Origin of the sequence: Flavonifractor sp. An112, assembly GCF_904377885.1 — a bacterium.
GTDB lineage: Bacteria > Bacillota > Clostridia > Oscillospirales > Oscillospiraceae > Flavonifractor > Flavonifractor avicola.
This window is the reverse complement of the sequence record NZ_CAJFGT010000001.1, coordinates 1-57,671: the sequence shown is the minus strand read 5'-3', so window position 1 is coordinate 57,671 and position 57,671 is coordinate 1. Positions and strand designations below refer to the sequence as shown.

Here is a 57,671-nt window from a genome sequence, read left to right as displayed (position 1 = left end):
GGTGGGCTCGTCAAAGCACAGGATGTCGGGCTGGAGGGCCAGAGCGCGGGCGATGGCCACCCGCTGCTGCTGGCCGCCGGAGAGCTGATGGGGATAGTGGCCCGCCCGGTCGGCCAAGCCCATCCGCTCCAGCAGGGCCTGGCCCTGGGTGCGGATCTCTTCCAGGATGGTCTTCTTGTTCTGCTTGAAGTCGGGCCGCTCCTTGGCCAGCAGTTCCCCGGCCAGAGTCACGTTCTCCAGGGCGGTGTACTGGGGGAACAGGTTGAAGGACTGAAACACCAGTCCGAAGTGGAGCCGCTTTTTGCGCACCTCTGCCTCCCGCTGGGTGGCGGGATCGTCGGCGTCAAAGAGGGTCTCCCCGTTGACCAGGATCTTGCCCTGGTTCGGCGTCTCCAGAAAGTTCAGGCAGCGCAGCAGGGTGGTCTTTCCGGAACCGGAGGAGCCGATGATGGCCAGAGCCTGTCCCTGCTCCAGGGAAAAGCTGATGTCCTCCAGCACCCGGGTGGCCCCGAAATGCTTCTCAATGTGCTGTACGTCCAAAACAGGCATGGTCCGGGCCTCCTTACTTGAAATAGTTCAGCTTCTTCTCAAACCAGCTGAACAGCAGGGTGAGAATACCGTTGGCCACCAGATAGAACACGGCGGTGTAGAACAGGGGCCAGATCATACCTTTCTTGATGTAGGACTCACCCATCCAGATGATTTCATACACCGAGATGACCCGCACCAGAGCGGTATCCTTCACCAGGGTGATGAACTCGTTGCCCATGGGAGGCACGATGCGCTTGATGACCTGAAGGAGGGTCACCTTGAAGAAGATCTGGCTGCGGGTCATGCCCAGCACCAGGCCGGCCTCCTGCTGGCCCGCCGGTACACCCTGGATACCGCCCCGGTAGATCTCGGAGAAGTAGCAGGCGTAGTTGATGACGAAGGTCACCACCGCCGCGGTGAACCGGGGCAGCAGGGGCAGGTCGAACATCAGGCCCGGGCCGTAGAACACAACCATGATCTGAAGCATCAGGGGAGTGCCCCGGACGATCCACACCACAGTTTTGACTACCCAGCGCAGGGGGGCGCACCGGCTCATGGAACCGAAGGAGATCACCAGACCCAGGGGCAGGGCAAACAGGAGGGTCAGGAGGAAGAGCTCCAGGGTGACCACAAACCCCTCCAGCAGGGTGAGCGTAACAGACATCAGCATAGCATTTCCCTCTTTTGACCGGGGAAGGGCAGAGAGCGCCCGGCTCTCTGCCCAATTCCCTTAGGCTATGTTATTTTTCGATGACGGACTCCTGGACGCCGTAGGTGGTGGCCGTCTCCATGACGGTACCGGCGTCATAGGCCTCTTTCCAGAAGGTGTTGAAGGCCTCGGTCAGATCGGAGCCCTTCCGGAAGGCCACGCCGTACTCCTCGTCGTTGAGCTGCACGGTGTAGGTCAGATCGGGGTAGCTGGTGCCCTCACCGATCATGGCGCCCGCCATCAGCAGGTCGATGACGCACGCGTCGGAGGCGCCGGAGGCCACCTCCATCAGGGCATCGGCCTGGGTGGTCTTGGCCACATAGGTCAGGCCCAGTTCATCCAGCTGAGCCGCGCCCTGAGAACCGTTCTCCACGGCGAAGTTCAGGCCGCTGAGGCTCTCCACCGTCTGGTAATCCTCCGCCTTGTCAGCGGGAACCACCACCACCTGACCGTTGCGGCAGTAAGGCTCGGACACGGAGGCACCGGCCTTCACCTCGTCATTGATGGTCATGCCGTTCCAGATGACATCAATGCCCTTGGTATCCAGCTCCATCAGCTTGTTGTCCCAGTTGATCTCGATGAACTCCACTTCCACGCCCAGGCTCTCAGCAAAGGCCTTGGCCATGTCGGCGTCGAAGCCGATCCACTCGCCGTTTTCGTCCTTATAGTCCATGGGCTTAAAGTCAGTCATGCCAACAACGAGGGTGCCCTTCTCCTTCACATAGGCCATATCGCTCTCGGCGGCGGGGGTCTCAGAATTGCCGGCAGGGCTCTCACTGTTATTGGAAGGGGTATTGGCGGTACCGCCGGTGCCGCCACCGCAGGCGGCCAGGGTAAAGGTCAGTCCCAGCGCAAGGGCCAGAGCAGTCAGTCTCCGTTTCATGTACATTCCTCCAAACCATGTATGTCGTGGTTGCTTTCGTATGTTACCACACTAAAGCGTCGTTGTAAAGAGGAATTTTCATTTTTCTTTTTCCGATTCCACCGCGCGGCGGAACTCCGCTCCGGTGTTTACATTCCACAGGGCCCGCTCCAGGTCAAACTCCGGCAGTTCTTCCTCCTCCAGCCAGCGGCAGTCCACCCGGTCCAGCAGGGCCTTGACCGCCCGGCGGCCCTCATCCAGGCAGGCGGTCAGGGGCTCCAGACAGCTGCGGCGGTACAGGGCAAACAGGGGTTCGGCCTCCCCGCCCCGCCGCCGGATCACACAGGCGTCCCCATTCCCCACGCCGGCCAACACACGTTCTGCCAGCCCGGAGCAGGCAAAGGGCAGATCCACCGCGGCCAGGAACACCGCCTCCGCTTCGGTGCGGAGAAAGGCGGCCTCCAGTCCTGCCAGGGGACCCTGGCCCGGCCTCAGATCGGGCAGTTCCCGGCAGCCGGGATAGCGCCCCGGCCGGTCCACCGACACATAGATCCCATCGAACAGCGGGGAGAGTTCCTTCGTCATCCGGTCCAGAAAACTTTGCCCCGCCAGGGACAGGCCCGCCTTGTCACGGCCCATCCGCCGGCTCTGCCCGCCAGACAGGATCACTCCAATGGTGCGCTCCATCCTCCCGCCTCCCTGTGTTTTTCAATGATTTTGCCATTGTACCAGAAAAAATTACCCCCGTCAAAAGCCGTATAGAAGCCCTTTTTCCTCCATATCCTCTCCCACAGAGCATTTCAGCATTGGAGGCGTCACACACCATGAAAAAACTGGCCGCGGCCCTGCTGGCCGCCACCCTACTGGCTCTGCCCGTCCAGGCCGCCGAGGCCGATCCATCCGCCGCTGGTGCGCCCACCGTGGACGCGGCAGGGGCTGTATTGATGGAAAAGGAGACAGGCACCGTTCTGTACGAGCAAAATGCCCACGACAAACTGGAACCCGCCAGCGTCACCAAAGTCATGACCCTGCTGCTGGTGATGGAGGCCATCGACAGCGGCAGCCTGTCCAAAGACGATCTGGTCACCGTTTCCGCCTACGCCGCCTCCATGGGCGGCTCCCAGGTTTATTTAAAGGAAGGCGAGCAGATGACAGTGAATGATCTGCTCAAGGCCGTGGCGGTGGCCTCTGGCAACGACGCCTCGGTGGCCCTGGCCGAACATCTCTGCGGCAGCGAGGAGGCCTTTGTGGCCAAAATGAACGAGCGGGCCGCCCAGCTGGGCATGACAGACACCTGCTTTGTCAACTGCACCGGTCTGCCTGCGGCGGGCCATCTCACCTCCGCCTATGACATCGCCCTGATGAGCCGGGAGCTCATCCTTAACCACCCCTCCATCCGGGACTACACCACCATCTGGATGGACTCCCTCCGGGACGGCCAGTTCCAGCTGGCCAACACCAACAAACTGATCCGATTCTATGAGGGAGCCACCGGCCTGAAAACCGGCTCCACCGACGCCGCCGGCTACTGCCTGTCCGCCACGGCGGAGCGGGACGGCATGGAGCTCATTGCCGTTATCCTGAAATCCTCCACCAAGGACACCCGGACGGCAGCCGCCCAGACCCTGCTTAACTATGGCTTTGCCAACTACACCCTGATGGATGTGTATCCTTCCCAGGCCCTACCACCGGTGGATGTACTGCTGGGTGAGCAGGAGACCGTCCAGCCCGTGCTCTCCCAGCCCACCCGAATTCTGGTCAATCGTTCCATGGTCAACCAGGTAGAGACTCAGCTGGAGCTATGTCAGGATGTGGAAGCCCCGGTGGAGTCGGGACAGACTTTAGGCAGAATGACGGTGACCGCCGGTGATCAGGTCCTGGCCCAGATCACCATTGTGGCCGATCAGGCTGTGGCCCGTCTCTCCGCCCCCGGTATCTTCCTGCGCCTGATGCGCACCCTGCTCATGGCCGGCTGACGCCGGAAACCGAGGCCCGCCGCAGTAAAACTGCGGCGGGCCCTGCGCGTTCTTTACAAAAGATATTGCATATATTACTGGAAATTTTACACCCCAATTGGTAATCCGCGTCTTGACTATCTTGCCATATGGTTGTATACTTTATACAAATAAAATCCGCGTATTTTGGATTTTATTTATTACCAATGACAAGAACCCCCAGTTTACGTCATTCCAGCTATTCTGGGGGGCTGCCAACAAGGAGAGGATACCTATGGCTTCCACCAAACCGAGTACGATCCTCCATGATTTTTCACAGGGCCACGCTGTACGGGCCCAGGAGTTTATGGGCGCTCACCCTGCTGTGCAGGACGGGCAGGATGGCTGGGTCTTCCGGGTTTGGGCTCCCCACGCCCAATTGGTCGCTGTAATGGGCGATTTCAACGGCTGGAACGACTCCGACCACCCCATGCAGCTGCTCTCCGACGGCGTTTGGGAGGTCTTTATCCCCGGTCTGAAGCAGTTTGACAGCTACAAGTACGCGGTCCATACCGCCTCCGGCCGGGTCCTGGCCAAGGCCGACCCCTACGCCTTCCACGCCGAGACCCGTCCCGGCAACGCCTCCAAGCTCTATGACCTGTCCGGTTACGGCTGGGGAGACGGCAGCTGGATGGATTACCGGAAGAACAATCCGATTTACCAGAAGCCACTGAATATTTATGAAGTTCATTTGGGTTCCTGGCGGCGTACCGGCGAGGACGAGATGCTCTCCTACCGGGACATCGGCAAGTATCTGGTGCCCTATGTGAAGGAGATGGGATTCACCCATGTGGAGCTGCTTCCCATCACCGAGCATCCTCTGGACGCCTCCTGGGGCTACCAGTGCACCGGCTACTTTGCCGCCACCAGCCGGTACGGCACCCCCCACGACTTTATGTGGCTGGTGGACCAACTCCATCAGGCCGGCATCGGCGTGATCCTTGACTGGGTACCCGCCCATTTCCCCAAGGACGCCTTCGGTCTGTATGAGTTTGACGGTGAACCCTGCTATGAGTACGCCGATACCCGCAAGGGCGAGCACGCCGACTGGGGCACCCGTGTCTTCGACTACGCCCGCCACGAGGTCCGCTCCTTCCTGTTCTCCTCCGCCCTCTTCTGGCTGGAGCAGTTCCACATCGACGGCCTGCGGGTGGATGCGGTAGCTTCCATGCTCTACTTGGACTACGGCCGCCAGGGCGGCGAGTGGGTACCCAACGTGTTCGGCGGCCACGAGAACCTGGAGGCAGTGGACTTCATTCAGGAACTCAACGGCCATGTGTTCCAGGAACACCCCGACGTGATGATGATCGCCGAGGAATCCACCGCCTGGCCCCGGGTATCCCACCCGGTGGGCGAGGGCGGCCTGGAGGGTGGCCTGGGCTTCAACCTGAAGTGGAACATGGGCTGGATGAACGACATCCTTCACTACATCAAGCTGGACCCCTATTTCCGGCAGTTCAACCACAAGGACATCACCTTCTCCCTGATGTACGCCTTCTCGGAGAACTTCGTACTCCCTCTGTCCCACGACGAGGTGGTACACATGAAGGGTTCCCTCATCAACAAGATGCCGGGCACCAACGAGGAGAAGTTTGCCGGCGTCCGGGCCTTCTACACCTATATGCTCACCCATCCCGGCAAAAAGCTGCTGATGATGGGCAGCGAGTTCGGCCAGTGGAACGAGTGGCATTATGAGCACTCCCTGGACTGGCACCTGCTGGAGCCGGACCAGGAGTGGGCAAAGCCTCACCGCCAGTTGCAGTACTACTTCAAGCAGGCCAACGCCTTCTACCTGGCCCACCCCGAGCTGTGGGAGCTGGACTTCTCCTGGGAGGGCTTTGAGTGGATCGAGGCCAACGACAACCAGGCCAACACCGTGGCCTTCCTGCGAAAGGACGCCAAGGGAGACGCCCTGGTCATCGTGTGCAACTTCTCTCCGGTGGACCGCACCGGCTACACCGTAGGCGTGCCTGTCCCCGGCGTGTACTCCGTTGTGTTCAACTCCGACGATCTCGACTTCGGCGGTAAGGGGGGCGGCGACCACGAACCGGTCCGCAGCCGCTATGTAGAGAGCCAGGGTCGGGAGCAGTCCATTACCATTTCCCTGCCACCCATGAGTGCGGTGATCTATAAGTGTACCCGTAAGTTCCCCGTCCGCAAGAAGAAGGCGGATAAGGAGGAAGCCCCCAAGCCCGCCGTGCGCAAGAAGGCCGCCGCTCCCGCCGTGAAGGCCCCCGCCGCCAAGCCCGCGGTCCGCAAAAAGGCTGCCGCTCCCGCGGTAAAGGAGGCGGCCCCCAAGCCTGCCGTGCGCAAGAAGGCCGCCGCTCCCGCCGTTAAGGCGGAGGCCGCCAAACCCGTGGTCCGCAAAAAGAAGGAAAAGTGACCCCTCTCCGGAGAGCCGGAGTTTATCAGTTAGTTCCAGTTCAAACTCTGAGGTGATAGAATGAAAAAGGAATGTGTTGCCATGTTGCTGGCCGGCGGGCAAGGCAGTCGCCTGCACGCCCTCACCAGCCACGTGGCCAAGCCCGCAGTCCCCTTCGGCGGTAAGTACCGCATCATCGACTTCCCCCTGTCCAACTGCATCAACTCCGGCATTGATACCGTGGGTGTGCTGACCCAGTACCGCCCCATGGAACTCAACGCCTACATCGGCAACGGCGAGCCCTGGGATCTGGACCGCTCCTACGGCGGCGTCCACATCCTGCCCCCCTATATGCGCGAGGGTGAGAAGGGCACCTGGTACAAGGGTACCGCCAACGCCATCTACCAGAACATCAACTTCCTGGATACTTACAATCCGGATTATGTGCTCATTCTGTCTGGCGACCACGTCTACAAGATGGATTATGCCGATATGCTCCGCCGCCACAAGGAGGCCAAGGCCGCCTGCACCATCTCCGTGCTGGAGGTCCCCATGGCGGAGGCTCCCCGCTTCGGCATCATGAACGTCAACGAGAACGACGACATCTATGAGTTCGAGGAGAAGCCCAAGAAGCCCAAGAGCAACCTGGCCTCCATGGGCATCTATATCTTCACCTGGAAGAAGCTGCGGGAGTACCTCATCGCCGACGAGGAGGACGAGAAGAGCGCCAACGACTTCGGCAAGAACATCATCCCTGCCATGCTCAATGCCGGCGAGAAGATGACCGCCTATCGCTTCAAGGGCTACTGGAAGGATGTGGGCACCATCGACTCCCTGTGGGATGCCAACATGGATATGCTCTCTCCCGACAACGGCATCGATCTGTACGACAACGAGTGGCCCATCTTTGCCCGCACCCCCACCAAGCCCCCTCACTTCATGGGCAAAAACGCCAAGGTGGACCATTCCATGGTCACCGGCGGCTGCGAGGTGTACGGCACTGTGGAGAACTCCGTCCTGTTCCACTCCGTCATCGTGGAGGAGGGCGCTGTGGTGCGCTATTCCATCCTGATGCCCGGTACCGTGGTCAAGGCGGGCGCCGTGGTGGAGTATTCCATCATCGCGGAGAACAGCGTCATCGGCGAGCGGGCCCGGGTGGGCTCCTCCCCCGACGGCACTGAGGACTGGGGCGTGGCTGTGGTGGCCCAGAACCTGACTGTGGGCCCCGACGCTGTGGTCTCTCCCAAGGCCATGATTACTCGTAACGTGAAAGGAGGTGGGGTGAAATGATGAACAAACTGCACGGCATCATCTTCTCCTACCTTTCCAACCCCGACCTGCGGGAGCTGACCCAGAACCGCAACACCTGCTCTATCCCCTACGGCGGCCGGTACCGGGTCATTGACTTCATGCTCTCCAACATGGTCAACGCCGGTATCTCCGACGTTGGCATGATCGTGGATGCCAACTATCAGTCCCTGCTGGACCACGTGGGCTCCGGCAAAGACTGGGACCTGTCCCGCAAGCACGGCGGCCTGCGCATCCTGCCCCCCTTCAGCTACTCCGGCAGACGGGAAGGGATGTACCGGGGCCGCATGGACGCCCTGGCGGGCATCCGCTCCTACCTCCAGAACATCCGTCAGGATCACGTGGTGCTGGCCGGCGGCGACCTGGCGGTGAGCCTCCCCCTGAGGGATATCTTTGAGGCCCACATCCGCAACGACGCCGACATCACCGCCGTGTGCACCGGCCATCCCAAGGGCGACCCCAAGGGCTGCGACTACTTCACCATCGGTGCCGGCGGACGGATCACCGACGTGTCGGTCCATCCTCCCATCGCTCAGGGCTGTGAGTCCCTGGAGGTTTACATTCTCTCCAAGGAGCTGCTGCTCTCCCTGGTGGACCATTGCGCCGCCCACAACATCCACTCCTTCAGCATTGGTGTGCTCCAGTCCATGGTGGGCCAGCTGAAGATCGTCCCCTATGTATTCGACGGTTATGCCGCCCGGCTGCAGTCGGTGGCGGGCTACTTCGCCCGCAGCATGGAGCTGCTGGATCCCGCCGTCCGGGAGCAACTCTTCGTGCCCGACCGTCCCGTCCGCACCAAGGACCGCTCCGATCCCTCCACCTACTACGGACCCGACTCCCGCTCCTACAACTCTCTGGTGGCCGACGGCTGCATCATTGAGGGCGAGGTGGAGAACTCCATCCTCTTCCGGGGCGTCCGGGTGGAAAAGGGTGCCAAGGTCTCCGGCTGTGTGCTGATGCAGGGCACCACCATCCAGGCCGGTGCCGTGCTGAAATATGCCATCACCGACAAGAACGTCCGGGTCAACCCGGGCCGGATGCTGATGGGCCACAGCACCTACCCCCTGTCCATCGCCAAAAACGAGATCGTCTGACCTGTATGCGGGGAGGCGGCGGCAAAACGCCGCCGCCTCCCTTTCCTGCGGCGTCTCCCGGGAGGCGTCCCGCATCCCGGCAAATTTATGGTTGGAGGTAATGTATGAATATCCTGTTTGCCACCTCTGAGTGCGCTCCTTTCATCAAAACCGGCGGACTGGCCGACGTGGCCGGCGCTCTCCCCAAGGCCCTGGCCAAGGACGAGAACAACGACGTCCGGGTGATCCTGCCTCTGTATGAGGGGATCGGCGAAGAATGGCGCAGCCAGATGACCTTTTTGAAATGCTTCCATATCACTGTGGCCTGGCGCACCCCCTACTGCGGTATCTTTGAGCTGAAGCGGGACGGCGTCACCTACTGGTTCGTGGACAACGAATATTACTTCAAGCGCGCCTCCATCTACGGCCACTATGACGACGGCGAGCGCTTCGCCTACTTCTCCCGGGCCGTTGTGGAGTCCATGGGCTGGCTCGACTGGCACCCCGACGTGCTCCACTGCAACGACTGGCAGACCGCCCTGGTGCCCATCTACCTGCTGGAGGAGCGTCACCGCATTCCTCAGCTGTATGACACCAAGAGCGTGTTCACTATCCACAACATCGAGTACCAGGGCCGCTATGGCAGCCAGACCCTGAAGGACCTGTTTGGCCTGAATGCCGGCTACTTCAATGAGCATATGCTGGCCTATCACGGCGACGTGAACCTGATGAAGGGCGCCATCTATGCCGCTGACTATGTCACCACCGTGTCCCCCACCTACGCCGATGAGCTGCAGTACAGCTTCTACGCCCACGGCCTGGAGGGTGTCATTGCCGACAACCGCCACAAGCTGCGGGGCATCCTCAACGGCATCGACACCGAGGTATACGATCCCTGGCACGACAAGGGCCTGACCAAACCCTTCTCCGTCAAGCAGATGGGCGGCAAGAAAAACTGCAAGGCCGCTCTCCAACAGATGTCCGGCCTGCGGGAAAATCCCGACACCCCCATTATCGCCTGCGTCTCCCGCCTGGTGAAGCATAAGGGCTTCGACCTGGTCACCGCCGCCATCCACGATATTATGGGCATGGACGTGCAGATGATCGTACTGGGCACCGGCGACTGGAACTTTGAGGAGGCCTTCCGTCAGGCTCAGAACCAGTATCCCGGCCGCTTCGCCGCCCACATCATGTACTCCCCCAATCTGTCCACCGCCATCTACGGCGGCGCCGATCTCTTCCTCATGCCCTCCATCTCCGAACCCTGCGGCCTGAGCCAGATGATCGCCATGCGCTACGGCACCATCCCCGTAGTGCGGGAAACCGGCGGTCTGCGGGACTCCGTGATTCCTTACAATAAATTTACCGGCGAGGGCACCGGCTTCTCCTTTGCCAACATCAACGCTCACGAGATGACCGGTGTGCTGGCCGACGCGGTAAACCTCTATCACAACGACCAGAGTGCCTGGAAGGGCCTCCAGAAGAACGCCATGTCCGCCGATTTCTCCTGGACTCGCTCCGCCGCTGCCTACCAGGAGATCTACGGCTGGGTCACCGGGAAGTAATGGGAAGGTTTTCCTTCTCTTGACAAATGGAATCCTGTTGTGATAAAATTCCGCTCCGCAGGGGGATTTTCCCTGCGGAGCGCCTATTTTGTTGCCATCCTAATTGTATTGGAGATGTCTGCATTGCATAAATACACCAAAAAAGAGCTGATGACCCTCATTACCGGCAAATTGCGCCGCAATTTTGGCCGTGACGTGGAGGAGGCCACCAGCCTTCATATGTTCAAGGCCTGCGCCATGGTGCTGCGGGATATCATTTCCGAGCGGCAGATGAAGTCCGAGGACAAGGTGATCGCGGAGCATCAGCGCCAGGTCCACTATCTGTCCCTGGAGTTCCTCATGGGCCGCTCCCTGATGAAGAACGCCTACAACCTGGGCGTGCTGGAGCCTCTGAAGGAGGCCATCGAGGGGCTGGGCTTCTCGGCTCCCGACCTGTTTGAGACCGAGCCCGACGCCGGTCTGGGCAATGGCGGCCTGGGCCGTCTGGCTGCCTGCTATCTGGACTCCATGACCACCCTGGATATCCCCGCCACTGGCTACTCCATCTGCTACGAGCTGGGTATCTTCAAGCAGAAGATCGTGGACGGCCAGCAGGTGGAGCTGCCCGACAACTGGCTGGGTCTGGGCGACGCCTGGCTCATCTCCAAGATGGATGAGGTGGAGGAGGTCCGCTTCGGCGGCAAGGTGGAGGACGAGTGGGATGAACTGGGTCACCACCGCATCAAGCACACCGGCTACGACGTGGTTCTGGCCGTGCCCAAGGACATGGAGATCTCCGGCTACAGCACCGAGCACGCCAACATCCTCCGCCTGTGGGACGCCAAGAGCCCCACGCCGGTGGATATGCACCTGTTCTCCTCCGGCCAGTACCTGAAGGCGGTGGAGCAGCGGGCCATGGCTGAGTCCATCTCCAAGGTGCTCTACCCTGAGGACAACCACTACGAGGGCAAGTCCCTGCGTCTGAAGCAGCAGTATTTCTTCGTGTCCGCCACCATTCAGTCCATCGTGCGCAAGCACCGGGCCGAATACGGCACCCTGCGCAACTTCCACCAGAAGCACGTCATCCAGATCAACGACACCCACCCCACTCTGGCCATCCCCGAGCTGATGCGCATCCTGCTGGATGAGGAGGGCTACGGCTGGGATGAGGCCTGGTATATCGTCACCCACACCATCGCCTACACCAACCACACCGTGCTGGCCGAGGCTCTGGAGCGCTGGCCCCAGCAGCTCATTGAGAACCTGCTGCCCCGGATCTGGCAGATCCTCATCGAGATCTCCAACCGGTACCAGAAGGTGCTCACCGACTATTTCCACGGCGACCTGTCCAAGGTGGCTCCCATGGCCATCATCTGGGGCGGCGAGGTCCGTATGGCCAACCTGTGCGTGTGCGCCTGCTTCAAGATCAACGGCGTGTCCGCCCTCCACTCTGAGATTCTGAAGAAGGACGTCTTCCACGACGCCTATCAGCGCACCCCCGACAAGTTCACCAACGTGACCAACGGCATTGACCACCGCCGCTGGCTGGGCGAGTGCAACCCCCGGCTGGATGAGCTGATCCGGGACTGCTGCGGCAGCGACAAGTACCTGCTCCAGCCCGACGCCCTGAAGGACCTGGAGAAGTTCCAGGACGACGCCGGGGTTCTGTCCCGCCTGGGCGAGATCAAGGCCGCCAACAAGAAGGCCTTCGCCACCTGGGTGGCCCGGGAGCACGGCATCTTCCTCAACACCGACGCCATGTTTGACGTGCAGGTGAAGCGCCTCCATGAGTATAAGCGTCAGCTGCTCAATGTGCTGCACATCATCTACCTGTACCAGCGGATGAAGAACGATTCCCACTTCGACTTCACCCCCCGCACCTACCTGTTCGGCGCCAAGGCGGCTCCCGGCTACGCCGTGGCCAAGCGGATCATCCGTCTCATCAACTCCGTGGCCGACATGATCTCCAAGGACCCCATCTGCAAGGACCGGCTCCAGGTGGTGTTCCTGGAGAACTACCGGGTGAGCCTGGCGGAGAAGCTGATGCCCGCCTCCGAGCTCTCCGAGCAGATCTCCACCGCCGGCAAGGAGGCCAGCGGCACCGGCAATATGAAGTTCATGATCAACGGCGCTGTGACCATCGGCACCTTGGACGGCGCCAACGTGGAGATGCACCAGGTGCTGGGCGACGAGAACATCTTCCTCTTCGGCCTGAAGGCCCACGAGGTTGCCGAGCTCAAGCACAACGGCTACAAGTCCTATGAGTACTATATCCACAACAACGACCTGCGGTCTGTGGTGGAGCAGCTCAACCTGGGCTTTGGCGACGGCATCAACTATGACGACATCGCCCGCCGGCTGCTGTTCGGCGACGGCGGCCCCGCCGACGAGTACCTGCTGCTGGCCGACTTTGAGAGCTACCGGGACGCCCATGCCCGGGCCGGTCAGGCCTATCAGGACCCCAAGCGTTGGAACAAGATGTCTCTCATGAACATCGCCCGCTCCGGCATCTTTGCCGCCGACCGTTCCATCCGGGACTACGCCAAGGATATCTGGAACGTCCCCGTCCGGGAGATCAAGTAAATCACCTGCGATTCCGCGGGCGGCCAAAAGGCCGCCCGCTTTTTTTACCCGGATGCAATCATTTGGCCCGCCGCCGCGCTTTCTAGGCAGAAGGACAAGAAGGGAGTGAACGCAATGCCCACCCTCAATGGCAATTCTCTCTCCTGTGAGGAGATCCTGGACCGCTACGGCCCGCTGGTCTACCGCATGGCCATCCAGGGCACCGGCAGCGTGGCCGACGGGGAGGACGTGGCCCAGGAGGTCTTTGTGAGCCTCATCCAGTGCGACCCCCGCTTTGCCGATGAGACCCACCTGAAAGCCTGGCTCATCCGGGCCACCGCCAACCGCTGCAAAAGCTGGGGGCGCTCCCCCTGGCACAGGCGCACCGTTCCTCTGGAGGAGGCCCGTCAGGCCGCCCCACCGCCGGAGACCGGCGGCACCTGGGAGGCGGTGGCCGCCTTACCTCCCAAATACCGCTGGCCGGTGTACCTCCACTACATCGAGGGCTATACCGCCGCCGAGATCGCCCAACTGCTGGGCTGTCCCCGGAACACGGTGCTCTCCCGGCTGAGCCGGGCCAGAGCCAAACTGAAAGACGCGCTGAAGGAGGAATGGGCATGAACAGCAAAGATTACCGCAGCACTCTGGGCGGTGTGACCCCCTCCCCCGCCTGGCGGGAGCGCACTCTGGCTGCCATGAAGCAGGCTCAGGGACAAAAGCGGCCCTCCCGTAAGCCTTTGGCCATCGTCGCCACGGCGGCGGTCCTGGCTGTAGCAGTCACCGGGGGCGTATGGCTGTCCGGCCGGACCGAAGTGGACCCCGACGGCCCCGGCGTGGCCCACACCCCGGAGCCGGTGGTGACCCCTACGCCCACCCCCGGTATGCCCAAGGTGTGGGACGAAAGTTTTTCCTTCGTCACTAATCCGGGAAATCTGGCCGCAAACTCCCCCTCCGCGGGACGTCTGGATGAACTGACCGAGCTGCCCGTCTATGAAAATCCCATCCCCACCGAGGAGGAGCAGCGCACCCTGCTGGATCAATGGGCAGGAATCCTGGGGCTTACCATCACTGATGTTGAATGGACAGCCAGCTATGGGGAAGAAACCATGGGCCGGGAACCCACTTTGAGGGCGGAATGTGCCGACGGCACCAAGCTGTGGCTGAGAGGTATGTACGACCTGTACCTTTATGATTCTCCCGACCTGACCGCCATCCATGATCGGGCCCTGCAGGCTCTGGTCCAAGCTGCAGCTTCCAGATCGGAAAATCAGGCTGCCGCCCCGGCAGTGTACACCAGCAAATCGGAGACCTACGGTTTCGATGGCATGGCCCGCACTACCTGGACCACCGTGGTTCGAGATCCGGACGCCCCTCTGGAGGAACAGATCTGGGACACCGCGTTCCAGTGCATGGAGTCCACGGACAGCACCCTGAGGATCTATCTCCCCCCTGCTGAAAGCATATCTACCTATCCCCTCCGTTCGGAGGCGGAGGCCGTAGCTTCCTTCCTCTCTGGGGACTACTGGGGATGCCACTATACCTCCCACCCCGACCAGGCAACCGTCTTGCTAGTTGAACTGGAATATGATCTCACTATGGGTCAGCCCTACTTCCAGCCCGTATACCGCATCCTCTATACCCAGGATTACTGGGATGAGGTCATCGCCGACTGGGTGTTTGACGGGGTGGACCCCTCCCCCTTTACCGGGGTTGGCGTTGCCTACGTCCCCGCCATTGACCCGGAGTATCAGGACGAGGTGCCCTACCGGCGGTATTGCAACGACGGTCTGGCTCACATGACCCCTGAGGATCTGCTCTAAAGAGCTTCTTCCCCTTTTTGACCGAAAATCGTCACAAAGATGTAACCCCCCTGTTACCCATCCCGCCTGCCGCACTGGTATACTGGAGCAAAAGGAGGGATGTACCATGACGGAAGATTACGCCCGTACGCTCAAACGCAGGACGCTGGTCGCCCTGGTTGCAACTTTGATTTCTCTGGTCCTGCTGGGGGCCGCTATGTTCTGGATGTGGTGCAGCCTGTTCGGTCCTCCCCAGTTCATGCGCAAGGACAACCCGTCCCTCACACCCCAGAGCGCCCAGGCCCAGCTGGACGCCGGGGCCACCGTCTACTGGCAGGATACCGCGTACCAGGTACCGGCTCACTCCGGCCTCAGCGAACTGCTCCATACCGACCAGTGGACCTCTACCTCCGCATTTCAAACCGAAGATGCGGAGCTGGTCATGCACTTCGGGGAGCTCTATGAACTTTCCCTCTGGTCGAACGGCAAGGCCGCCTTCTATGACGGCTACTCCGGCCACAGCACCAAAAGCTATGCCTATTACATCATCCCCACCGGCATGGTAAAGGACCTGATCACTTCGCTTACTGCTCTTGTCCCCGCGTAATCTCAAACAAAAAACGCAGGCTGCGCACTATGCGCAGCCTGCGTTTTTTTGTTTATATGATTTACTCGGCCTTCTTGAACATCTCCTTGTCCACGCCGCACAGGGGGCAGGACCAGGAGGAGGGCACCTGCTCCCAGGGGGTACCGGGGGCCACGCCGTGGGCGGGGTCGCCCTCAGCGGGATCATAGATGTAGCCGCACAGGGCGCACACCCACTTGCCACCCTCGGTCTTGGGGGCGTCCACCGGCACGGTGCACAGGGCGGCCACAGACTTGGCATACTCGGCCATGGCATCCAGGTCGGCCTGGGTGGGAGTGAAGAGCACCCGGAAGGGAGCCTCGGGGGCGGCATAGCGCAGGCCCTTCAGGAAGGTGTGGAGCATGGGGGCAGCCTCGCCGCTCCAGCCGTAGGCACCAAAGGCGCCGGCGGCCTTGCCCTTCAGGTTGATGGGATCAATGGAGGTGAGCACATCCCACACAGCCTTGGGGGCGGCACGGTTGATGGTGGGGGAACCCACCAACAGCACGTCGGCCTCATGGGCCAGCTTCACGCACTCGGCATAGGGCACCACGGTGACGTCGGCGGTGGTGACGGCGTAGCCCTCACCCTCCAGAGCCTTGGCGGCAGCTTCCGCCAGAGTGCGGGTGCAGCCGTAGGCGGAGGCATACACTACAAAGGCGGTGCGCTGGGTCTTGGGAGCGGGGGTGCTCCAGGTGCGGTAGAGCTCCTTGGCCTTGCCGATGGTCTCAGTCAGGCAGGGGCCGTGGCTGGGGCAAACCAGCTCCACGTCGGCGGGCATCTTGTCCAGGCCGGCCAGCACGCTGGGCTTGAAGGGCCCGAAGATACCGGCGTAGTAGTAGGCAAACTCGCCCTCATAGGCGGCCTTGTCGTGGATGTTCTTATCCAGCATGGTGGGCTCACAGAAATGAGCGCCCAGGAAGTCGCAGGTAAAGAGGGTCTTGCCCGCCTTGTCCCAGGTAAACATGGAGTCGGCCCAGTGGAGCATGGGAGAGGGGATGAACTCCAGCACCCGGTTGCCCAGGTCCAGGGTATCGCCGGCAGCCACGGTACGGCAGGGCAGATCCAGGTTGGTGATATCCTGCAGGTGCTTCTTGCCCGCCTTGGTGGCGATGATCTCCAGCTTGGGGCAGACAGCCATCAGCTTGGCCACGCTGCCCGAGTGGTCGGGCTCGTTGTGGTTCATAATCAGGTAATCCACATCCTCCACAGGAATGACCTGGCGGATGTTGTCCAGATATTCATCAAAATAGTCGGTATGTACCGTCTCGATCAGGACGTTCTTCTCTCCCGTCAGCAGGTAGGCATTGTAGGAGGTACCATATTTGGATTCCATTACGATGTCAAAGACCCGCAGGGCCGGGTTGAGGACGCCCACAGACCAGAGATTTTCACGCAGCTTGATGGCGCTCATGGTGGTTCCTTCCTTTCTTATTGTCAAAAATTATTTCCTAGCAGGTCACAGTATATTATCCTCTCTTCCGCTTGTCAAGCGCTATGGGATAAACTGTCACGTCTGTTTTCCACAATTCTGCCGCCTTGACTTTCCTTCTGTATAAGGCTACAATGAAGAATTGCGAAACCGCACTTTTTTTGTCTGAGGTGACTGTTCATGTCCATCTATCTCGATAACGCCGCCACCACGCCGGTGTGTCCCCAGGCGGCCAAAGCGGCCTATGAGGCCATGACGGAGGGCTACGGCAACCCCTCCTCCGGCTATGCCATCGGCCAGGCCGCCGCCGCTAAAGTAAAGGAGTACCGTGCCGTGGTGGCGGACAGGCTGGGCTGTCTGCCGGAGGAACTGACCTTCACCTCCTGCGGTACCGAGGGAGACAACTGGGCCATCCGGGCCGCCGTGGAGCATGGGAAGCGGAGCGGGAAACATATCATCACCACCGCCACCGAGCACTCCGCCGTGCTGGAGCCCATCCGTGCTCTGGCCGCCCAGGGCTATGAGGTCACCTACTTAAAGCCGGACAAGTCCGGCCACGTCTCCATCGACGATCTGAAGGCCACCCTGCGGCCCGACACGGTACTGGTGTCCATGATGCTGGTAAACAATGAGCTGGGTACTCTCTTGCCAGTGGCGGAGGCCGCTCAGGCCATCAAGGCCGCCCACTGCCCCGCCCTGCTCCACTGCGACGCGGTGCAGGCCTTTTTAAAGGTCCCCTTCACCCCCAAAGAGCTGGGGGTGGATCTGCTCACCATCAGCGGCCACAAGATCCGGGCGCCCAAGGGTATCGGCGCCCAGTACATCCGCAAGGGTCTGGACCTGAAGCCCCTGCTGCTGGGAGGCGGACAGGAAAACGGCCTGCGTTCCGGCACCGAGCCTACTGCTCAGCTGGCCGCCCTGGCCGCTGCCTGTGAGGCCTGGGACACCGACGCGCCCGCTCGCATCGCAGCTGTAAAGGCCCACGCCCTGGAGGTTCTCTCCTCTGTTCCCGGCCTGGAGGTGGTCAGCCCCGGCGACGCTCCCCACATCTGTGCCATTTCTCTGCCTGGCTATCCCAGCGAAATGCTGGTGCGGGATCTGTCCGACCGGGGGATCTACGTCTCCTCCGGCTCGGCCTGCCACAAGGGCAAGCCCAGCCACGTCTTTGCCGCTCTGGGCCTGCCCAAACGCACCCTGATGGGTGTACTGCGCATCTCCTTCTCCCCCGACAGCACCTGTGAGGATGCCGACGCTCTGGCCGCCGCCCTCACGGAGATCACACAGACTCGGATCGCAATGAGGTGAGGATTTGTTTTCCTACATGAACCGGGGACGGGCTTTTTACCGCAATGTGGTATCACTGGCCCTGCCCATCCTGCTGCAAAATCTGTGCACCACCCTGCTGGGTTTGGTGGATACGTTTATGGTAGGCAGCCTGGGAGAGGCCCCTCTGGCCGCTGTGGCCCAGGCCAATCTGCCGGTGTTTGTCATTCAGCTGGTGATTTTTGGACTGCAAAGCGGCTCCTCGGTGCTCATCAGCCAGTTCTGGGGCAAGAAGGACACCGATACCATCAACCGGGTCATCGGCATCGGCTGCTATGTGGCGGGAGCCATTGCCGCTCTGTTTGCCATCATCATGTGCTTTTTCCCCACCCAGCTTATGGGCCTGCTCACCGATAATGAAGAGCTGATCCCTCTGGCTGCCAGCTACGCCCGCATCGTAGGCCCCTCCTACCTCTTTAACAGCCTCACCGGTGTGTATGTGGGCGCCCACCGCTCTATGGAGAACCCCAAACTGGGCATGATCGTCTTTGCCACCTCCATGGCCGCCAACACCTTCCTGAACTGGGTGTTCATTTTCGGTAATCTGGGCGCCCCCGCTCTGGGGGTGGCGGGCGCGGCCTTTGCCACCCTGCTCTCCCGTATCCTGGAGTTCGGTATCACCATGACCTATGCCCTCACCAACAAGCGGTTCAAGCTCAAGCCCACCCTCATGTTCCGGCCGGGACGCCCCCTGATCCAGAAGTTTTTCCGCTATTCCGGCCCGGTGGTCCTCAACGAAACCCTGTGGGGCCTGGGCACCTCCATGCACAAGGTGGTCATGGGCCATATGGAAAACTCCACCGAGATCCTGGCAGCCCGGGCTCTGGCAGGCAATCTGGAGGATCTGTGCACCGTGGCTATTTTCGCCGTGGGCGGCACCACCGCCATCATTATCGGCCGTGAGATCGGCGCCGGGCGCCGGGAACACCTCTATGAGATCGGGGCCACTTTGAACACTCTGGCCATGATCTGCGGCCTGGTGATCGGCGGGCTGCTGGTCACCTTTACCCACACCTTCTTCCCCACCCTGGTCTATCCCTTCTTCCATCTGTCCCCCATGGCGGGAGAGATTGCCACCATGATGCTCACCATGATCGGCGTCTGCCTCCCCCTGCGGGCCTTCAACTCGGTAAACACCGTGGGCGTGCTCCGGGGCGGCGGCGACGTGCGGGCGGCCTCCCTCATCGACGTGTGCCCCCTGTGGCTGGTGGCCCTTCCCCTGTCCGCCCTCTTCGGTCTGGTGCTGAAGTGGGGTGTCTTCTGGGTGTATGTGGGCGTTATCATGGAGCAGATCACCAAATTTATTGTGGGTGTGCCCCGGTTCCGCTCCAAGGCCTGGATCAATGACGTGACCCAATATGTGAAGAAAGAGGAGGTCTCCCAATGAAGATCACCGTTCTGATGGAAAACTCCGCCCAGGATGGACTGATTCCCGAGCATGGCCTGTCCTTTTATGTAGAATACCGGGGCGGCCGCTACCTGCTGGATGCCGGAGAGTGCGGCGCGGTGGTGTACAACGCCGCCAAGCTGGGGGTGGATCTGTCCAAGGTGGACAAAGCCGCTCTGTCCCACGGACACTATGACCACGCCGACGGCTTCAACGCCTTTTTTGCCGTTAATCCTTCCGCCTCCGTCTACGCCCGTCCCCGGATCACCGACCCGGAGACCTGGGCGGAAAAGGAGTACATCGGTGTCAACATGGGGATGTTCTGCCGGCACGAGAAGCGCTTTGACCTGGCGGAGGGACCCCGGGATCTGGCGGAGGGCCTCCACCTGATCCCCGACCAGGTGAAGCATGAGCAGTCCCTGGTGGCTGAGACCTCCGAAGGTCTGGTGGTCCTCAACTCCTGCTGCCACGCTGGAGTGGTGAAGATTCTCACACAGCTCTCCGAACAGTTCCCCAGCACCCCCATCCGTGCGGTATTGGGGGGCTTCCATCTGATGGGCAAGGAGGGTGTTACCACCCTGGGCCCTACCCCGGAGAAGGTACGATCCATCGCCGCCGCCCTGCGGGATGATTTAAAGGTACAGGATATCTACACCGGCCACTGCACCGGAGATCCCGCCTACGCCCTGCTGGAGGAGGAACTGGGCGACAGGCTTCACCACCTCACCGCCGGAGCGGTGTATGAATTTGCCGACTGAATCAAAAAGGACGCGCCTGCGGCGCGTCCTTTTCTTATAATTCCCGTTCCATTCTAATATCGGACAGTTGAAACCACTTGTCAGAATACGTGACGTATTCAAATCCCAGCTTCTCATAGATCCGCAGGGCAGCCTTCAGCTTGTGGTTGGAGGTGATCACGATGGTCTTTTGTCCCGCGTCCCGGGCGGCCTGGATCACCGCCTCCATCAGGGCGGTGCCAATGCCCCGCTCCCGGTACTCCTCTTTGACGCCGAACTTCAGTGCCTCGCACACACCGTCGCCCTGAAGCTCCAGCATGACCATGCCCACAATCTCCTGACCGCAGCGGGCCAGCAGCACACGGCCGCCCCCGGCGATAAAGCGGTGCGGATCGGCCAGCATCTCCAGGTCTACCGGCTCCAGCAGGTCATACTCCAGCAGCCAGGGCAGAGAGATGTCCTCCAGATCCTGTTTGTAGCGCTCCTCGTAGTCAATGATCTCCACGGGCACCGTTCCGTCCACAGAGACACCCCTCCTGTTTGCAAATATTGTTCCTTATTGGATAGAATACCATTGAACGGCTCCCGCGTCAACCGCTCTGATTTGCATTCAGAGTGCCCGTCTGCTATCTTTTCTTCGTTCACATTTAATTTACAACCCTGCCTATTGACTTTTCCGGCGGACGGTGCTACATTATCTTTAGCACTCAGGTAGTATGAGTGCTAAATCAAAAGTGAGGTGGCCGCTATGGATTTAACCGAACGCAAAAAACGAATCCTGCGCGCCATCATCGAAAGTTACATCCAGTCGGCGGAGCCGGTGGGTTCCAAGGCCATTGCCTCTTCCATCGGCATGGAGATCTCTTCCGCCACCATCCGAAACGAGATGGCGGATCTGGAATCTCTGGGACTGCTGGAAAAGCCCCATACCTCCGCCGGACGCATCCCCTCTCCCAAGGGGTATCGGTTCTACGTCAACGAACTGATGGAGGAGCACAAGCTCTCCCTTCAGGAGACCGAGCGCATCAACCAGGCCCTGCGGATGAAGATGCAGGAGCTGGACCGGGTGCTGGACCAGGCCGGCCGGGTGGTGTCTCAGTTGACCAACTACCCCGCCTTTGCTCTGTCCTCCGGCATGAGCCGGGTGACGATCCGCCGGTTTGACCTTCTGATGGTGGAGCACAACGCCTTTATCATCGTGGTAATGACCGACACCAATGTGGTGCGCAACCGGCTGATCCGGCTGCCCTCCGATTTGACGGAGGCTCAGCTGCAAATGCTCAACACCCTGCTCAACGCCACCTTTACCGGCCTGCCTCTGGATGAGATTACGCCGGAGCTGATGCGGGTGGCCCAGCACGCCGCCGGAGAGGCCTACGGGCTCATCTCCTTGGTTGTCTCCTTCGCGATGGAAGTGCTGGAGAGCCTGGAGCGGCGCACCGTCCACACCTCGGGCATCGCCCATCTGCTGGAGCTGCCTGAGTACCGCTCTTTGGAGCGGGCCCAGCCTCTGCTGAGCTACCTCTCCGAGGACGCCGATCCCGCCCGTTTCCCCGTCCCCAAGGACGCCGCCATGAAGATCCTCATCGGCCCGGAAAATGTGGCCGACGCACTGAAGGACACCAGCGTAGTGGTGGCCAGCTACGATATCGGCGAAGGGATGCGGGGCGTCATCGGCGTGGTTGGTCCCACCCGTATGGATTACGCCAAAATCACCGCCCGCCTTTCCTATCTGGCCGAGGGTTTATCCCGGCTGTTCGGACACGGCGAGCTGCCGGGCGGCAGCGACGATCATAAATAGGAGATGAGTGCATCCCATGAGTAAGAAAGAGAAACAGCCCGAAGAGGTCACCCCTGAGGAGCAGACCACTCCCACCGCCGCCCCCGAGGCTGCGGAGGAAGCCCCCAATCCCCTGCTGGAGGAGCTGGAGGCCCTGAAGCAGAACCTCACCGACCAGGAGGACAAGTTCCTCCGCCTGGCCGCCGAGTATGACAACTACCGCCGCCGCAGTCAGAAGGAAAAGGAATCGGCCTGGGCCGATTCCAAGGCGGAGACCGCCGCCGCCTTCCTGCCGGTGTACGATAACCTGGAGCGGGCCCTCAAGCAGGAGACCGCCGATGAGGCCTATAAGAAGGGCGTGGAGATGACCATGACCCAGCTGAAGGAGGTCCTCTCCAAGCTGGGCATCGAAGAGATCCCCGCCCTGGGTCAGACCTTTGACCCCAACCTCCACAATGCAGTGATGCACGTGGAGGATGAGAACGCCGGCGAGAACACCATTGTCGAGGTATTCCAGTCCGGCTTCCGCAGCGGAGACAAGGTGATCCGCTTTGCCATGGTCAAGGTTGCCAACTGACCGTTCAGGCACACAATGTGCGCTGACATTCCCAAGTTGAAAAACAATTTACGATATATTGGAGGAATTGATTATGTCTAAGATTATCGGTATCGACCTCGGTACGACCAACTCTTGTGTTGCTGTTATGGAGGGCGGCGAGGCCGTCGTCATCGCCAACGCGGAAGGCAACCGCACCACCCCCTCTGTGGTGGCCTTCTCCAAGGACGGCGAGCGTATGGTGGGCCAGGTGGCCAAGCGCCAGGCCATCACCAACCCCGACCGCACCATCTCTTCCATCAAGCGTGAGATGGGCTCCAACTACAAGGTGAACATCGACGGCAAGGCCTACACTCCCCAGGAGATCTCCGCCATGATCCTGCAGAAGCTGAAGGCGGACGCCGAGGCCTATCTGGGCCAGCCTGTGACCGAGGCCGTCATCACCGTTCCCGCTTACTTCACCGACGCTCAGCGTCAGGCCACCAAGGACGCCGGCCGCATCGCCGGTCTGGACGTGAAGCGTATCATCAACGAGCCCACCGCCGCGGCTCTGGCCTACGGCGTGGATAAGGAGACCGATCAGAAGATCATGGTCTACGACCTGGGCGGCGGTACCTTCGATGTGTCCGTGCTGGAGGTCGGCGACGGCGTCATCGAGGTGCTGGCTACCGCCGGTAACAACCGCCTGGGCGGCGATGACTTCGATAAGGCCGTCATGGACTGGATGGCCGCTGAGTTCAAGAAGGACTCCGGTATCGACCTGACCGGCGACAAGGTCGCCATGCAGCGCCTGAAGGAGGCTGCCGAGAAGGCCAAGATCGAGCTGTCCGGCGTCACCTCCACCAACATCAACCTGCCCTATATCACCGCTGACGCCACCGGCCCCAAGCACCTGGATCTGACTCTGACCCGGGCCAAGTTTGATCAGCTGACCGCTCACCTGGTTGAGGCCACTGCCGGCCCCGTCCGTCAGGCCATGAGCGACGCCGGCCTGAGTTCCGGCGACATCTCCAAGGTGCTGCTGGTGGGCGGCTCCAGCCGTATCCCCGCCGTGCAGGACATGGTCAAGAAGCTGACCGGCAAGGAAGGCTTCAAGGGCATTAACCCCGACGAGTGCGTGGCCATCGGCGCTGCTCTCCAGGGCGGCGTTCTGGTGGGCGACGTGAAGGGCCTGCTGCTGCTGGACGTGACTCCTCTGTCCCTGGGCATCGAGACCATGGGCGGCGTTATGACCAAGCTCATCGAGCGCAACACCACCATCCCCGCCAAGAAGAGCCAGGTGTTCACCACCGCCGCTGACAACCAGACCTCCGTTGAGGTCCACGTGCTGCAGGGCGAGCGTGAGATGGCTCAGTACAACAAGACCCTGGGCCGCTTCAACCTGGACGGCATTGCTCCCGCCCGCCGCGGCGTGCCTCAGATCGAGGTTACCTTCGACATCGACGCCAACGGCATCGTGAATGTGTCCGCCAAGGATCTGGGCACCGGCAAGGAGCAGCACATCACCATCACCTCCTCCACCAATATGTCCAAGGAGGACATCGACAAGGCCGTCAAGGAGGCCGAGCAGTTTGCCGCCGAGGACGCCAAGCGCAAGGAAGAGGTGGATGTCCGCAACCAGGCCGACCAGGTGATCTACCAGACCGAGAAGGCTCTGGAGGACGCCAAGGACAAGATCGACGCCAACGACAAGGCCACTGTGGAGGCCGCCCTGAACAAGCTGAAGGACGCCATGAAGGGCACCGACATCGAGGCCATCAAGGCTGCCACCGAGGAAGCTTCCAAGGCCTTCTACCCCATCGCTGAGAAGATGTATCAGCAGGCCAATCCCCAGGGCGGTCAGGCCGGCCCCGACATGGGCGGCGCCAACTTCGGCGGCCAGGCCGGCGGCGCCAACACCGACCCCAACGTGGTGGACGCCGACTATCAGGTCGTGGACGACGACAACAACAAGTAATCACACAGCGAAATGCCGCGGGCGGGGGCTTGTCCCCCGCCTGCGCTCCGTTGCGTTTTCTTCCATACGGTGGATCGTGGAGGGCTGTTTTCCCACGCTTCACTCTCCCCGCTCCACTTTGAAACAGAGGTGAACACCAATGCCTGAACAGAAACGAGATTATTATGAAGTCCTGGGCGTCGCCAAGACCGCCAGCGACGACGAGCTGAAAAAGGCCTACCGGAAGCTGGCCAAGAAATACCACCCCGACCTGAACCCCGGCGACAAGGACGCCGAGGCCAAGTTCAAGGAGGTCAACGAGGCCTATGAGGTCCTCTCCGACAAGGAGAAGCGGGCCAAGTACGACCAGTTCGGCCACGCCGGCGTAGACCCCAACTTTGGGGCCGGCGGCTTCAACGGCGGCGGCTTCGGCGGCTTCGATATGGGCGATATCGACCTGGGCGATATTTTCGGCTCCTTCTTCGGCGGCGGCTTCGGCGGAGGCAGTTCCAGCCGCCGGAACAACGGGCCCATGAAGGGCGAGACCCTGCGGGCCTCGGTCACCATCAGCTTTGAGGAGGCCGCCTTCGGCTGCGAGAAGGAGATCACCCTCAACCGCACCGAGAGCTGCGACACCTGTAAGGGGACCGGCTGCGCCCCCGGCACCACGGCGGAGGTCTGCCCCGACTGCCACGGCAGCGGCACCATCCGCATCCAGCGGGGCGGCGGCGCCTTTACCTTCGCCACCACCACCACCTGCCCCAAGTGCGGCGGCAAGGGCAAGATCATCCACCAGCCCTGTAAGGACTGCGGCGGCACCGGCAATGTGCGCAAGCAGCGCAAGATCACCGTCAGCATCCCTGCCGGTATCGACAACGGTCAGGCCGTCTCCCTCCGGGGCCAGGGCGGTGCGGGCCGCAACGGCGGTCCCGCCGGCGACCTGCTCATCAGCGTCACCGTCCGTCCCCACGAGTTCTTCAAGCGGGACGGCACCTCGGTGTTCCTGGAGCACCCGGTGACCTTCCTGCAGGCCACCCTGGGCGCCGAGCTGGAAATTCCAACCATCGACGGCAAGGTGAAGTGGAACCTGCCCGCCGGGACCCAGCCGGGCACCACCTTCCGCCTGCGGGGCAAGGGCATTCCCTCGGTCAACGGACGGGGCCGGGGCGATCAGTACGTCACTGTCAGTGTGCAGGTTCCCACCAACCTGACCCGTGAACAGAAGGAGGCGTTGCGTGCCTATGGCGAAGCCATGGGCGAGATTCCACCCAGTCCGGCGGACGGCGTGAAATCTTTCTTTGACAAACGCAAGAAGAAGAAATAAAATAGGAGGACGAGTATAGCATACTCGTCCTCTTATTTTGTCTGTGAGGTGCTCCTATGGGACCCGTTCAATACCTTGTATATCTCTTTCCCATTCTGACCATCGCGGCGCTGCTGGGTTTCTTTCTGTGGTACGCCCAGACCATGCGGGCCCCTCTGGCCCAGCAGCTGGCCCCTCTGCCGGAAAAGAGGCCCTTTACCTTTGCCGGACGGCGGCATCCCCTGGTGAAAAAGGACGCCATCCCCATGGTACTGATCACCATTGCCTATGCCGTCACCGCCTTCTTTAACCTGGGCTCCACCACCGCCCCTCAAAACCCCTGGGACTTCGGCGATGAAAAATCCGCCACCTTCGCATTTTCGGAGGAATACCTGGCCTCCAAGCTGTGGTATTTCTGCGGCCTGGGCACCGGCAAATATCAGGTGGAGATCTCCTCCGACGGGGTAAACTGGCTGTCCCTGTGGCAGCGGAAGGACAATGCCGACGATCCTGACGAGATCACCGGGTACTACTGGGCTGACGGCACCGGCTACGGCGCCAGCTATGCCATGACCCAGAACTACAACCAGCTGTTCAAGTGGAACGAAATCACCTTTGACAACCCCCAGTATATCCGCTATATCCGGATTACCGGCCAAGCCAACAAGGGCCTGCTGGAACTGGACGAGCTGGCCCTCTTCGATGAAAACGGCAACCGCATCTGGCTCAGCGACAGCACCAACCCCCTCTTTGACGAGGCGGACACGGTGCCGGAGTCCATCTCCTTTGAGAACTCCGCCTATTTTGATGAGATCTACCACCCCCGCACCGCCTATGAGCATCTGCGGGGTGTGGAACCCTATGAGATTTCCCACCCACCCCTGGGCAAGCTTATTATGAGCGTGGGCATCGCCCTGTTCGGCATGACCCCCTTCGGCTGGCGGTTCATGGGTACCCTCTTCGGGGTCGCCATGATCCCTCTGCTCTATCTGTTTTTGAAAAACCTCTTTGGCCGTACCTCCATTGCCACCTGCGGCACCATTTTGCTGGCAGTGGACTTCATGCACCTGACTCAGACCAGGCTGGCCACCATCGATACCTACGCTTTTTTCTTCATCCTGCTGATGTACTACTTCCTGTACCGGTACCTGACCCAGCCTGACGGTGCCTCCTTCAAGCAGTGCGCCCTGCCCCTCTTCCTGTCGGGGCTGTTCTGGGGCATCGGTGCTGCCTCCAAGTGGACGGTGATCTACGGCTGCACCGGACTGGTGGCCCTCTACTTTATCGGTCTGGTGGTCAAGCTGCGCCGATGGCCGGAAGAATCCCGCCAGGAGCGGACAGGCTGGACGGTGAAGATCCTGGCCTTCTCGGTGCTGGTCTTTGCGGTCATTCCCGCCATCATCTATGTTCTGTCCTACCTGCCCTACGCCGCGGCCTCCGGGGACCTGTCCCTGGGGAACCTGCTCAGCGAGATGTGGGAGAACCAGAAATATATGCTCTCCTACCACAACGGCGTCACCTCCTCCCACCCCTACTCCTCCCGGTGGTACGAGTGGCTGGTCAATGCCCGGCCCATCCTGTACTACATGGACAACTCCGTGGCCGGAGTCACTACCCGCTTTGCCGCCTTCCTCAATCCTGTGGTCTGTTGGGGCGGCCTGGTGTCCATACTGGTGTGCGCCGCCCAGGCTTTCCGCCCCCTGTGGGCCAAGCTGACCTTCTTTGGTCTCTCTGGGCTGGGCGGAGCAGCCTCCGCTGCCTGGGTCACCGGCGTTTTTGACCCGGAGACCGATACCCAGACCCGACTGCTCTGCCTGGTGCTCATTGTGGCCCTGCTGGCCCTCTATCTGCTCCTGGGCTGGTTTGTCAGCCGCACCTTCCGGCAATCCTCTCCCATTGCATTGTTTATTCTCATCGGCTATCTGGCCCAGCTGGTGCCCTGGTTCTTCATTGGCCGTATCACCTTCGCCTACCACTACTTCCCCTCGGTGCTCTTCCTCATCCTGGCTCTGTGCTATGTGTTCTACACCCTGTCCAAGAAGGAAGAGATGGTCCGTTGGAAACCGGCCATGTATGCTGTCACCGGCGGCGCAGCGGCGCTGTATGCGCTGTTTTACCCAGCGCTGGTGGGCATTACCTATCCCAGCTGGTATGGAACCTGCATTCTGAAGTGGTTCCCCGCCTGGCCCTTCTAAATGCCAGTCCAGGGGGTATCCCATACCCCCTGGATACAAATCCGCCGCGCCGCAAGCGGCACAGCGGATTTGATACCCCCGGTTTCGCGCCCTGTGGCGCGGGTCGTGGTATGTTTGGGAGAAATGAATTCCCCCAAACATGGATTTTCACATTGCTGCTCTGGAGGCAATTCAATTATGTACCTGACCGACTATCACACCCACACCAAGCTTTCCCCCGACGGCAGCGTTCCCCTGGCCGATATGGCCGATGCCGCTGTGGCTGCGGGACTGAATGAGCTGTGTATCACTGATCACTGCGACCTGCTGGAGCTCTACGGAGAGCCGGTAGACCACTACGACTGGCCCCCCGCCTTGGAGCAATACGCCGCCGTGGCTCCCCGTTACGCCGGCAAGCTGACCATCCGCCTGGGCCTGGAGTTCGGCATGGCCCACTTGAATCCGGAAGTCAGCCGCGCCATCCTGGACCGTCCCGAGTTGGATTTCGTACTGGGTTCCATCCATAATCTCTGCCCTGAAAAGGGTGGCACCGATTTCTACTATGTGGACTACCCCGATCCCGCTGCCTGCTACGCCGCCCTGGATGACTACTTCTCTTCCATGGCAAAGCTGGCAGTCACCGATTTCTACGACGTGCTCAGCCACATCATCTACCCCCTGCGCTACATGGATCACCCCATCTCCCTGGACCGCTACCACGATGTGCTGGACGGTATCTTCCGTGCGGCGGCGGAGCGTGGCCGGGGCATTGAGATCAACACCTGGCGGGGCCGCACTCTGAAGGAGTGGCTGCCGGTACTCAAGCAGTTCAAGGCCTGCGGCGGCGAGATTGTTACCATCGGCTCTGACGCACACACCACTGACGGGGTGGGCAAGGGCTGTGAGCAGGCCTGCCAGCTGCTGGCGGAGGCGGGCTTCCGCTATCTGGCCACCTACGAGAAGCGCAAACCTGTGTTCCACACACTGTAAGGAGGATGTTATTATGATCGCACTGGGTTCTGACCACGGAGGACTGGCCCTCAAGCGCCACGTCATGGACTATCTGGACCAGCACCAGCTGGCCTACAAGGATTACGGCTGCTACACGTCCGACAGCTGCGACTATCCCGACTTCGGCCGGGCGGCGGCTGAGGCGGTGGCCTCCGGCGAATGTGACCGGGGCATCGTCATCTGCACCACCGGTATCGGCATCTCCATCGCCGCCAACAAGGTGAATGGCATTCGCTGCGCCCTGTGCAGCGAGCCTCTGTCCGCCGAGATGACCCGCCGGCACAACAATGCCAATATGCTGGCCATGGGCGGCGGTCTTATCGGCAACAACATGGCCGACAAGATCCTGGATGCCTTCCTCAACACTGAGTTTGAGGGTGGCCGCCACCAGCGCCGGGTGGACAAGCTGGAGCCCTAACCATTACCGCCAAAAAAGGCGCGCCTTACGGCGCGCCTTTTTGCTGCTTATTTAACCTGTTTTCCCTCCAGGAACACGGCCTGGACCTTACCGTTCCAGTCAAAGGGATGGCCCTGGGTGACCACGATATCGGCGTCCTTGCCGGGGGTCAGGGTACCCACCCGATGGCCGATGCCGGCGATCTCAGCCGGATTGCGTGTGATGGCCGCCAGAGCCTCCTCCTCCTCCATGCCACCTCGCACCGCCATGGCGGCGCACAGGGGCAGGTACTGGATGGGGGTCTCCGGGTGGTCGGTACAGATGGCCACCCGTACCCCAGCTTCGGCCAGCAGGGCCGGGTTGGCCAGGGTCTGGCCCAACAGCTCCGGCTTGGAGCGGTCGGTGAGGCAGGGGCCGGTAATCACCGCAGCCCCCTCAGCGGCCAGCAGGTCGGAGATCTTGTAGCCCTCGGTACCGTGGACAATGACGTACTTCAGGCCGAACTCCCGGCTGAGCCGTACCGCCGTGGCGATATCATCCGCACGGTGGGCGTGGAAGTGGGCGGGCACCTCCCCCTTCAGCACCGGCAGCAGAGCCTCCAGCTTGGCGTCATAGTCAGGCATATCGGTATCCGGGTCCTCCGAGGCCTTGTCCTGCTTGTCCTGATATTCCATGGCCTTGGACAGCTCCTCCCGAATCAGGGCGGCTGTGGCCATGCGGGTCACCGGGGTCTCCTTCCGGTCGTTGTATACCGACTTCGGGTTCTCCCCCAGAGCAAATTTCATAGCCGCCGGGGCTTTAACCACCATCTCATCCACCCAACGGCCGTCGGTTTTCAGAGCCAGGAACTGCCCAGCGATGGGGTTGGCGGAACCGGGGCCGGTGAGCACCGTGGTGACGCCCCCCTCCCGTGCCTCCTGAAAGCACCGGTCCAGAGGATTCACCCCGTCGATGGCCCGCAGTTGGGGGGTGCAGGGGTCGGTGGACTCGTTGCCGTCGTCCGCTTCAAACCCCAGGGAGTCTCCAAACAGGCCCAGGTGGCAGTGGGCGTCAATAAAGCCGGGCAGGATGTGCCCTCCCCGGGCATCCATCGCCCCCTCTGCGACGGCGGTCAGCTCCTCCATGGGTCCCACCGCCGTGATCTTTCCATCCTCAAAGGCCACATAACCCCGCTGGATCACCGGCCCATCCATGGGGTGGACCACCCCGTTGACAATCATCATCTTCTTTCCGACCCCTTTCGTCAAATCTTTTATTTGACATTTTTGGTAATTTATAGTATATTGTATTCACAGCTCACAGGAAGGACAAGTGCGATCCACGTCACCATTCAATCCATTCTTCTGTGTAATATTGGGCGTCTCCTAACGGAGACGCCCGTTTCTTCTGTCTTTGTTCAGGGAACATACTGTTCCATCAGGGTCACATCCCGCTCCAGGTATCCGCCGCTCCGCCACAGGCGGAAGTGGATCACATCGCCCGCTTCCATGCCTTCCTTCAATGCCAGCAGCTCCTCAATGGTGGTGATGCTCTGTCCATTGGCCTCCACGATCACGTCGCCGGGAAAAACACCCTGCTTTTTGGCGTCGGAGTCCTGCTGTACACTTTTCACATAGACCCCCAGCGGCAGGTCATATTCCTCCGCCATCTCTTCGGTAACTGTGTAGCAGGTGATACCGATGGAAGGCTCCCCGCTGACGTAGCCCTGGTGGATGAGATCGTCCACCACCGTCTTGACGGTAGTGGTGGGGATGGCAAAGCCCAGACCCTCCACCGTATCGTCATAGGCGGACATCTTCATATTGGTGATCCCCACCACCTGGCCGTATTCATTGATGAGGGCGCCTCCCGAATTGCCCGAGTTGAGGGCGGCGGTGGTCTGGATGAGCACCATACTGTACCCGTCCACATCCACATCCCGGTTGATGGCGGAGATGATGCCGTCGGTCATGGTGCCCCGCAGCTCCTGGCCCAGGGGATTGCCGATGGCAACCACCGTATCCCCCACCTGCAGCTCGTCGGAATTGCCGAACACAGCAGGATGCAGGTTCTGCGCGTCGATCTTGAGCACGGCCAGATCGGTGGGCACATCCATCCCCACCAGCAGAGCCTCATAGCTGCTGTCGTCCTGGAGAACCACCTCCACGGAACTGCAGCCCTCGATGACGTGGGTATTGGTAATAATGTAGCCGTCGGCAGACAGCACCACACCGGTGCCGAAGGAGTAGGACGTCCCCGCGTCGCCCCAGATGGACACGATGGACTGGATGTTTTCCTGGTAGATGGTCTGGAGCGTATGGGCCTGCGTCTGAGGCTGGGGCGTCAACGTCAGGGTCACATCGTCCCCCAAGGGGGCCCGCTCCACGGTGGTCTCTCCGGCCTCCTCGTCCTCCCAATCCCAGGTATCGCCCCAGTCATAGGGGGTGTTTTCGGGGGATTTATCACCAGAGTGGAATAAATCCTCCCGGGGGGACAGGGAATCACCCACCCAGCGCAGCACTACCGCCGCGACCATCAGCAGAGCCAGGACGCAGCAGAAGAGCACCACAGCCTTCCCCGGCCCTCTCCGGCCCGGACGCCGCCGGCGGCCCTGGTCCTCCGGCGGATAGACCCGGTTCTGGTCGTAATAGTAGCCGTGCATGGCTCCCTCCTGTCCTTATGCCAGGGTCAACGTAAAGTTGAACTCGGTCACACCGTCCTGGCTGGTCACTGTAATATTTTCCTTGTGGTTGTTCAGAATGGTCTTGACGATATACAAGCCCAGGCCCACGCCTTCCCGGTCCACACTGCGGGATTTGTCACTCTTGTGGAACCGGTCGAAAATCATGGCCAACTCATCCGGCGGGATGGTCTGCCCGGTGTTGCGTACCGCCACATGGGCCTTTCCGCCTTTGGTGGTGATGGAGATGCCCATGGTGCTCCCTTCATTGGAGAACTTGATGGCGTTATCCAGCAGGTTATAGCACACCTGAGTGATGGCGTCCGGATCGCCCCACACCATCACCGCCCCGTCGGGCAGCTGGGTGTCCACATCCAGATGCCGGGCATTGATCTTGGTCTCCAGGCTCACCAGCACCCGCAGCATGATCTCGGAGACGTCAAACTGCTCCTGGGCAGTGACATTTTCCGCCGACTGGAGCCGGGACAGGTCCAGCATCCGCCGCACCAGCCGGGACAGGCGCCGGGTCTCGGAGGAGATGGTCTGGAGGGCAGCCCGCTCCCGCTCCGGCGGGATGGTGCCATCCAGAATGCCGTCGGAAAAGCCGGCGATGGTAGTCATGGGAGTCTTTAACTCATGGGAGATGTTGGCCACAAACTCGGACCGCCGCTCCTCACTCTTGGAGATGGAGTCGGCCATGGCATTAAAGGCCTCGGCCAGCTCTCCCACCTCGTCCCGCCGGTCCTCATAGCCCTTGACCCGCAGCTCATACTCGCCGTGGCCAAACTTTCTGGCGATCTCGGCGATCTCCTTCAACGGTTTGGTCTGCTTGAGAGAGGTCACAGAGCTGGTCAGGAAGGCAATGCACAGCACCACCACCGCGGTAAAGAAGAAGATGGTGGTAAAGGCCCGCCACAGTTCGGTGAGGCTGGAGGCCTCCGCCGCCACATAGGCCACACCCACCATGGTCTTGACCACCTGGCCGCTGCTGCGGTCCAGTGTCTCCACCACAATGGGCGTACCGGCCACATAGCGCTTTTCAGAGAAGAACCCGCCCAGGGTGCTCATACCGGTATATCCCCCAGACTGGGTCACCTGCTCCACTACGGTGCGGGGCAGATAGCGTCCGCCCAGGGTGTTGTAGCCCTGAACCGTTACGCCGTCGGTGGATACCACCATCTCGCCATCCGCCTCCGTGATGAGTACCACGGCGTCGGAGATCTGGGCGATGGTGGCGATCATGGTAATGTAGACGTCATCCTCCACACCCAGCCCCAGAGCCCGGGACTTGGACGTGAAGTTGGCCACATAATCGGCGTTGCGCTCCATGGATTCTTTGGTCTGACGGATGGTGTACTGATAGGACAGAGTAAAGAACGCCACACCCAACAAAGCAAAGGACACCAGGATCATACCGGCTGTCAGGATAAACTGCCGCTTATACAGGCTTCTCATGAGGCCGTCACAACCTCGAATTTATATCCTACGCCCCACACGGTCTTGAGGCTCCACTGGCTGCTGACGCCCTCCAGCTTCTCCCGCAGGCGCTTGATGTGTACGTCCACGGTACGGGAGTCTCCGAAGTAATCGAAGCCCCACACCTCATCCAGCAGCTGGTTGCGGGTAAACACCCGGTTGGGGGAGGCAGCCAGATGGTACAAAAGCTCCAGCTCCTTGGGGGGCGTGTCCACCCGCTTGCCGTCCACCAGCAGCTCATAGGAATCCAGGTTGATGACCAGTTTGTCAAAGGAGAGTTTCTTCTCTCCCCCTCCGTTTTCGTCACCGCCGAACCGGCGCATCACCGCGTGGATGCGGGCCAGCACTTCCTTCATCTCAAAGGGCTTGACAATGTAATCGTCGGCGCCCCCCTCCAGGCCCGCCACCTTGTCCTGGGTCTCGCCCTTGGCGGTGAGCATGATCACGGGGGTCTTGTCATTCTCCCGGATCTTTTTCAGCACCGACCAGCCGTCCATAACGGGCAGCATAATGTCCAGCAGAACCAGGTCAGGCCGGAAGGAGCGGAACAGTTCCACACCCTTGCCGCCGTCGCCGGCTACCGCTGTTTCGAACCCCTCCTTCTCCAGATAGAGATGGAGCAGTTCAGCAATGTTGGAGTCGTCTTCCACGATGAGGACTTTCTTGGCCATAGTACACCGTCCTTTTCAGACTAATCAAATGGTATTCTTCCGGTACGTCCGTTTATACCTGGGCGTCTGTATCGCACTTATCATTATTATACACGCTCACCTGCCCTGTGGGGTGAACAATTTGTAAATCGCCTTATCTTGCCCCCACATAGGACCGATCCAGCTGGAGCACCACATAGCAGCCGGGCACCACCTGCTCTGCCGCCTCGGTAATGCGTCTGCGAATCTCCTCATCGCTGAGACGGCAGCGGTGGGGGACCACCACATCAAAGATCAGATTGGAGTGTCGGGGACCACGGGTCAGGCGGAAGTCGTGGATGCTCATATCTGGGTCGATCTCCCGGACCAGCTCGCTCACCTGCTCCCGCAGACGGACCACCTCACTGTCTCCGGTAGCAATGGGGTCCATGTGGGCGGTGGTCTCAATTCCGAATTTCTCCTGGATCTCCCGCTCGATGTGATCGATGGCATCGTGGGCCTCCATGATGTCGTCTCCCTCCGGCACCTCGGCGTGGAAGGAGCACATCCGACGGCCCGGTCCGTAGTCATGGATCACCAGATCGTGCATCCCCACCACCTGCTCGTGGGACAGAACCAGCTGCTGGATGGCCTTCACCAGCTCCGGGTCGGGGGCGGTGCCCAGCAGGGGATTCAGGGTATCCTTGGCGGCGCCCCAGCCGGCCCGCAGGATAAAGACTGCCACCACCACGCCGATCCAGCCGTCGATGCTCACATGGGCAAAGTGGCCAATCAGGGTGCCCGCCAGCACGGCGGAGGTGGCCACCACATCGGACAGGGAGTCGGTGGCAGTGGCCTGCATGGCCGCCGAGTGGATGCGCTTGCCCAGCTTCCGGTTGAAAAGACTCATCCACAGCTTGATCAGGATAGAGCAAACCAGAATACCCACCGACAGGATGGAAAAGGCCACTTCCTCCGGCTGGATGATCTTCTCAATGGAGGTCTTGCCCAGCTCCACACCTACCATTAATATCAGCAGGGACACCAGCAGTCCCGCCAGATACTCAATGCGGCCGTGGCCAAAGGGGTGGCCGTCATCAGCCTTCTGCCCTGCCAGCTTGAAGCCCACCAGGGTCACCACTGAGGAACCTGCGTCGGACAGGTTGTTGAAGGCGTCGGCAGTGACAGCGATGGAGCCGGTGACCACGCCGGCAAAAAACTTGCCCAGCGACAACAGCAGGTTGAGAAAAATACCCACTCCGCCGGACAGTACACCGTAGCGCTCCCGCACCGCCGGGTCCTGTACCTGCTGATAATCTCGTACAAAATGCCGGATCAGAAAATCCGTCATATACGCTCACTCCAAACCAAAAAACAAGATTCTTATTATTATCCCACGGAAGACCGGTAACGTCAAGTTCCATACCGCTTTCCTTGGAATAGAAAAAGAGCGCTGCGCCAAGCGCCGCGCTCTTTTTTCATTTGTATCTTACTCCAGGTCAGCGGGTAAAAAAGCCTCGTAGGGCAATACGGCGGACAGCTCCACCATCAGATCGGAGAAACCACCCGACCGATCCCAGTCTGTCCGCGGGGTACGCAGCACCGCGCCCCCCTCCGGCGGCCGGATGGGCAGAGAGACCACCGCCCGGGACCCCCGGTCCTCCCGCTGCTCAAATACGATAGCCCCGCCGTGGAGGGCGGCGATCCGCCGGGCCACCCGCAGGCCAAGGCCCAGGCCGTCGGGCCGGTGGAGCAGCTCCTGCTCTTTCTCCTCCTCCGGCGGCAGCAAACCGGGGCCGTCGTCCCATACGGTAAGCACCGCCCGGTCCTGGCGCACCGCCAGGCGCAGTCCGGTATGCCCCCCTTTTCCGGCCGCCCGAAAGGCATTGGAAATGAGGCCCAGCAGCATCCGCCGCAGCTGGGGGCCGTCCCCGGTGGTGATGAGGCTGCCCCGCTCCTCCTCATAAGAGAACTCCAGGCCCGCCTGTCCCGCCAGGGAGGCCACCTGCTCTCCAAGGCCGCGGCACAGCCCGGCAAGGTCCAGACTGGTCCGGGTCACTGTCAATTCGTCCTCCGGCAGCTGGAGATATTCCAGATTGCCCAGCATCCGCATCATGCGGTACATACTCTGGTGGAGGATGGCCAGGTAGGGCTCACATTGGCGCCCTCCCTTCTCCTGTACCACCGGCGTCAGCAGCTGCACCGCCGCCGCCAGATTGTTCATCTGCTCCCGGAACTGCTCCACCAGCAGCAGCCCCAGATCCTCGGAAACAGGCTCCATGGGCCTCCCTCCTCCTCTCAGCTCCCAAAACACGGTAAAGTCAAAGTCAGTATAGCAAATATTTTGTCGAATCTCAAGGAATACGGTCGTATTACATCGAAACCGCCACGTTTACCGATAACCGCCATATAAATTTATACAGTTTCCCCAGTAAGTTTTGCATTTTTCCTCTTTTCATTCCCGGCAGATTAGTCTATAATGTAGTCGCGCCAAAGAAAGATGTATTAAGAGGCTATTTAGAACAAAGGAGAGATTCACTATGAGCATTAAAGTGGGTATTAACGGTTTTGGCCGTATCGGCCGTCTGGTGTTCCGCGCCGGCATCAACCGCTCTGACATCGAGTTCGTGGGTATCAACGATCCCTTCATGACCCCCGACTACATGGCTTATATGCTCCGTTACGATACCATGCACGGTCAGTTCGACGGCACCATCGAGTACACCGATGACGCCATCATTGTCAACGGCAAGACCGTGAAGTTCTTTGCCTGCATGGACCCCAAGGACATTCCCTGGGGCGAGGTGGGTGCTGAGTACGTCGTGGAGTCCACCGGCGTGTTCCTGACCCAGGAGAAGGCCCAGGCTCACATCGACGCCGGTGCCAAGAAGGTCGTTATGTCCGCTCCTTCCAAGGACTCCACCCCCATGTTCGTGATGGGCGTCAACCACAACACCTACACTTCCGACATGAAGTTCGTGTCCAACGCTTCCTGCACCACCAACTGCCTGGCTCCTATCGCCAAGGTGCTGCATGACAACTGGGGCATCACCGATGGCCTGATGACCACCGTTCACTCCACCACCGCTACCCAGAAGACCGTCGACGGCCCCTCCAAGAAGGACTGGCGTGGTGGCCGCGCTGCTGCCGGCAACATCATCCCCTCCTCCACCGGCGCCGCCAAGGCCGTGGGCAAGGTTATCCCCGAGCTGAACGGCAAGCTGACCGGTATGTCCATGCGTGTTCCCACCCTGGACGTGTCCGTGGTTGACCTGACTGTCAACCTGGCCAAGCCCGCCAAGTACGACGAGATCTGCGCCGCCATGAAGGCCGCTTCCGAGGGCGAGCTGAAGGGTATCCTGGGCTACACTGAGGACGCCGTTGTTTCCTCCGACTTCCTGGGCGACACCCGTACCTCCATCTTCGACGCCGGCGCCGGTATCGCTCTGACCGACACCTTCGTGAAGGTCGTGTCCTGGTACGACAACGAGATCGGTTACTCCAACAAGGTCCTGGACCTCATCGCTCATATGTATTCCGTGGACCACAAGTAAGTTACTTGAATCCAAAAAAGGGACGCTGCATCAGCAGCGTCCCTTTTTTATCTTTGTCTCTCTGATGTTAGGCGGCGTTTACACCAGTTCCTTCAGCAAGGGCTCAAACTGGACCCCTTCCAAAGGCTGGGTACCTATCTCCAGGGTGCAAGCCACGCAGCGCTGGACAAAGTCCACCGCCTGCCGCACCGATCCGGGCAGCTCGTCTCCCCGCATCAGCGCCCCCAGCAGCACGCTGGCAAAGAGGTCACCGGTGCCGGGGAAATGGGCGGGCTCCTGGTGGGCCATGGCAAAGCCGGTGGTGCCGGTGATGCGGTCAAAATAGCCCGCACCAATCTGTCCCTCCGTCAGGCTCACACCGGTGAGCACCACCGAACGTTTGCCGTCCAGACTCAGCCGCTCCAACCAGTTCCGGATGCCCGTCTCCTCCGTGGGACGGTTGGCGTAGTCCTCGTCCAGCAGCAGGGCGGCCTCGGTCCAGTTGGGGGTGATGCAGTCGGCCTGGTCAGCCAGCTGACGCATTTTAGCGCACAGGTCTGGGGTACAGGTGCGGTAAGGCTTGCCGTGGTCTCCCATCACCGGGTCCACCAGCACCCGGGTGTGTTCTCCCCGGAACTGCTGATAGAATCTCTCAATGATCCGGATCTGGTCCGCTGAGCCCAGGAAACCACTGTAGATGGCGTCAAAGGTCACGCCCAGCTCGGCCCAATGGGCCGTGGTCCCCTCCATCTGGCCGGTCAGGTCCAGAAAGGTGGCTTTATCGCTGGGCGGGAAAGCGGTATGGGCAGAGAGGCTGGCGGTAAGCAGGGGGCAGCACTGGCTGCCCATAGCGGATAGCACCGGCAGCACCACCGTCAATGAGCAGCGGCCAAAGCCCGAAATATCCTGTATGGCAGCAATCCGGGGTGCAATTTCCATGGTATGGTTCCTCCTTTGGGCTGCATATGCCATTTCATTATAATGCCTTCCTGTCCCTGCCGCAACCCCCTGTCGGAATTGACATTTTCCCTCGCGGATGCTAAACTAGTGGACACAACAGGCGGGCATGATGGAATTGGTAGACATGCGAGATTTAGGTTCTCGTGCTTCACGGCGTTGGGGTTCGAGTCCCCATGCCCGCACCACGCTGCCGCGGACGTTGCCACGTTCGCGGCTTTTTATCATATCTTTGGATCTTTCACCCAGGAGGTTACCAAATATGGATACCCTGCATCAACTGATGAATTTTATTTCCCGCAGCCCCAGCCCCTACCACGCCGTGGGCAGCGCCGCCGCCCTGCTGGAGGAGGCCGGCTTCACTCGCCTGGAGGAGTGCGCGTCCTGGACCCTGGAGTGGGGCAAAGGCTATTACACCACCCGCAACCAGAGCAGCCTCATCGCCTTCCGGCTGCCTAAAACCGCTCTCACCGGCTGGCGGATGACTGCCGCCCACAGCGACTCCCCCACCTTTTATATTAAGGGCGACGTGCTGGAGGGGGACAAGCGCTACCTCCGCCTGTCTGCTGAGGGCTACGGCGGCATGAACTGCGCCTCCTGGCTGGACCGGCCCCTCACTGTGGCAGGCCGAGCCATTGTCAAAACCGCCCAGGGCGTGGAGAGCCGTCTGGTCTACCTGGACCGGGACCTGCTCACCATCCCCAGCCTGGCCATCCATCAGCAGCGGGATGTGAACCGGGGCCATGACTACAACGCCCAGAAGGATATGCAGCCCCTGTACGGCCTGGCGGGCAGCCCCTCCCTCACCCAGCTGGTGGCCCAGGAGCTGAACGTGAATCCCGAGGACATTCTCTCTAACGATCTCACCCTCTGCCCCCGACAGCAGCCAGTGGTGCTGGGCCCCGCCGGGGAACTGTTCCAGGCCCCCCGCATTGACGATCTGGGCTGCGCCTACGCCACCCTGGAGGGCCTGCTCACCGCCGCCCCTCAGGACAAGCTGGGTCAGGTCTACTGTCTTTTTGACAACGAGGAGGTGGGCAGCGGCACCCGGCAGGGAGCCCTCAGCTCCTTCCTGCCCGATGTGCTCTCCCGCATTGCCCATGTCCTGAAGCTGGACGACCAGCAGGTGCGGCAGGCTCTGACCGGCAGTATGCTCCTCAGCGCCGACAATGGCCACGCCGTCCACCCCAACTTCACCGAGAAGGCCGATCCCGCCAACAAGGTCTACCCCAACGGCGGCGTGGTCATCAAGCTGTCCGCCAACCAGAAGTACACCACCACCGGCCTCACCGCCGGTCTGTTCAAAGCCGTCTGCCAGCAGGCCGGAGTGCCGGTGCAGATCTTTGCCAACCGGGCCGACGAGCCCGGCGGCTCCACCCTGGGCAATCTGCTCAGCCAGGCCGTCAGCATCCCCATGGTGGACATCGGAATGGCCCAGCTGGCCATGCACTCTGCCGTGGAGACCGCCGGCAGTCAGGACCCGGCCTACATGGCCAAAGCCTGCGCCGCCTTCTTCCAGGCCGGCTTTGCGCCCATCGCCGACGGCATCTATCAATTTGCATAATACCAAATCATCTGCGGTTACTTCGGAAACCGCAGATGATTTTTTATTCAGCCTTTCCCCCAGGGATTGAGAAAGCAAATATGCCGTGTTATAATATAGCATAATAGCACAAATAATTTCTCTAATTCCACCGATATCCGTATTTTTTAACCAATTTCAGGGAGGTGTCGTCCCTATGGCAGGCGTTCGGCTGGAGCACGTGTCCCGGGAATATATCATGGGCAAAACGGTGATCAAAGCGGTGGACGACATCAGCTTTACCATCCCCGAGGGCAAATACACCATTATTCTGGGGGCTAGCGGCGCCGGTAAATCCACGGTCCTCAACATTTTGGGCGGCATGGACTCCCCCACCGGCGGCAAGGTCTTTGTCAACGAGAAAGAGATCTCCGGGTTCAACAAGAAGCAGCTCACCCAGTACCGCCGGGAGAGCATCGGCTTTGTGTTCCAGTTCTACAACCTGATGCCTAACCTGACCGTGGAGGAAAATGTGGAACTGGCCAGCCAGATCTGCCCCAACCCTCTGGACACTCGGGAGGTACTGCGTATGGTGGGTCTGGACGAGCGGCGGCGGAATTTCCCCGCCCAGTGCTCCGGCGGCGAGCAGCAGCGGGGCGCCATCGCCCGTGCCCTGGCCAAAAATCCCGATGTGCTGCTGTGCGACGAGCCCACCGGTGCCCTGGATTATGTGACAGGCAAATCCATCCTGGCCCTGCTGTACGACCTGTGCAAGCAGAGCAAAAAGACGGTGGTAGTGGTCACCCACAACGGCGCTCTGGCTCCTACCGCCGACGTACTGATCCGCATGAAGAGCGGCAAGATCGAATCCTTTGAAGAGAATCCCAACCCGGTGCCCGTACAGGAACTGGAGTGGTAGCATGATCTGGAAAAACTTTTTCCGCGACCTGCGGCGCACCGCCTCCCGGCTGATCTCGGTGAGCATCATCACCATGATCGCCGTGGTGGTGTATACCGGCCTCAGCGGCATCATTTACAATGTAGACCGGCTGATGGGCGACTACTACGACACCCAAAATGTGGCCGATTACTGGATCTCCGGTGCCGGCCTGGATCAGGGGGACTGCCGGGATCTGTCGTCCATTGCGGGCATTACCGGTGTGCAGCCCCGGGTGGTGCTGGATGCCGAGGACCGCTATGACAGCGATCTGACCCTCACCCTCTACGGTGTGGCCAATTTTTCCATCAATACTCCTTATATTGTGGAAGGCTCCCTGCCCCAAAACAGCCGGGAAATCTTCCTCAGCGACCAGTACGCAGCCGCCCACGGTCTGGAGGTGGGTGACTGGTACGAGATCACCCTCACCGGCCTGGGGATCCACCTGCGGCTCCAGATCTGCGGTGTGGGCAAGGACCCGGAGTGCCTCTACAACATCAACGCCACCAATCCCTCCCCCGACTTGTCCCGTTTCGCCTTCGCCTATGTGGACGAGGAGGTCCTCAGCGGGGTGATGGGAGCCAATCAATATACCCAGATCTGTATCACCACCGCCGATGACATTCCCGCCTCTGCCATCCGGGAAGCCATCGATGATGCGCTGGGCAACAAAGTGGTCAACATCCTGGCGCTGAAGGACAACCAGCCCGCCTATTCCCTGATGGAAGGCAAAGACAACCTGGTACCCATCCTCACCTTCTTCCCCACCCTGTTTTTCCTGTGCGCGGTGCTGATGATGGTGAGTACCATGAACCGGCTCATTGAAAATGCCCGTATGGACATTGGTACCTTCAAGGCGCTGGGCTATGATGACCGCACGATCCTGATCTACTATCTGCTCCATGCCCTGCTGGTGGTGATCATAGGGTTTCCCATCGGCGCGTTGCTGGGCAAATACATCTCCCAGCTTATCGTGTGGACCATTGCCACCGGCTGCGACCTGCCCCCCTACACCATTGTCCACGATTTCTCCGCCTGGGGCCAGGCGGCAGGTCTTACCGCCCTGTGCTGCCTGGGCAGCGCCTGGCTGGTGGCCCGCTCCCTGTTAAAGGAAAGTCCCGCCCAGTGTATGCGCCCCAAGCCCCCCAAAAACGCCAAGACCGTTCTGTTGGAACGGGTGGGTCCTCTGTGGCGGCGGCTGGGCTTTAACAGCAAGTACATCATCCGCAACACCTTCCGCAACAAGGTGCGGATGCTCACCTGTGTGGTGGGTATCGCCTTCTGTATGGCCCTGGTGTTCATGGCCTTTGCCATCAAGGACTCCATGGATGCCTACTCCGACGCCCTGGCCAAAAATCAAAACAAGTATGACGTAATGGCCAGTCTGAACAGCTCAGTCACCGAGGCCCAGTACAGCCGGTTGACCAACGCCCCCGGCGTCACCGGGGCAGAACTGGAGATGACCACCGCCTGTTGGATGTATACCGACGATCAGCGGACCACCTCCACATTGACGGTAACCGAGGATACCGTCTCCCTTCACCTGTATGATCCCTATGCCACCGGGTCCCTCACCCTGCCGGAGGACGGGGTGGTGCTGGAAAAGCTGCTGGCTGACGATCTGGGGGTGGAGGAGGGCGATATCATTACCCTTCGTTTTACCGGTGACAACCATTACTATACGTTAAGGGTCGCAGAGGTAAACCGCTGTGTCAGCGGCGCCTATGTCAGCCGCAGTCTGTGGCGGGAGCTGGGCAAGTCCTATACGCCCACCACCGCCTATCTCACCACCCAGGATGCCGCCGCACTGGAAACAGAACTGGACCGGTACGACTTTGTGGACGGCTGGCAGAGCCGGGAGGCAGTGACTGCTGCCGCGGTGGAGAAGATGACCAACACCTCCATGGTGGTGTACATCCTCATTCTCTTTGGCGGCGGGCTGGCCTGCATCGTCATCTATAACTTAGGCATCATGAGCTTCTATGAACAGATCCGCAGCCTGGCCACCCTGATGGTCCTGGGCTTTTACGAAAAAGAGATCAAAAAATTGCAGCTGAGCGAAAACCTGATTTTCGCCGGAGCCGGTATCCTGTGCGGCATTCCTCTGGGCATTGCCCTGGATCGGTTCCTGATCCTCTCCATCACCGCCATGCCTCTGGAGGTGATCATCACCCCCATGGCCATCGGCCTGTCATGCGCGGTCACCATGATCTTCGCCCTGGGCGTCAATGTGATCATCGGGCGAAAAATGCGGGAGATCGATATGCTGGGCGCACTGAAAAGCGTGGAATAGCACACGGGGGTGTTTCTTATGAAAGTTGTGTATTGGCGGCGGGGCACGGCTCTTCTGTCTGTGCTGGGCCTGCTTCTGCTAAGCAGCTGCTCCGGCTCCGGCCAGGACGAGTATCGCACCGTCCAGCCTGATACCGGCCCGGTGGAGTACCGGGTGGAGGATACCGGCACTGTGACCTATGCCGACAACTATACCATCGTCCCCACTGTCAGCGGTACCGTGACGGAGTGTACCTTCCAGGAGGGGGACACCGTAACGGCAGGTCAGACCCTGTACACCATTGACTCCGATGCCCTGGAGGATCAGATCGTCCAGGCCCAACTGTCGGTGGACAGCGCCCAGGTGGCCCTGGAGCAAACGGTGGCCTCTCTGGGGCAGGCCAAGGTCAGTCTGTCCCAGGCCCAGGCCGCCTGCGCTGACCTGACGGTGGTCTCTCACGCCTCCGGCTCGGTGACAGCGGTCAACGTCCATGTGGGGGATTTCATCTCCTCCGGCACGCCGGTGGCCCAGGTGGTGGACAGCGTAAATCTGAAACTTACCGTCCCATTCGCCCTGGAGGACGCCAAGGCCCTGACACCGGGTGCTGCTGCTGTGATCTCCTTCCCCGGCAAGGCGGACACCCTCACCGGCACGGTGGTACGGGTCTATGACACACCAGTGGCCCTCAGCGGCAGCCGCACCGGCGTCAACGTGGAATTCTCCTTCCGCAATCCCGGCACCCTGGCCAGCGGCTCCACCGCCATGGCTTCGGTAAACGGGGTGATGTGCATGGAGACAGGTACCATCTCCTACACCACCGAACAGTCCATCTACGCCGGTCAGTCGGGTCAGGTGCTTACCCTCTCCATCCAGGTGGGTGAGACAGTCACCGCCGGGCAGACGGTGCTCACCCTGAAAAATGACAGCCTGACCAACGCCGTGGACAACGCCCAGCTCCAGGTAGACAACGCCCAGCTCCAGGTGGACGCCGCCCAGGTTCAAGTGGACTCGGCTCAGGCCAGCCTGGACCAACTTACCGATCAGCGGGAGGACTACACCATCACCGCTCCGGCGGACGGGGTCATCCTCTCCCGCACTTCCAAGGAAGGGGATCTGGCCTCCGCCGGCAGCCCCATGGCGGTGCTGGCCCAGCCTGAAGCCCTGTGCGTCCACGCCAGTATTGACGAGCAGTACATCGACCGGGTGGGTACCGGCCAGAGCGTATCCATCACCTTCACCACCGACACCGGGGAGCAGCGCACCTACACCGGCTCGGTGCGGCGGGTGGAGGACACCGGCGTCACCTCCGGCGGCGTCACCGACTACACCGTGGAGATCGCCCTGGACAACACCGACGGCCTGCGGGACGGCATGAACGTGTCGGTGTCCATTCTCACCGAGGGGAAGGAGAATTGCCTCCGTGTGCCCGTCAAGGCGGTGGACGGCGACACCGTCCAGGTGCTGCGCAACGGCAAGACCGAGACCGTCACCGTGGAGACCGGTCTCTGGGGCAGCGACTATGTAGAGATCCTGTCCGGGATCACGGAGGAGGACACCATCGTGCTTCCGTAAACAGAACAGCGCCTGCCGCGGCAGCGGCAGGCGCTTCTTTTCTCCAGATCTTAATCCAGGCTCCATTCTCCCTGGCAGCTGTTCACAAAGGCGGCGGCCTGCTCCGGGTCCAGGCCCTTGATACTATAGGTGACAGCCACCGTGGGTTCCCCGTTGCGGAAATAGTGAACAGTAAAGGATTCGTATCGCCAGCCTGGGGTATCCCCCAGGTCATCGTCCACATAGCGGCCGAACCGCTGCTCCATTGCCTGGGGCGTGATCTCGTCCGGCAGCACGTCCGTGTCCAGCTGCTCACCGGTGTTGGAGTCCAGCAGCAGGGCTGCCTTCACGCTCACAGTGTCATATCCCCGGCACCACAGGATGCTCAAACTGTCCTCCACCTCGTCGAAATGCCAGTGGGCGCTTTCAAAGGTAAAGCCGTCGGGCAGGGCCGACCGGTCGGGCAGATAAGCGGCCAGCTCCTGCTGATAGGCCTCGCCCAGGGTCAGCTCCCCGCTGCCGTAGAGTCGGGCGGTACCCAGGTCCATATGCTGCCCGCCGGCGGGGGTAGTCAGGCCGTCGGCGGTAAATCCCTTGTGACCCACCACCAGATTGGTCAGCCAGGCGGCGATCCCCTCGTCTTTGCTGGTACAGGTAAAGTTCACCCCTATGGCGCCGTCAAAATAATCGGCATGGTAGGTGTATTCCTTGGTGTCGTCCCCATCCCGGTCATAATAGAGGGAATAGGTGGTCACCTTCATTCCGTCCACAGTCTCCACGCTGGCATCGTCATAGACCAGGTCACGGAAGGGTTCCCGGCCGGGCCACAGCTCCAGATACAGGGTATCCTCTCCCCGCTGACCGATGATCTCGATCCGCCAGGGGTTCCCCTCCCCGTCGTAGATCACCATGCCGCCCAGGCCGAAGCCGGTCCAATCTAACTGCCAAGGTACCTGATCGGTCCCCCCCAACACGTTGATGATCTCCTGGGCGGACAACAGCTCCATGAACCACCCCTCCGGATAGGCGTAGTCGCCTATCACGACGTCCGAGCCGGTACAGTCGGGGTAATGGTAATCATACCCGGGTACATTGGGGAAGCTGTGGGGCTGTCCTCCGAAGGCATCCTCCACCACCAGGGCATAGCCCCGCTCCGGGATGGTCTGTGTCACGGCAGGCGTGGCCGCTACCCCCGCCGTGGAGTCCGGCCCGGCCAGACTTCTCCCCTGCCACAGCTGCCAGCCGCCTGCCGCCGCCACCAGACAGCAGGCCGCCAGAACGCCCGCCGCCAAAGCGGGACGGGCCCGACGGGGCCGCTTTCCCTCCAACACCCGGTCCGCCAGGGATTCCGGAGCGGAGATGCGATCCATATAATTACGATATCGGTTCATTGCATTTCTCCTTTCAGCAGGTCCCCCAGCTTTGCCCTGGCCCGGGTGAGCCGGGAGCGGACGGTACCCTCCCGCCAGCCGGTCATTTCGGCGATTTCCGCGGTCTGATATCCTTCATAATAATAGAGGTGGAGCACCGCCCGGTCCCTGGCGGGCAGTGCCCCGATGGCCTCCATCAGGCTCTGCTCCTCCGGTCCGGCCGCGGGGTAGGTGTCCAGCAGCGGAGCGGTGCGCCGCCGCCAGGGTGAGCGCAGGCGGCTTTTGCAGCCGTTGACGGTGACCCGCAGCAGCCAGGCCTTCTCATGGGCGGGGCTTTCAAACTCCGGCCCCTTCTCCAGGCAGCGCAGGAAGGCGTCCTGCACCGCGTCCTCCGCCTCATGGGCATCCCCAAGAATGGCCAAGGCAGCCCGGTACAGGGTATTTTGATGGATCTGGATCAGTGCTTCCAACCGGTTGGGGTCCATAGTTTCCTCTCCCCCTTTCACCCTATATACGTTTTCAGGTGTTGTTTTGCTGCAAAGAATGCAAAAAAAGATCCGGAGGAAAATCCCTCCGGATCTTTATTATACAGGAAGAACTCAATGGGCGGCAACCGTGCTCACGTCGTCCTTGCCCACAATCAGAGTGCGCCAGATGAAGATACCCAGGAACACAGCGGCCACCACGATACCCACCGGGTACGCAATGGAGGTGGACAGGTTCAGGCACTCGGGGGCCTGGATGAAGTAGGTCACAGACACCGCGGACATAAAGGTGGCGGGCAGAGCCGCAATGAAGCAGGCCTTGGGCGGATAACCGTATCTGTGCAGGAACACAGCGCCAGTCCACAGCACAATCATAGCCAGCGTCTGGTTGGCCCAGGAGAAGTAGCGCCACAGCACATCCCAGGGCAGCGCCAGGGCAATAACGGCGCCTACACCCAGCAGCGGGACGGACAGAGCGGCACGGGGACCCACCTTGGACTGGTCGATGTGGAACCAGTCGGCGATGGTCAGACGGGCAGCACGATAAGCGGTGTCGCCGGAGGTGATGGGGCAGGCGATCACGCCGATCATGGCCAGGATGCCGCCCACGGTGCCCAGCAGGCCGGTGGAGATCTCAAAGACCACACCGCCGGAGCCGCCGGCGGCGATGGCGTTGGTCAGGCCAGTCATGCCGTCCAGCAGAGAGCCGTGATTGGTGTAATAGGTAACGCCGGCGGCAGCCCAGATCAGGGCGATGATGCCCTCGGCCACCATGGCGCCGTAGAAGATGGTGCGGCCCTGCTTCTCGCTGGTGATGCAGCGGGCCATCATGGGGGACTGGGTGGCATGGAAGCCGGAGATGGCGCCGCAGGCCACAGTCACAAACATCATAGCCCACTTGGGCAGTCCGCCGGGATGAGCGGTGGTCAGGCTGGCAATGGACAGCTCCGGCATATCCCCGCCCATCTGGACCAGGATACCGCCGCCGATGCCCAGAGCCATGACAATCAGGCAGATACCGAATACGGGATAGAGCTTGCCGATAATCTTGTCAATGGGCAGGAAGGTGGCAAGCAGGTAGTACACCATGATGACCACCAGCCAAAACATGGTGGACAGGTAGTCAGGGGTCAGCTGAGCCAGCAGGCCGGCAGGGCCCACGGAGAAGTTGACGCCCACCATGACCAGCAGCACCACGGAGAACACGCGCATGATAAAGGTGATGACCTTGCCCATGTACAGGCCAACAACTTCGGAAATGGACTTGCCGTCGTTGCGCTCACTCATCATGCCGGACAGGAAGTCATGCACACCGCCGCCCAGGATGGTACCAAAGACGATCCACAGATAGACCGAGGGACCCCAGCAGGCGCCGGACAGAGCGCCGTAGATGGGACCCAGGCCGGCGATATTCAGCAGCTGGACCAGGAAAATACGCCAGGTTTTCATAGGGACGTAGTCCACCCCGTCAGGATGGGCCACAGCGGGGGTGGGGCGGTCATCAATTCGGAAAATCTTCTCCACCAGCTTGCTGTAGGTAAAGAAGCCTACAATCAGCAAAATCAGGCAAACAAAGAACGTAACCATAAGAACCCTCCTCAAATTGCCTCCGGGCAGAGCCGCGCGCCCCCTGCCGCGAGGGAAAAGCATTGCAGGCGGAGCGATGTCACACAAAACACCGCTTCCGCCTGAAGCGACTACATTATAGTTCCGTCTCTGAAAAAGTCAAGAGGATTGCGCGAAAAATTGCTCAAATTTTTTCTTTTTCCTTCAACTTCAATCATTTTCCTTCCTTACATACTCTAATCTGTATAATATTTCTATCTAATATTCTTGATTCTGCACCTTTTCCAACGGAGGCATATGGTGTATGATAATCTTGTTCTTTCCTCCACCCGGTTTCCAGCGCCATAGGGGGCAGCCGGAGTGGACCGTGTAAGATTCACAGCAAGGAGGACAACTATGTCAGAACAGACCGACCTGCGCCTGGCAGTGCTGATCGACGCAGACAACGCGCCCCGCTCGGCCTTGGGCGACATCATGGCGGAGGTGGCGGTATACGGCACCCCCACCATCAAGCGGATCTACGGAGACTGGACCACCCCCAACCTGGCCTCCTGGAAGGGCCCTCTGCTGGAGAACGCCATCACCCCCATCCAGCAGTACAGCTATACCACCGGCAAGAATGCCACCGACTCGGCTATGATCATCGATGCCATGGACATCCTCTACACCGGCCAGGTGGACGGCTTCGTGCTGGTGAGCAGCGACAGCGATTTCACCCGTCTGGCCGTCCGGCTGCGGGAGGCGGGCAAAAAGGTCTACGGTATGGGAGAGCGGAAAACACCCAATCCCTTTATTGTGGCCTGCGATAAGTTTGTTTACATTGAGGTCATCCGGGCGGCAGCGGAACAGGCCAGGGCGGAGGAAGAAAAACCCAAGGCCCAGAAGCCCCAGAAAAAGAAGGAGGCTCCCGCACAGCCTCCAGAAGCGGAACACAAGGTCCCCCAGGCGGTGGTCAAGCTCATTGCCGAGTCGGTGGATACAATTGCCGATGAGGACGGCTATGCCGCTCTGGGCGAGCTGGGCAATCTGCTGGTGAAAAAGCAGCCCGACTTCGACCCCCGGAACTTCGGTTTTTCCAAGCTGTCCAAGCTGGTCAAATCCCTCTCCCGCTTTGAGGTGGATGTGCGTCCTACCAGCCAGCCCAACGTGACCCACATCCTGGTACGGGATAAACAGAGCAAATAAAGAATGTCATCCATATTCTTCCACGGGAGGCTGCGAAATTCACAGCTTCCCGTGGCTTTTTTTGTGCATTTTTCAGAAAGACAGAAGCAGTCCCATAGGGTATAATATTCCGGACCCAATGCGCCGGGCAGTACGGATCTTTTTTCCGGATTCTGCGTCCGTTTTGTCTGACTCATTGGTATATTTCCCGCATAGCAGGGTAAATTATGATCAAAACATCCCTGTCACAGAGGCATTAAAGAAATGTCTTTGATTTTATGGCAGGTTATGTTATAATGTATACGTATTGGAGCGCTCTGCCGCAGGCAGGCGTTTGCAGATGCTTTATGGTGCCGGTCTGATCCGGCCTTGGATGCCGCCGGCGTGGGTGTGTTCCCCGGCGGAAGGAATAGAGGGTTGCATTTTGACAAAGTATGTGATTCACGGCGGGAAACCGCTTTTTGGAGAGATCGACATCAGCGGCGCAAAAAACGCCGCTGTTGCCATCATCCCCGCCGCCCTGTTGGTGGACGGGGTATGCCGCATTGAAAATCTGCCTCAGATCAGCGATGTAACGCTGCTGCTCAACATTTTGCAGGAACTGGGCGCCGACGTGCGTACGGTCAACCGTACCACCGTGGACGTGGACTGCTCCCACATCCGCAATGCCCGGGTACCTGAGGAGCTGGCCCGCAAGATCCGGGCCTCCTACTACCTGATCGGCGCTCTGCTGGGCCGCTTTGGCTCCGCGGAGGTTCCCCCTCCGGGCGGCTGCGATTTCGGTGGCCGGCCCATTGACCAGCATATCAAGGGTTTTGTGGCCATGGGGGCCAACGTGGACGTCCGGGGCGGCTACATCCATGCCAAGGCTTCCAATGGCCGGATGATGGGCACCCAGATCTATCTGGACATCGTCTCCGTGGGCGCCACCATGAATATCATGCTGGCCGCCGTGCTGGCCGACGGCATGACCATCATTGAAAATGCCGCCAAGGAGCCCCACATTGTGGACCTGGCCAACTTCCTCAACTCCATGGGCGCCGAGATCATGGGCGCCGGCACCGACGTCATCAAGATCCGGGGCGTGGAGCGGCTGACCGGCGGCACCTACTCCATCATTCCCGATCAGATCGAGGCGGGCACCTATATGACCGCCGTGGCTGCCACCGGCGGCGAAGTGCTCATCAAGAACGTGATCCCCAAGCACCTGGAGTGCATCACCGCCAAGCTGCTGGAGATGGGCGTGGACGTGGAGGAGCGGGACGACGCCGTGCTGGTGCGCCGCACCGGCAAGCTGACCCGTACCAACGTCAAGACCCTGCCTTACCCCGGCTTCCCCACCGATATGCAGCCCCAGATCGCCGCTGTCCTCTGTCTGGCTGAGGGCACCAGCGTCATCACCGAGGGCGTGTGGGACAACCGGTTCCGTTATGTGGACGAGTTCCGCCGCATGGGAGCTCAGATCCAGGTGGACGGCAAGATTGCCGTCATTGAGGGCGTGGAGAAGTTTACCGGCGCCCGCATCCAGGCCTGTGACCTGCGGGCAGGCGCGGCCATGGTTATTGCCGGACTGGCTGCCCAGGGCACCACAGAGATCGGCCACATCCACCACATCGAGCGCGGCTATGAGGACATCGTCCGCAAGCTGTCCGGCGTGGGCGCCGACATTCGTGTGGTGGTCACCCCCGACGAGGACAAACAGGCCCAGGTTGGATAATCAACATAAATCTTATGCAGGCGGGGGAACTCCCCCGCCTGTTTTTTCTGGAAAGGAGCGATTTTGTGCTTCAACTGTGTACCCTGGCCAGCGGCTCCAGCGGCAACAGCCTGCTGGTCAGTGACGGTGCCACCCATATCCTGGTGGACGCCGGCATCTCCTGCCGCCGGATCACCACCGCCCTGAAGGGGCTGGGCGTCGACCCCGCCAGCCTGTCCGCCGTACTCATCACCCATGAGCACACCGACCATATCTCCGGTCTCACCACCCTGACCAAACAGCGGAAAGTACCGGTATACGCCAGCCGGGGCACCGGGCGGCAGCTGTGCTACCGCATCGCCTTTCTAGAGGAGGTCCTCCACCCCTTCACGCCGGGGGAGTGCTTCTCCATCGGCTCCATCGACATTGAGACCTTCCCCACCCCTCACGACGCCGCCGAGAGCACCGGCTACGCCCTCTCCGCCGGCGGGCGGAAGGCGGCGGTGGTCACCGACCTGGGCCATGTAACAGAGGCGGTGGAGGCAGGTATTCGAGGCGCCAATCTGCTGGTAGCCGAGGCCAACCACGACGTGGAGTGGCTCCGCTCCGGCCCCTACCCCTACTTTCTCAAGGACCGCATCCTGGGCGACCGGGGCCACCTGTCCAACGAGGCGGGGGCTGCCCTGGTGTGCTCTGCTGTGTCGGCAGGCGCCTCCACCGTGGTACTGGCCCACCTGTCCCACGAGAACAACACCCCGGAGCGGGCCCGGCAGGTGGTGGGGGATTCCCTCACACGCATGGGAGCCGTTCCCGGCCGGGACGTGCTGCTGGAGGTGGCCCCCCGCAGCGAGCCGGGACGGAGGTACACCGTATGAAAGGCGTTTCCATCCATATCATCTGCGTGGGCAAGCTGAAGGAGAAATTCTACATAGACGGAGCGGCGGAATACGTCAAGCGGCTGGGGGGCTACTGCAAGCTCCAGCTCACCGAGCTGCCCGAGGAGCGGCTGCCCCAGAACCCCTCCCGGGCCCAGATTGACGCCGCCCTGGAAAAGGAAGCGGCTGCCGTCACTGCCAAGATTCCCAAGGGCGGGGCGCTGGTGGCCCTGTGCGTGGAGGGCCAGCTTCTCTCCAGCGAGAAACTGGCCGCCCGTCTGGAGGGGTGGACGGGCCAGGGCAAAAACACCCTGACCTTCCTCATCGGCTCCTCCTACGGGATGCACCCCTCCCTGAAAGAAAAGGCCGATCTGCGGCTGTCCATGTCCCCCATGACCTTCCCCCACCACCTGGCCCGGGTCATGCTGCTGGAGCAGATCTACCGCTGCTTCAAGATCGTGGAGGGCTCCGGGTACCACAAGTAAAGAGCAGGAAATTTTTTGCAGCTTACGGCGTAAACTCCCAAAAAACAGGGTAGATATACCGGTCAGTTTGTGCTATAATCACAAGCGCAGAGATGTGCTTTTGCTGAAATTGAGGTATTGGAGGTAATTCCCATGGCTTATCGTGATGTATATGAAAAGTGGCTGAACAGTCCCGCTCTCAGCGAGGCGGAGAAGGAGGAACTGCGTTCCATCTCCGGCGACGAGAAGGAGATCGAAAGCCGCTTTTTTGCTCCTCTGGAGTTTGGTACCGCCGGTCTGCGCGGCACTATGTGCGTGGGCCTGCATCAGATGAATATCCACGTCATCCGTCACGCCACCCAGGCTTTCGCCGAGGTCATCAAGGCTGAGGGCCCCGAGGCGGTGGAGCGTGGCGTGGCTGTGTGCTACGACTGCCGCAACAACTCCGAGACGTTCGCCCGTGAGACCGCCTGTGTCATGGCGGGCAACGGCATCAAGGTCCGCCTGTTTGACGCCATGCGTCCCACCCCTGAGGTGTCCTTTGCCGTCCGGGAGTACCACTGCATCGCCGGCGTCAACGTGACCGCCAGCCACAACCCCAAGGAGTACAACGGCTACAAGGTCTACTGGCAGGACGGCGCTCAGCTGCCCCCCCACCACGCCTCCGCCATTGCCGCCAAGATGGAGGAGCTGGATCTGTTCGACTCCATCCAGCGCATGGACTATGACGAGGCAGTAAAGGCCGGACTCATCACCCTCATGGGCGAGGAGACCGACGAAAAGTTCCTGGCCAATGTGATGGGCCAGGTCAACGACAAGGCCGCTGTGGAGAAGGTAGCCGACACCTTTAAGATGGTATACACCCCCTTCCACGGCACCGGCTACAAGCTGATCCCCGAGGCTCTGAAGCGTCTGGGCATGAAGCACGTCATCTGTGTCCCCGAGCAAATGGTTATTGACGGCAACTTCCCCACCGTGGTCTCCCCCAACCCGGAGAATCCCGAGGGCTTCTACCTGGCTGTGGATCTGGCCAAGAAGGAAGGGGCCGACTTCATCCTGGGCTCCGATCCCGACGCCGACCGCGTGGGCATCATGGTGCGCAACGACCAGGGCGAGTACATCACCATCTCCGGCAACCAGACCGGCGTGCTCCTGCTGGACTACCTGATCGGCGCCAAGCAGCGCACCGGCAAGATGCCGGACAAGCCGGTGGCCCTCAAGACCATCGTCACCACCGAGATGGCCCGCAAGGTGGCTGAAACCAACGGTCTGGCCTGCTATGACACCTTTACCGGCTTCAAGTTCCTGGCCGAGAAGAAGGACAAACTGGAGAACGCCGGCGAGGGCAAGGTGATCTTCGCCTACGAGGAGAGCTATGGCTATATGCTGGGCGACTACGTCCGGGACAAGGACGCCGTCACCGCCGCTCTGGCCCTCACCGAGATGGCCGCCTGGTACGCCGGTCAGGGCATGACCCTGTACGACGCCCTCCAGAAGTGCTATGAGAAGTACGGCTTCTACGGCGAAAAGACCCTGAACCTGGTGATGCCCGGTCTGGACGGGCTGAAGAAGATGGCTGACCTGATGGCCGGTCTGCGGGAGCACCCCCCGGTGGAGATCGCCGGCGTGGCGGTGACCCAGCAGAAGGACTACAAGGACGGCTCCGTGGTCACCGTGGCCGACGGCAGCAAGAGCACCATGGAGCTCTCCGGCTCCAACGTGCTGCGCTACGAGATGGCCGACGGCACCAGCCTCATCGTCCGTCCCTCCGGCACCGAGCCCAAGGTCAAGGTGTATATCCTGGCCAACGGCGCCACCAAGGCGGAGGCCGACGAGAAGGTAGCCAAGTATGCTGCCTGGGCCGAGCGCCTGAAGGGTTGATTTGAAACACAAAAAGCCGCCCCCGCTTCACGCGGGGGCGGCTTTCTTGATGCTTACTGTACCACTACCATACGGACCTTGCCGCCGTCCTCCGGCGTACGGTCGTAGTAGATGGTGATGTTGTCGGAAAAGGCGCGGGCCGCATTGAGGTTATCCATAGCCTCCTCATGCTCTGCAAACCACTTGCCTGTGGTCTTGTTGTAGCACACCACATTGTCCGAGATGGGCAGCACCATGTCGGTGGTGGTCACCGTCTTGGCCTTCATGTCAAAGGCGCTGCGGCGTACGCCGTCCAGTTCCTTCAGGAACACATAACCGGCGATCTTGGCAGGACCATCTTTTAATGTGTTCAGGGAGGCTACCACACCCCCGACCGCATTGCGGGGCACCTCCACGCCGCCCACCAATTCCAGTTTAGTTCCTTCGTCCTTGCCGGAAGTGGTCACAATTACCGTCGAGTTAACGATCTCGCCCAAACTGGAATCTGTTTTCCACGTGCCTTTACTCATAAAGCCGTAGGTATACAGATCGCCGGTCACGTCGTTCAGTACCAGCACATTGTACCGGCCGGCATAGTCCTTGCTGGCATACAGGATCTTGGAGGCGGGTACGCTGACGGCGGTAATCTGGCTGTACTTAACGGGCTGGAGCTTGCTGCTGCCCACCTTCTCGTACACCGCTACGTTGTCAGCCAGGGGTGTGCCGCCCAGAGTACGGGCAGCCACATCCAGCTTGCCGGTAACCCCGCTGGAGGAGCCGCCGGTGAGCCGGGTCAAAGTGAGTTGGCCCTGCTTATTGGAGGAAACGGTGACCAGCTCACCCATCATCTTGGTGGCGCTGTCCTTCCGGTAGGAGGTTTTTCCCTCCACCTTGCCCAGCACACTGTCCAGCAGCTGCACGGTAGCCTTACCGTCCTCGGTGATACTCTCCACATAGCCCACCGCATTGCCCTTGGCTGCAGCAGTGGTAACCACACCGGCAACCTTGCCGTCATTAGTAAGCAGCAGAGTCAGAGTATCGCCAATCTTGAAGTTGCGCAGATCCTCTACCGCACAGGGCAGCACTGGCAGTTCCTTCCCCATGACCCAGATCTTGGCCGGAGTATCGGTATTGGGGTAGACGTTCTCATACATACCGGTGAGCCGCAGGTCCGAGATGTTCATGACCTTAGCGCCGCTGTCATAGGTGGCCACGTCATACTGGCGGATGTCATTGACGGTGGCGGGCATCCCGTTCTTGTAGATCTGGTAATTGCCCTCCCCCTTGGTCAGGGCAGTAAAGGGATTTCCGGAGGGTACGCTCCGGGCCACCATAGCGGTGTCGGAGGCAGAGGCGGAGCGCAGGAACAGATAGCCCACCTTGCCTTCCGCCGTGTAGTAGAAGGTAACGGGGGTGCCCGGCTTCAGATCCTGCCACAGCTCCTCATACACCTTCTTCTCGCCGTCCTGATAGACGGTGGTCTGAGGCGGCAGCTCCAGGGTCTCGCCGCCGGTGAGGCGCGCTTCGTTGTAGGCCCACTCAGCCACATTTGCCGCCCGGCTGGTGATGTTCTCCTTGGGCTGGAAGGCCAGCAGCTTGTCGTTCTTGTCCAGCACCACGTCGCCCTGCATTCCTTCCAGGTTCTCGTCCAGCCCCGCCCGGTCGGTCTTGTAGGTTCCGGTGGTGGTCTTGACCGCAGTGTTGGAGCCGGCCAGGGTGGCGTTCACATCCAGCAGGATACCGCCGTCCTCCACCTTGCAGCCCAGGCCGGTGAGGTAGAGGCTGTCGCTGCCCTTGGTCTTGGCAAAGAGCAGATTGTAGAACAGAATGGCGGCCTGGCCGCGGGAGATGGTGGAGGCTCCGGTCAGGTTCAGTTTATCCAGCAGTCCGGCGGAGCTGGCCAGTCCCATATAGCCGTCGTACCAGTTGAGGCCGCCGGCCACATCGCCGTCGCCGTAGCCCAGCACCCGCATGAGGATGGTGACCGCCTCGCCGCAGGTAATGACCCGGTCAGGCTGGAAGGAACCGTCTCCCACGCCCATGATGAGGCGGGTACCCGCCGTGGAGCTCTCTCCATCGCCGCCGGCGGAGCCGCCCACCGTGATGGAGGCGGCCAGATTGATATAGCCTCTGGCCCAGTGGGTGGAGCTGACGTCGGTAAAGATGGTGCGGCTGCGCTGGGCGGGTTCCTCGTCGCCCCGGCCCATGATCTCCACCGTCATCTTGCAGAATTCACCCCGGGTCAGGGTGCCCTGGGGCCGGAAGGCGCCGCCGCCGGTGCCGTTCACCACGCCCAGCAGCCGCAGCATCTCGGCGGCGTTGGCCTGGTCGGGGTCGGTGATATCGGTAAAGGCCGAGTTGCCGGCCGCGGAGGCGGAGGGCATCACCAGCATACTCACCAGCAGCGCCACCGCCAGCAGGGCGGAAAGCCAAGTTCTCTTTTTCATGATCTCACTCCTTTAGTCTGCCCGCAGGGCCTCCACCGGCTGGAGACCGGAGGCCTTGATGGCAGGATAGAGGCCAAAGGCCACGCCCAGGGCAACGGAGATGAAGAAGGCGCCCACCGTTATCCCGGCGTTTGGTATCAGTATGGTGTGGAAGGACAGCTTCCCCACGATCAGCGTGCCGATATAGCCCACGATGATGCCGAAGATCCCGCCGATGCCGCAGATCATACAGGCCTCGATGAGGAACTGGGCGATGATGCTCTTGCGCTCGGCACCGATGGCCTTGCGGATGCCGATCTCCCGGGTACGCTCGGTGACGGTGACCAGCATGATGTTCATGATGCCGATGCCGCCCACCGCCAGGGAGATGGCGGCAATGCCGCCCAAAAAGCGCTGTTGCATCTTGTCCTGCTCGGCCCCCTCCTCCTGCATCTGGTTGGGGGTGGTGACGCTGTAGTAGCCGCTGTTGGGGTCGATGACCCCCTGGAGGAAGCCCTTCAGCAGGGTAATGGCCCGGGTGGTGGACTCGGAGTCCTTGGCCTTGGCCACAAAGGTATCCATGCTGGTCTGGCCGTTGAGCACCCGGTTCATGGAATAGGGCAGCACAATGTAGCGGTCCATGCCGGTCATGTTGTTGGGGTCCTTCTCGGCATAGACACCGATGACCTCAAAGGGGATGTTGTTGATGGTGATGGTCTGGCCCACCGGGTCCATGTAGTTGAAGAGGGCGTCCGCCATCTTGGAGCCCAGCACGCACACCTGGTTGTAGTTTTTCACGTCCAGGTAGGCGATGTCCCTGCCCT

General features: G+C 60.8%; 47 protein-coding genes and 1 tRNA gene (1 of these 48 running past the window's edge). 30 read left to right on the top strand and 18 right to left on the bottom strand.

Features of this window, described 5'->3' with window-relative positions; all coding sequences use genetic code 11:
- From IHN22_RS00245 to IHN22_RS00230, 4 genes are all read right to left on the bottom strand, one after another.
- On the bottom strand, positions 1-549 hold the 5' portion of the coding sequence (locus IHN22_RS00245) for an amino acid ABC transporter ATP-binding protein (protein WP_191432982.1). The gene continues 237 nt to the left of window position 1, outside the view; the window shows 549 of its 786 coding nt (coding positions 1-549); the start codon lies at positions 547-549; its stop codon lies beyond the left edge, outside the window.
- A gap of 13 nt (positions 550-562) precedes the next feature.
- On the bottom strand, positions 563-1,201 hold the full coding sequence (locus IHN22_RS00240) for an amino acid ABC transporter permease (protein ID WP_087189480.1): 639 nt from the start codon (positions 1,199-1,201) through the stop codon (positions 563-565).
- 70 nt (positions 1,202-1,271) lie between these two features.
- Positions 1,272-2,123, bottom strand: a complete 852-nt coding sequence (locus IHN22_RS00235) for a transporter substrate-binding domain-containing protein (protein ID WP_087388748.1) — start codon at positions 2,121-2,123, stop codon at positions 1,272-1,274.
- Between the two features lie 78 nt (positions 2,124-2,201).
- Positions 2,202-2,789: a molybdenum cofactor guanylyltransferase gene (locus IHN22_RS00230; protein ID WP_191432981.1), complete on the bottom strand. Its 588-nt coding sequence runs from the start codon at positions 2,787-2,789 to the stop codon at positions 2,202-2,204.
- A 137-nt stretch (positions 2,790-2,926) separates the two neighbouring features.
- Here IHN22_RS00230 and IHN22_RS00225 point away from each other — a divergent pair, with 137 nt between their 5' ends.
- From IHN22_RS00225 to IHN22_RS00185, 9 genes are all read left to right on the top strand, one after another.
- Entirely contained in the window at positions 2,927-4,078 is a 1,152-nt protein-coding gene (locus IHN22_RS00225; protein ID WP_191432980.1) for a D-alanyl-D-alanine carboxypeptidase family protein, read from the top strand.
- 253 nt (positions 4,079-4,331) lie between these two features.
- Positions 4,332-6,479: a 1,4-alpha-glucan branching protein GlgB gene (gene glgB, locus IHN22_RS00220; RefSeq protein WP_191432979.1), complete on the top strand. Its 2,148-nt coding sequence runs from the start codon at positions 4,332-4,334 to the stop codon at positions 6,477-6,479.
- 60 nt (positions 6,480-6,539) lie between these two features.
- Complete coding sequence (locus IHN22_RS00215; RefSeq protein ID WP_087269779.1) at positions 6,540-7,748, top strand: glucose-1-phosphate adenylyltransferase; 1,209 nt, start codon at positions 6,540-6,542, stop codon at positions 7,746-7,748.
- Positions 7,745-8,860: a glucose-1-phosphate adenylyltransferase subunit GlgD gene (gene glgD, locus IHN22_RS00210; protein ID WP_087328600.1), complete on the top strand. Its 1,116-nt coding sequence runs from the start codon at positions 7,745-7,747 to the stop codon at positions 8,858-8,860. The genes IHN22_RS00215 and glgD overlap by 4 nt, the downstream gene beginning before the upstream one ends.
- A 104-nt stretch (positions 8,861-8,964) precedes the next feature.
- The gene (gene glgA, locus IHN22_RS00205; RefSeq protein ID WP_191432978.1) at positions 8,965-10,404 is read left to right on the top strand and encodes a glycogen synthase GlgA; all 1,440 of its coding nucleotides are present in this window, start codon (positions 8,965-8,967) and stop codon (positions 10,402-10,404) included.
- Between the two features lie 114 nt (positions 10,405-10,518).
- A complete protein-coding gene (locus tag IHN22_RS00200; RefSeq protein WP_191432977.1) occupies positions 10,519-12,966 on the top strand; it encodes a glycogen/starch/alpha-glucan phosphorylase in 2,448 nt (815 codons plus the stop codon).
- 114 nt (positions 12,967-13,080) lie between these two features.
- Positions 13,081-13,566 (top strand): RNA polymerase sigma factor, encoded by a 486-nt coding sequence (locus tag IHN22_RS00195; protein ID WP_087388743.1) that lies wholly within the window; start codon positions 13,081-13,083, stop codon positions 13,564-13,566.
- Positions 13,563-14,765, top strand: coding sequence for a hypothetical protein (locus IHN22_RS00190; RefSeq protein ID WP_191432976.1), 1,203 nt, complete (start codon positions 13,563-13,565; stop codon positions 14,763-14,765). Before IHN22_RS00195 ends, IHN22_RS00190 begins: the two co-directional genes overlap by 4 nt.
- Before the next feature lie 106 nt (positions 14,766-14,871).
- Positions 14,872-15,351 carry a hypothetical protein gene (locus tag IHN22_RS00185; RefSeq protein WP_191432975.1) on the top strand — a complete coding sequence of 160 codons (480 nt, stop codon included), beginning with the start codon at positions 14,872-14,874 and terminating at the stop codon, positions 15,349-15,351.
- A gap of 61 nt (positions 15,352-15,412) precedes the next feature.
- On the opposite strand, the gene IHN22_RS00175 is transcribed toward IHN22_RS00185, so the two are convergent.
- The gene (locus IHN22_RS00175) at positions 15,413-16,783 is read right to left on the bottom strand and encodes a rubredoxin (protein WP_300985226.1); all 1,371 of its coding nucleotides are present in this window, start codon (positions 16,781-16,783) and stop codon (positions 15,413-15,415) included.
- A 198-nt stretch (positions 16,784-16,981) separates the two neighbouring features.
- Between IHN22_RS00175 and IHN22_RS00170 the strand changes: the two genes are divergently transcribed.
- Genes IHN22_RS00170 through IHN22_RS00160 form a run of 3 tightly spaced genes read left to right on the top strand, consistent with a single transcriptional unit; the run spans position 16,982 to position 20,269 of the window.
- Complete coding sequence (locus IHN22_RS00170; RefSeq protein ID WP_191432974.1) at positions 16,982-18,106, top strand: cysteine desulfurase family protein; 1,125 nt, start codon at positions 16,982-16,984, stop codon at positions 18,104-18,106.
- Between the two features lie 4 nt (positions 18,107-18,110).
- Positions 18,111-19,511, top strand: coding sequence for an MATE family efflux transporter (locus IHN22_RS00165; protein WP_300985224.1), 1,401 nt, complete (start codon positions 18,111-18,113; stop codon positions 19,509-19,511).
- A complete protein-coding gene (locus IHN22_RS00160) occupies positions 19,508-20,269 on the top strand; it encodes an MBL fold metallo-hydrolase (protein ID WP_191432973.1) in 762 nt (253 codons plus the stop codon). The genes IHN22_RS00165 and IHN22_RS00160 overlap by 4 nt, the downstream gene beginning before the upstream one ends.
- Before the next feature lie 34 nt (positions 20,270-20,303).
- Here IHN22_RS00160 and IHN22_RS00155 read toward each other — a convergent pair whose 3' ends face one another.
- Positions 20,304-20,771: a GNAT family N-acetyltransferase gene (locus IHN22_RS00155; RefSeq protein ID WP_191432972.1), complete on the bottom strand. Its 468-nt coding sequence runs from the start codon at positions 20,769-20,771 to the stop codon at positions 20,304-20,306.
- A 225-nt stretch (positions 20,772-20,996) separates the two neighbouring features.
- Here IHN22_RS00155 and hrcA point away from each other — a divergent pair, with 225 nt between their 5' ends.
- The 7 genes from hrcA (at position 20,997) to rpiB (ending at position 29,426) form a co-directional block, all read left to right on the top strand.
- Positions 20,997-22,049 (top strand): heat-inducible transcriptional repressor HrcA, encoded by a 1,053-nt coding sequence (gene hrcA / locus IHN22_RS00150; RefSeq protein ID WP_191432971.1) that lies wholly within the window; start codon positions 20,997-20,999, stop codon positions 22,047-22,049.
- A gap of 7 nt (positions 22,050-22,056) precedes the next feature.
- Entirely contained in the window at positions 22,057-22,605 is a 549-nt protein-coding gene (gene grpE, locus IHN22_RS00145; RefSeq protein WP_191432970.1) for a nucleotide exchange factor GrpE, read from the top strand.
- 73 nt (positions 22,606-22,678) lie between these two features.
- Positions 22,679-24,541 carry a molecular chaperone DnaK gene (dnaK, locus tag IHN22_RS00140; RefSeq protein WP_191432969.1) on the top strand — a complete coding sequence of 621 codons (1,863 nt, stop codon included), beginning with the start codon at positions 22,679-22,681 and terminating at the stop codon, positions 24,539-24,541.
- Between the two features lie 139 nt (positions 24,542-24,680).
- Positions 24,681-25,844: a molecular chaperone DnaJ gene (gene dnaJ / locus IHN22_RS00135; protein WP_191432968.1), complete on the top strand. Its 1,164-nt coding sequence runs from the start codon at positions 24,681-24,683 to the stop codon at positions 25,842-25,844.
- 56 nt (positions 25,845-25,900) lie between these two features.
- On the top strand, positions 25,901-28,018 hold the full coding sequence (locus IHN22_RS00130) for a glycosyltransferase family 39 protein (protein WP_191432967.1): 2,118 nt from the start codon (positions 25,901-25,903) through the stop codon (positions 28,016-28,018).
- A 177-nt stretch (positions 28,019-28,195) separates the two neighbouring features.
- On the top strand, positions 28,196-28,987 hold the full coding sequence (locus IHN22_RS00125) for a histidinol-phosphatase HisJ family protein (protein WP_087188856.1): 792 nt from the start codon (positions 28,196-28,198) through the stop codon (positions 28,985-28,987).
- 13 nt (positions 28,988-29,000) lie between these two features.
- On the top strand, positions 29,001-29,426 hold the full coding sequence (gene rpiB / locus IHN22_RS00120; RefSeq protein ID WP_191432966.1) for a ribose 5-phosphate isomerase B: 426 nt from the start codon (positions 29,001-29,003) through the stop codon (positions 29,424-29,426).
- A gap of 47 nt (positions 29,427-29,473) precedes the next feature.
- Here the strand turns inward: rpiB and IHN22_RS00115 are convergent, their stop codons facing one another.
- The 6 genes from IHN22_RS00115 to IHN22_RS00090 all read right to left on the bottom strand — a co-directional run bounded on the left by IHN22_RS00115 (position 29,474) and on the right by IHN22_RS00090 (position 36,450).
- On the bottom strand, positions 29,474-30,628 hold the full coding sequence (locus IHN22_RS00115; RefSeq protein WP_191432965.1) for an amidohydrolase: 1,155 nt from the start codon (positions 30,626-30,628) through the stop codon (positions 29,474-29,476).
- 173 nt (positions 30,629-30,801) lie between these two features.
- Positions 30,802-32,046, bottom strand: a complete 1,245-nt coding sequence (locus IHN22_RS00110; RefSeq protein WP_191432964.1) for a S1C family serine protease — start codon at positions 32,044-32,046, stop codon at positions 30,802-30,804.
- Positions 32,047-32,061: 15 nt separating this feature from the next.
- Positions 32,062-33,519, bottom strand: coding sequence for a sensor histidine kinase (locus IHN22_RS00105; RefSeq protein ID WP_087269729.1), 1,458 nt, complete (start codon positions 33,517-33,519; stop codon positions 32,062-32,064).
- Positions 33,516-34,211 carry a response regulator transcription factor gene (locus IHN22_RS00100; RefSeq protein WP_087188851.1) on the bottom strand — a complete coding sequence of 232 codons (696 nt, stop codon included), beginning with the start codon at positions 34,209-34,211 and terminating at the stop codon, positions 33,516-33,518. Before IHN22_RS00100 ends, IHN22_RS00105 begins: the two co-directional genes overlap by 4 nt.
- A 133-nt stretch (positions 34,212-34,344) precedes the next feature.
- Positions 34,345-35,520, bottom strand: a complete 1,176-nt coding sequence (locus tag IHN22_RS00095) for a cation diffusion facilitator family transporter (protein WP_191432963.1) — start codon at positions 35,518-35,520, stop codon at positions 34,345-34,347.
- 138 nt (positions 35,521-35,658) lie between these two features.
- Positions 35,659-36,450, bottom strand: coding sequence for a sensor histidine kinase (locus IHN22_RS00090; RefSeq protein ID WP_087188849.1), 792 nt, complete (start codon positions 36,448-36,450; stop codon positions 35,659-35,661).
- A gap of 259 nt (positions 36,451-36,709) precedes the next feature.
- Here IHN22_RS00090 and gap point away from each other — a divergent pair, with 259 nt between their 5' ends.
- Positions 36,710-37,723, top strand: coding sequence for a type I glyceraldehyde-3-phosphate dehydrogenase (gap, locus tag IHN22_RS00085; RefSeq protein WP_087188848.1), 1,014 nt, complete (start codon positions 36,710-36,712; stop codon positions 37,721-37,723).
- Positions 37,724-37,801: 78 nt separating this feature from the next.
- Here the strand turns inward: gap and IHN22_RS00080 are convergent, their stop codons facing one another.
- The gene (locus IHN22_RS00080; protein WP_191432962.1) at positions 37,802-38,641 is read right to left on the bottom strand and encodes a pyridoxamine kinase; all 840 of its coding nucleotides are present in this window, start codon (positions 38,639-38,641) and stop codon (positions 37,802-37,804) included.
- 121 nt (positions 38,642-38,762) lie between these two features.
- On the opposite strand from IHN22_RS00080, the gene IHN22_RS00075 reads away from it, so the two are divergent.
- The 5 genes from IHN22_RS00075 to IHN22_RS00055 all read left to right on the top strand — a co-directional run bounded on the left by IHN22_RS00075 (position 38,763) and on the right by IHN22_RS00055 (position 44,962).
- Positions 38,763-38,847: transfer RNA gene (locus tag IHN22_RS00075), tRNA-Leu, on the top strand.
- Positions 38,848-38,921: 74 nt separating this feature from the next.
- Positions 38,922-40,223, top strand: coding sequence for a M18 family aminopeptidase (locus tag IHN22_RS00070; RefSeq protein ID WP_087269716.1), 1,302 nt, complete (start codon positions 38,922-38,924; stop codon positions 40,221-40,223).
- 175 nt (positions 40,224-40,398) lie between these two features.
- Entirely contained in the window at positions 40,399-41,100 is a 702-nt protein-coding gene (locus tag IHN22_RS00065; RefSeq protein ID WP_087188845.1) for an ABC transporter ATP-binding protein, read from the top strand.
- A gap of 1 nt (position 41,101) precedes the next feature.
- Positions 41,102-43,411 carry an ABC transporter permease gene (locus IHN22_RS00060; RefSeq protein WP_191432961.1) on the top strand — a complete coding sequence of 770 codons (2,310 nt, stop codon included), beginning with the start codon at positions 41,102-41,104 and terminating at the stop codon, positions 43,409-43,411.
- Between the two features lie 18 nt (positions 43,412-43,429).
- Positions 43,430-44,962, top strand: a complete 1,533-nt coding sequence (locus tag IHN22_RS00055; RefSeq protein ID WP_191432960.1) for an efflux RND transporter periplasmic adaptor subunit — start codon at positions 43,430-43,432, stop codon at positions 44,960-44,962.
- Positions 44,963-45,012: 50 nt separating this feature from the next.
- Here IHN22_RS00055 and IHN22_RS00050 read toward each other — a convergent pair whose 3' ends face one another.
- From IHN22_RS00050 to IHN22_RS00040, 3 genes are all read right to left on the bottom strand, one after another.
- Complete coding sequence (locus IHN22_RS00050; RefSeq protein WP_191432959.1) at positions 45,013-46,332, bottom strand: hypothetical protein; 1,320 nt, start codon at positions 46,330-46,332, stop codon at positions 45,013-45,015.
- Positions 46,329-46,796, bottom strand: coding sequence for an RNA polymerase sigma factor (locus IHN22_RS00045; protein ID WP_191432958.1), 468 nt, complete (start codon positions 46,794-46,796; stop codon positions 46,329-46,331). The genes IHN22_RS00050 and IHN22_RS00045 overlap by 4 nt, the downstream gene beginning before the upstream one ends.
- Positions 46,797-46,910: 114 nt before the next feature.
- Positions 46,911-48,383 carry a carbon starvation CstA family protein gene (locus IHN22_RS00040; protein WP_191432957.1) on the bottom strand — a complete coding sequence of 491 codons (1,473 nt, stop codon included), beginning with the start codon at positions 48,381-48,383 and terminating at the stop codon, positions 46,911-46,913.
- Positions 48,384-48,758: 375 nt separating this feature from the next.
- On the opposite strand from IHN22_RS00040, the gene IHN22_RS00035 reads away from it, so the two are divergent.
- The 5 genes from IHN22_RS00035 (at position 48,759) to IHN22_RS00015 (ending at position 54,442) form a co-directional block, all read left to right on the top strand.
- On the top strand, positions 48,759-49,547 hold the full coding sequence (locus IHN22_RS00035) for an NYN domain-containing protein (protein ID WP_087188840.1): 789 nt from the start codon (positions 48,759-48,761) through the stop codon (positions 49,545-49,547).
- A gap of 403 nt (positions 49,548-49,950) precedes the next feature.
- Positions 49,951-51,243: a UDP-N-acetylglucosamine 1-carboxyvinyltransferase gene (locus IHN22_RS00030; RefSeq protein ID WP_087388721.1), complete on the top strand. Its 1,293-nt coding sequence runs from the start codon at positions 49,951-49,953 to the stop codon at positions 51,241-51,243.
- A gap of 65 nt (positions 51,244-51,308) precedes the next feature.
- Complete coding sequence (locus IHN22_RS00025) at positions 51,309-52,097, top strand: MBL fold metallo-hydrolase (protein WP_191432956.1); 789 nt, start codon at positions 51,309-51,311, stop codon at positions 52,095-52,097.
- Entirely contained in the window at positions 52,094-52,582 is a 489-nt protein-coding gene (gene rlmH, locus IHN22_RS00020; protein WP_191432955.1) for a 23S rRNA (pseudouridine(1915)-N(3))-methyltransferase RlmH, read from the top strand. The genes IHN22_RS00025 and rlmH overlap by 4 nt, the downstream gene beginning before the upstream one ends.
- A gap of 132 nt (positions 52,583-52,714) precedes the next feature.
- The gene (locus IHN22_RS00015) at positions 52,715-54,442 is read left to right on the top strand and encodes a phospho-sugar mutase (RefSeq protein ID WP_191432954.1); all 1,728 of its coding nucleotides are present in this window, start codon (positions 52,715-52,717) and stop codon (positions 54,440-54,442) included.
- Positions 54,443-54,495: 53 nt separating this feature from the next.
- Here the strand turns inward: IHN22_RS00015 and IHN22_RS00010 are convergent, their stop codons facing one another.
- Both IHN22_RS00010 and IHN22_RS00005 read right to left on the bottom strand, forming a co-directional pair.
- On the bottom strand, positions 54,496-56,868 hold the full coding sequence (locus tag IHN22_RS00010; RefSeq protein ID WP_191432953.1) for an S-layer homology domain-containing protein: 2,373 nt from the start codon (positions 56,866-56,868) through the stop codon (positions 54,496-54,498).
- 12 nt (positions 56,869-56,880) lie between these two features.
- The coding region (locus IHN22_RS00005) for an ABC transporter permease (RefSeq protein ID WP_191432952.1) at positions 56,881-57,671 on the bottom strand (791 nt) is incomplete at its 5' end.

Excerpts from the sequence above, each read along its gene's own strand:
- glgA (WP_191432978.1), top strand. The coding sequence starts at position 8,965 with ATGAATATCCTGTTTGCCACCTCTGAGTGCGCTCCTTTCATCAAAACC.
- IHN22_RS00100 (WP_087188851.1), bottom strand. The coding sequence starts at position 34,211 with ATGGCCAAGAAAGTCCTCATCGTGGAAGACGACTCCAACATTGCTGAA.
- IHN22_RS00105 (WP_087269729.1), bottom strand. The coding sequence starts at position 33,519 with ATGAGAAGCCTGTATAAGCGGCAGTTTATCCTGACAGCCGGTATGATC.
- IHN22_RS00080 (WP_191432962.1), bottom strand. The coding sequence starts at position 38,641 with ATGGAAATTGCACCCCGGATTGCTGCCATACAGGATATTTCGGGCTTT.
- IHN22_RS00055 (WP_191432960.1), top strand. The coding sequence starts at position 43,430 with ATGAAAGTTGTGTATTGGCGGCGGGGCACGGCTCTTCTGTCTGTGCTG.
- IHN22_RS00160 (WP_191432973.1), top strand. The coding sequence starts at position 19,508 with ATGAAGATCACCGTTCTGATGGAAAACTCCGCCCAGGATGGACTGATT.
- IHN22_RS00195 (WP_087388743.1), top strand. The coding sequence starts at position 13,081 with ATGCCCACCCTCAATGGCAATTCTCTCTCCTGTGAGGAGATCCTGGAC.
- IHN22_RS00130 (WP_191432967.1), top strand. The coding sequence starts at position 25,901 with ATGGGACCCGTTCAATACCTTGTATATCTCTTTCCCATTCTGACCATC.
- IHN22_RS00125 (WP_087188856.1), top strand. The coding sequence starts at position 28,196 with ATGTACCTGACCGACTATCACACCCACACCAAGCTTTCCCCCGACGGC.
- gap (WP_087188848.1), top strand. The coding sequence starts at position 36,710 with ATGAGCATTAAAGTGGGTATTAACGGTTTTGGCCGTATCGGCCGTCTG.
- dnaK (WP_191432969.1), top strand. The coding sequence starts at position 22,679 with ATGTCTAAGATTATCGGTATCGACCTCGGTACGACCAACTCTTGTGTT.
- IHN22_RS00040 (WP_191432957.1), bottom strand. The coding sequence starts at position 48,383 with ATGGTTACGTTCTTTGTTTGCCTGATTTTGCTGATTGTAGGCTTCTTT.
- IHN22_RS00110 (WP_191432964.1), bottom strand. The coding sequence starts at position 32,046 with ATGCACGGCTACTATTACGACCAGAACCGGGTCTATCCGCCGGAGGAC.
- IHN22_RS00200 (WP_191432977.1), top strand. The coding sequence starts at position 10,519 with ATGTCTGCATTGCATAAATACACCAAAAAAGAGCTGATGACCCTCATT.
- glgB (WP_191432979.1), top strand. The coding sequence starts at position 4,332 with ATGGCTTCCACCAAACCGAGTACGATCCTCCATGATTTTTCACAGGGC.
- IHN22_RS00095 (WP_191432963.1), bottom strand. The coding sequence starts at position 35,520 with ATGACGGATTTTCTGATCCGGCATTTTGTACGAGATTATCAGCAGGTA.
- IHN22_RS00065 (WP_087188845.1), top strand. The coding sequence starts at position 40,399 with ATGGCAGGCGTTCGGCTGGAGCACGTGTCCCGGGAATATATCATGGGC.
- glgD (WP_087328600.1), top strand. The coding sequence starts at position 7,745 with ATGATGAACAAACTGCACGGCATCATCTTCTCCTACCTTTCCAACCCC.
- IHN22_RS00185 (WP_191432975.1), top strand. The coding sequence starts at position 14,872 with ATGACGGAAGATTACGCCCGTACGCTCAAACGCAGGACGCTGGTCGCC.
- IHN22_RS00015 (WP_191432954.1), top strand. The coding sequence starts at position 52,715 with ATGGCTTATCGTGATGTATATGAAAAGTGGCTGAACAGTCCCGCTCTC.
- IHN22_RS00190 (WP_191432976.1), top strand. The coding sequence starts at position 13,563 with ATGAACAGCAAAGATTACCGCAGCACTCTGGGCGGTGTGACCCCCTCC.
- IHN22_RS00230 (WP_191432981.1), bottom strand. The coding sequence starts at position 2,789 with ATGGAGCGCACCATTGGAGTGATCCTGTCTGGCGGGCAGAGCCGGCGG.
- dnaJ (WP_191432968.1), top strand. The coding sequence starts at position 24,681 with ATGCCTGAACAGAAACGAGATTATTATGAAGTCCTGGGCGTCGCCAAG.
- IHN22_RS00235 (WP_087388748.1), bottom strand. The coding sequence starts at position 2,123 with ATGAAACGGAGACTGACTGCTCTGGCCCTTGCGCTGGGACTGACCTTT.
- IHN22_RS00060 (WP_191432961.1), top strand. The coding sequence starts at position 41,102 with ATGATCTGGAAAAACTTTTTCCGCGACCTGCGGCGCACCGCCTCCCGG.
- IHN22_RS00050 (WP_191432959.1), bottom strand. The coding sequence starts at position 46,332 with ATGAACCGATATCGTAATTATATGGATCGCATCTCCGCTCCGGAATCC.
- IHN22_RS00115 (WP_191432965.1), bottom strand. The coding sequence starts at position 30,628 with ATGATGATTGTCAACGGGGTGGTCCACCCCATGGATGGGCCGGTGATC.
- rpiB (WP_191432966.1), top strand. The coding sequence starts at position 29,001 with ATGATCGCACTGGGTTCTGACCACGGAGGACTGGCCCTCAAGCGCCAC.
- IHN22_RS00035 (WP_087188840.1), top strand. The coding sequence starts at position 48,759 with ATGTCAGAACAGACCGACCTGCGCCTGGCAGTGCTGATCGACGCAGAC.
- IHN22_RS00175 (WP_300985226.1), bottom strand. The coding sequence starts at position 16,783 with ATGAGCGCCATCAAGCTGCGTGAAAATCTCTGGTCTGTGGGCGTCCTC.
- IHN22_RS00215 (WP_087269779.1), top strand. The coding sequence starts at position 6,540 with ATGAAAAAGGAATGTGTTGCCATGTTGCTGGCCGGCGGGCAAGGCAGT.
- IHN22_RS00070 (WP_087269716.1), top strand. The coding sequence starts at position 38,922 with ATGGATACCCTGCATCAACTGATGAATTTTATTTCCCGCAGCCCCAGC.
- IHN22_RS00090 (WP_087188849.1), bottom strand. The coding sequence starts at position 36,450 with ATGGAGCCTGTTTCCGAGGATCTGGGGCTGCTGCTGGTGGAGCAGTTC.
- IHN22_RS00225 (WP_191432980.1), top strand. The coding sequence starts at position 2,927 with ATGAAAAAACTGGCCGCGGCCCTGCTGGCCGCCACCCTACTGGCTCTG.
- hrcA (WP_191432971.1), top strand. The coding sequence starts at position 20,997 with ATGGATTTAACCGAACGCAAAAAACGAATCCTGCGCGCCATCATCGAA.
- IHN22_RS00240 (WP_087189480.1), bottom strand. The coding sequence starts at position 1,201 with ATGCTGATGTCTGTTACGCTCACCCTGCTGGAGGGGTTTGTGGTCACC.
- IHN22_RS00045 (WP_191432958.1), bottom strand. The coding sequence starts at position 46,796 with ATGGACCCCAACCGGTTGGAAGCACTGATCCAGATCCATCAAAATACC.
- IHN22_RS00010 (WP_191432953.1), bottom strand. The coding sequence starts at position 56,868 with ATGAAAAAGAGAACTTGGCTTTCCGCCCTGCTGGCGGTGGCGCTGCTG.
- IHN22_RS00170 (WP_191432974.1), top strand. The coding sequence starts at position 16,982 with ATGTCCATCTATCTCGATAACGCCGCCACCACGCCGGTGTGTCCCCAG.
- rlmH (WP_191432955.1), top strand. The coding sequence starts at position 52,094 with ATGAAAGGCGTTTCCATCCATATCATCTGCGTGGGCAAGCTGAAGGAG.